Source organism: Tepidibacillus fermentans, from assembly GCF_004342885.1.
Classification (GTDB): Bacteria; Bacillota; Bacilli; order Tepidibacillales; family Tepidibacillaceae; genus Tepidibacillus; species Tepidibacillus fermentans.
The window spans coordinates 57,672-115,342 of the sequence record NZ_SMAB01000007.1 but is presented as its reverse complement, the minus strand read 5'-3'; the positions used below and the strand labels follow the sequence as shown (position 1 = coordinate 115,342).

Here is a 57,671-nt window from a genome sequence, read left to right as displayed (position 1 = left end):
AGAATTTCTGTATTACCGGATTGGAAAGGTAAATGAATGTGTTCGACGAGGTTCCCACGTTTTGCCAAAACCTCGATTAAATGATCATCAAAATCTTTTGGATGGCTTGTTGTAAACCGAATTCTAGGAATATCAATTTTACGAAGATCCTCTAATAAATCACCAAAGCCATAATCGATATCAAGATCCTTGCCATAAGCATTAACGTTTTGACCCAAAAGCGTAACTTCTTTATAACCTTTACGTGCTAATTCTCGTACTTCTGAAATGACATCTTCTGGTCTACGACTACGTTCTTTACCTCGTGTGTAAGGTACTATACAATAGGTACAGAATTTATCGCAACCATACATAATACTAACCCAAGCTTTTAATCCATCTTGTCTAACCTTTGGTATATGTTCAATGACATCGCCTTCTTTTGACCATACTTCGACAACCATTTCCTTATTCAAAAGTGCATCCCTTAATAAAATAGGAAGACGATGAATGTTATGAGTACCAAAAATGAGATCGACATGTTGATAAGATCTCAAAATTTTGTTCACTACTTTTTCTTCCTGTGACATGCATCCTGCTACACCTAATATGATGTGGGGTTTTTCTAATTTCAAATGTTTTAGCCGACCTAATTCACCAAATACTTTGTCTTCAGCATTTTCACGAATCGCACATGTATTAAAAAGAATGATATCTGCTTCATCTTCCTCATCAGTAGGTTGGTAACCCATTTGTTCGAGTATACCCGCCATTGTTTCTGAGTCATGTGAATTCATTTGACAACCATAAGTGCGAATAAGGTAGTATTTCCCTTTCCCAATATCGATCATTTCCTTAGGTATTGGATCAAAATCTAGAAATTGAACGACTTCTTTTCCACGTTTTTTTGCTTCTTTTATATTAGGAGGAATAAAATATTTTGCAAATTTATTATCAATGTCGATGATTGACATATTGTTCACCTCATTTTATTAGAATGAAATTTCAAATATATATAAGACAGATTAACACTAATTGAATGATATTAATACAACTTATAATTATAACAAGAACTGTTTTTATTTTAAAGGACTTATTCGCAGTAATAACTTCCTATTTGTTCGGGAAAATTAAAATATACCAGTTTCAAAGGGGGACTGAGAAATGCCGAATCATAATAATATCTTTAGGAACAAACGTGATTTTGCAAGAGCTGAGTTTGCAACAGAATTATATAAACCTGCTGGTCGACCTAGACCTAGAGAAGCAAAATCACAACAGCATCAATATGCACCGGAGCATTTCGAAGGATTAAAAGGTAAAAAAACCAGTTTTCATATGAAAATTGGAGCCCCTAATGAATCTTAGGTAGCAAAACAGCAGCCGTCATGGCTGCTGTTCGGATTAATTTGTGGGGTATCGACGATTTTTAATTCAGCTCCTAGTCCTTTTTCGTCTTTACGATTGCTTTCATTTTTCCTTCCACAGTGTACGCATCCTTAAGTAAATAAGAAAAAAGCATGCTGTGATAAGGAAATTATACCATCAACTTATCATTTCCGTAAAGATAATGTCCACATCTGGTAGACATTAAGAGGACTTTCTCTCTATAGCTAAAAGATATGGGGAAAAGTTTATTTGGTTAATATATTTTAGTTTCATGACGGAAAATTCTTTTTGAGATAGTGATTGCAAAAAAGTCTCAATGATCTTCGCTTCAGTACCTTGATCATGTCCAGAGTAAACAATTAACACAATGATCCCATCATCCGTTAAAAGTTTAAGTAAAGCCTGTATGGCTTTTATCGTTGTATCACCTTTCGTTACAACTGTTTTATCTGACCCAGGTAAATAACCCAAATTGAACAAGGCTGCTTTTACATGATGTTTTACCCATTTTTCTATCGTTTCGTGACCTTCTTTTATGCAATGAACTCGACTCAACAGGTTCTTTTCTTCTAAACGTTTTTTTGTATTTACGATGGCTTGTTCTTGGACATCAAAACCATAGACCTTTCCGTTTTCTCCGATTAATTCAGCTAAAAATACCGTATCATAACCATTGCCACAAGTTCCATCAACAACAATGTCACCTGGCTTTACTCGATTTTTGATTAATTCCTTTCCGAATTGAAGAATGGGTAAAAAGCTCATTAAACCTCGATCACCTGCCCAACCATCGGCATCAGCAAGGTTCCGTGTATTCCAGCATGAATTAATTCTTCTTCAATTTTTTTCGGATCATATTCTGGATAAAAGTGTGTAACCATTAATTTTTTGGGTTGAAGATCTCTGCTCAGCTTCGCAACATCAGACGTGGATAAATGACCCATTGGAGTCAACGGACGATCTTTTTCTAAATATGTACATTCTAAAATTAACAAGTCTGCTTGCTTGGCAAACGGTGAAAAAGATGTATAGATTCCAGAATCTGCACCATAAACAAATGTTTTTTCACCTGATTGGAATTTCATTGCATATGTAGGAACAACATGGTCAGTTTGTAAAAAAGATATTTGAAGATCATCCAACTGTAACATGGTTGACTCATTAATATGATGGGGTTGAATAAAATGCTGAAATGGTATGATGCTCGCTTCGGGTTTTGGCTCTTGGGGGAAATAAACAGGTAAAGGTTTTGTTCGACCTTTCATGACAAATTCCATTTGAATCGCATATTGTAACACCAAAAAGTCACTCATATGGTCGTGATGTAAATGGGACAAAAACACAGCTTCCAATTGATCAAATTTGATATATTGTTGAAGTTTTGAAAGGACTCCACTTCCAGCATCAATTAGGTAGTATCTATGATTGTGTTCTAATAAGTACCCTGGTCCACAACTGTTTGCTCCAGGAAATGGTGACTGATATCCCAAAACAGTAACTTTCATCAAAAAACCTCCTAAAGTAGAACTATGATTTTTCTACTTTATAGTTTAGCTAACGTATAAAAACAATTCAAATGGGTAAAAAAGATGATTAGGGAATAACATCTCTTTATTTGATTTCCTTATAATAATATAAAAGCCATCTCTATGACAAGAGATGGCTTTTATATTATTATATTTAATTTTATTCAAATTCTTTCAAGAATGAAGCAAATACATCATCGGATAATTTTAGTTCTGCATTTACTAAAGGAGCCTCACTGAAGTTCGGAACCAATTCTTGGTAAGATTGTCTTTCTGGATCACGATAGATAATTCCTGTTACAAGACCATCATGTTCCATCACTTTCTGAACAGCTAAGGAACGGTTGGATGGATCAAAGGTTGGATCTTCTTCAAGGTTTACAATATGCTCTTTAAACCATTCATAAGTATTCACTTTGTTAAATGTAACACAAGGACTAAATACATTGATAAATGAGAATCCTTTATGTTTTATTCCTTCTTCGATGATACGAGTAAGTTGAGCAAGATCTCCTGAGAAGCCTTGAGCAACAAAACCTGCTCCAGCAGAAATAGCTAGTTCTAAAGGACGAATTGGAGGTTCTATAGAACCTTTTGGAGTACTCTTCGTTTTTGCTCCAAACATACTTCGTGGAGAAGTTTGACCTTTTGTTAAACCATAGATTTGATTATCCATAACCACATAAGTCATATCAATATTTCTACGGATCGCATGAATGGTATGGTTGGTACCAATCGCGAAACCGTCTCCATCTCCACCAGCCGCCATAACGGTTAGGTCTCGGTTTGCCATTTTCAAACCTTGGGCAATTGGTAAGGCTCTTCCGTGGATACCGTGGAAACCATAGGCATTAATATATCCTGAAATCCGACCAGAACAACCAATACCAGAAACAATGGCAAAATTTTCAGGCTCAAGGCCTACGTTTGCAGCAGCTCTTTGAATCGCAGCTTGAACAGCAAAGTCTCCACAACCTGGACACCAGTTCGGTTTTACATCGTTACGAAAATCCTTAAATGTTGCCATTTTATATCAACCCCTTAATTCCATTGTAGATTTCAGATGGTAAGAATGGATTGCCATCATATTTGAGTAGTTTTTCTACTTTTTCTCCCATTCCAACATTTAATTTTATGAGATTCGCTAATTGACCAGTACCGTTGTTCTCAACAACTACAACTTTTTTCGCTTTTTCCATTAATTCTTTTAGCTCATCTGCTGGGAATGGATAGACTAATCGTACATGTGCTTGATTAATTTTTAATCCATCCTTCTCTAGACGTCCAATTGCTTCTGTAATAACTCCTCGGGTTGATCCAATTCCAACAACTAATAAATCAGCTTCTTCATGTGGAGCTTGCTTAAGAACAGGGTCTTTAAATGTAACGTTATTAATTTTATTTAGACGTTTTTCCATCATCTTCTTACGGATAGCTGGTGCCTCTGATGGACGACCATTTTCTGCGTGTTCAACGCCCGTTACATGATGAATTCCATATTTTTGTCCAGGTATTACTCGTGGAGAAATTCCATCTTCAGTGAATTCATAACGTTTAAACATTCCTTCAATAGCTGGTAACTCTTGGTCACCCATAAATTTACCTCTGTCAATTTCAATTCTACTGTTATCAAGGGGTTCTACCGTTTGTTTACTCATGCCTAAGGAAAGGTCAGTTAGAACAATAACTGGGCATTGATATTTTTCGGCTAAATTGAATGCTTCAGCCGTATCATAAAAAGCACTTTCAACGGAGTTAGGAGCAATCACGATTTTCGGAATCTCACCATGTGAACCATTAATCGCTGCATTAAAGTCACTTTGTTCATTCTTCGTTGGTAATCCTGTACTTGGACCACCACGTTGGACATCAACGATTACAATTGGTGTTTCAGTGATTCCTGCTAAACCAATCGCTTCTTGCATAAGGGACAAACCAGGGCCTGAAGTTGAGGTCATTGAACGAACTCCGCCATACGAAGCACCAATTGCCATAGTTACAGCAGCGATCTCATCTTCTGTTTGAATGACAGCCCCACCAAGTTCTGGTAGTTTTTTAATGAGATACTCCATAATTTCTGATGCTGGTGTAATTGGATAAGCAGGCATAAAACGAACACCAGCAGCAATTGCTCCTAAAGCCACAGCCTCGTTACCAGTCATAAATAATCGTTTCTTTCCGTCAGCTCTTGCTAATACAAAATCATCTAAACTTCCCTTTGCTTCATTTCGAATATACTCAGCACCTTGGATAATCGCTTCAATATTTTTATTTACAACTTCCTGTCCTTTTTTGCCAAACATTTCTTCCACAAGTTCTTTGAAAGAATCAACTGGAAGGTCTAAAATTGCACTAGTAACACCAACAGCGACCATATTTTTCATCAAAGATGTCCCAAGATTTTGAGCAATTTCCGTTATCGGAACAGAGAAGAAATGAACGTTTTCCTTCTTCACTTGCGGATCAAATTTAGAGTCAGCGATGATGATACCGCCTTCCCGTAATTCCCCACTATTTAGATCGATCGTCTCCTGATCAAAAGCAATTAAAATATCCAAATCATCTGAGATTGCCTCTACTGGCTTCGTGGTTACACGAATCTTATAGTTTGTGTGGCCACCTTTAATCCTGGATGAAAAGTGACGATAACCATAGAGATAATAACCAAGTCGATTTAATGCTGTTGCAAAAATTTCACCGGTACTATCAATACCTTCCCCTTGTTGTCCGCCAACTTTCCACGAAAGTTGATTTAACATTTTTCTCCACTCCTTTAAAAATGGTAAAAATAAACATTATTATGATGATTTTTTTCTTTTCCCCCGTCACCTCACCTATACTATCCCTAAAACTTCCCTAAGTGTATGCCTAAATAGAAAAAAAAGCAAACCGCTTACAATTGTGTATTTTCTATTAAACTATAGATAATATAAGATTTTTCTTATTATCTGAAAGCATCTAGTATTTTCTCATTATTTTGAAGAATATTTACCGATTTTACCGAATACATATAAAAATCAGAAAATAATAAATTAACGAAGAACTCTTTTGTAATAATTGAGCCAATTTTGTTTTAAAATCCCCTCAACATGTTCTTTAGCAAAATACTTCAATAAGACATTTACCAAATTTTCTAGTTTTCCTGCATTTTCTAGCCCTTTTATAGGATTAGCCCCATCAAAATCAGAACCTAATCCAATGTGTTCGATACCACCTAGACTTGCAATATGTTCAATATGTAAGAGGAGATCGTCAATGGTGGGTTCTTTATTTGTTGAGGTAAAATCTCTTACAAAGGTAACTCCAATCACACCACCCTGTTCAATGATTGCTTTAATTTGGCCGTCTGTTAAATTCCGAGGATGATTACATATTTTTTTGGTATTGGAATGAGAAGCATGAATTGGAATCTCGCTTTGTTCAATTACATCCCAAAAACCTCTTTCTGATAAATGAGAAACATCGATCATCATCCCTAGACGATTCATCTCTTTCACAACTTCTTGTCCAAATCTAGTTAATCCCGCTCCTCTTGGTTCCATGATTCCATCAGCCACTTCATTGGCTTGATTCCAAGTTAATCCCATAGCTCTTACACCTAATCGATAAAAAGTTCTTAGCTTTGCTAAATCCCCTTCAAGGACATCTGCTCCTTCAATCGACAATAGAGCAACTTTCTTGTCCTGATCTAAATAGGTCTCAATCTCCTGATAGGTAGTAGCAAGTTTAAATCGGTTTTTTTGTCCGATTACAATCTGGTAGAAATCATCAATTGATTGAATTGCTACGAGAAATTTAGATGATTTTATCGTTGGAGAGACATAAATCGCAAAAACTTGAAGATCGATTTTTCCTTTTATCATATTCGGATAATTCACATGTAAACGATCGTCATCTTCATAAAAATCAATGCTTGGATCATTTAGTAGTTTCCATAATACGTCTGTATGAGCGTCAAAGATCATATTATCCCTCCCAAAACAGTCCTACTCATTTCAGTTTCCCCTCATCAAACCGTACGTGAGGTTTTCCATCATACGGCTTTCCATGTCTTTCTTCCATCAGCATTCGGTATGTTCTAACCTTGGCTTGATGGCATAGGGTATTCTACTTTTACAATGGTGTAGTTAGCAGGTTGTCTGCATTTACTCACTCTTACCTCCTTCTAGCCTGTGAACAAAGTCGAGGCCCTTCCCTAGATAAAGTTATGATGTCTTTATCTTCAAGCGAAAAACCTGTCTTCCATTTAGGAAAACAGGTTTAATCCAAATCTTATCGAGGTTCTACAATTAATTTAATGGCTGTTCTTTCTTCACCATCAATCACAATATCCGTAAAAGCAGGAATACAAATAAGGTCAACACCACTAGGTGCTACGAAACCTCGCGCGATTGCTACTGCTTTAACAGCTTGATTAAGTGCACCTGCACCAATCGCTTGTATCTCAGCGGCACCACGCTCACGTAGCACCCCAGCTAGTGCACCTGCAACAGCGTTGGGGCTAGATTTTGCTGAAACTTTTAATACTTCCATGGATTGAAACCTCCTTGTATGGCTACATTATGGAATAAATCATTAGTATAATATATTCGCTGTCATTCAAAAAAATTCCTGCTATAAAAAGTGAAAAATATCAAAAAATTTAGAACGGAAAATTTTTCTAAAGGGGTTATTCTACGATTGATTTTTCCTGATTAAGATGAATACGTTCAATACGTTTTGCCTTTCCAGTAACTAAATCAATATCGATAATAACAGCATTTAATTGCCATCTACCTAATTTATCAACCTCAAACCTTTGGGGTAAAGCAGTGATAAATTTTTCTATAACTTCTTCTTTTTTCATACCCAATATTCCATCATATGGACCAACCATTCCCACATCGGTGATATAAGCAGTTCCTTTTGGTAAAATTCTTTCATCTGCAGTTTGAACATGAGTGTGAGTACCTACTACTGCACTTACTTTTCCATCTAAGAACCAACCCATTGCTTGTTTTTCAGAAGTTGCTTCAGCATGGAAATCTACAAGAATATTTGCTGTTTCTTTTCTTATCTCTTCTAAAATTTCTTCAACTTTTCGAAAAGGGCAATCAATGGCTGGTAAAAAGGTGCGCCCTTGTAGATTAATAATTGCCAATTTGTGAGCATTAAAATTAATAATTGTATAGCCTTTTCCAGGGGTGCCGCTAGGATAATTGGCAGGACGAATGAGATGAGGGAAATGATCAATAAATTGATAGATATCTTTTTGATCCCATGTATGATTTCCCATCGTAACCACATGAATACCAAGATTCATCAAATCTTTTAGTATTTTTTCAGTAATTCCCCTTCCTCCTGCAGCATTTTCCCCATTTGCTACAATAATTTGTGGTCGAAATTTTTGTTTAATTTTATTTATGTTTTCAGCAATAGCATTACGGCCTGGAGAACCTACAATGTCTCCCAAAAAAAGGATTCTCAAAAAGTTTCACTCCCTGAATTCTCTTACCATCTATTTAATGAAAAAAATAAAGTGGCTATGCCACTTTATTTTGCATATTCAACTGCCCGAGTTTCTCTTATCACTATTACCTTAATATGGCCTGGATAATCGAGTTCATTTTCGATCCGTTTTGTGATATCCCTAGCCAATATGATCGAATCATCATCTGAGATTTGCTCAGGATCAACCATGACTCTCACTTCTCGACCTGCTTGAATAGCATAAGACTTTTCAACTCCATCAAAGGATTCAGAAATCTCTTCAAGTTTCTCTAGACGTTTAATGTATGTTTCAAGAGTTTCCCTGCGGGCACCAGGTCTCGCTGCAGATAAAGCATCAGCTGCCCCTACTAATACAGCAATAATAGAAGTAGGCTCTACATCTCCGTGATGAGATGCAATTCCATTGATAACCACAGGATGTTCATTATACTTTTTCGCCAATTCGACACCAATTTCGACATGAGAACCTTCTACTTCATGGTCAATCGCTTTACCAATATCATGTAGTAAACCGGCTCTTTTGGCTAAGGTAACATCCTGCCCTAACTCTGCAGCCATTAAGCCACATAGATGAGCAACTTCAATTGAATGTTTTAAGACATTTTGACCATAACTGGTTCTAAATTTAAGACGACCGAGAATTTTGATTAAATCTGGATGTAAATTATGAACACCAACCTCAAATGTCGCTTGTTCTCCATATTCACGAATTCGCTCGTCTACTTCTTTCCGTGCTTTTTCAACCATTTCTTCAATACGCGCAGGATGAATTCGACCATCTGCAACTAATTTTTCTAATGCTGTTCTTGCAATTTCCCGTCGAATCGGATCAAATCCTGATAATATAACTGCTTCTGGAGTATCATCAATAATTAAATCAATTCCTGTTAAAGTTTCTAATGCACGAATATTACGTCCTTCTCTTCCAATGATTCGGCCTTTCATTTCGTCATTTGGAAGCGCTACAACAGAAACTGTTGTTTCAGCGACATGGTCTGCCGCACAACGTTGAATTGCTGTCGTAATTATTTCTCGAGCTTTCTTATCAGCTTCCTCTTTCGTCTGCTGTTCAATCTCTTTAATTAAAACAGCAGCATCATGTCGAACTTCCCGCTCAACGTTTTCTAAGATGATCTGTTTCGCTTCTTCTGTCGTTAAGTTAGATATTCTTTCTAATTCTGCTACTTGTTCTCGTAATATTTCCTCAACTCTTGCTCGCGTCTCTGTTATATTTTTTTCCTTTTGTTGTAGAGATTCTTCTTTACGCTCTAACGATTCTAATTTTTTGTCTAAGGTTTCTTCTTTTTGTAATAACCTTCTTTCAAGACGTTGAATTTCATTTCTTCGTTCGCGTATATCTCTATCAGCTTCACTTCTTAATTTGTGAACCTCATCCTTAGCTTCTAAGATCAATTCCTTTTTTGAAGCTTCTGCTTCTTTCTTTGCCTGTTCAATGATTTGTCTAGCTGCATTTTCAGCACTGGAGATCTTTGCTTCAGCTATGGATTTGCGGATAAAGTAACCTACACCGACTCCAGCTGTAGTTGACGCAAGCAAAAGGGCTATATTTCCTAAGTCCATTCGTTCACCTCCCTTTGCTTACCTAAAAAACAAGACCGATTCCATTCGGTCTTTGGCCTCGTCAATCTTTCACATTTTTCATAGCTTTTATATTTAAAAAGTAAGTGGCTAGCATCTTCCAAAAAATATAAAAGATGCAATTCAATTGTATTATTCATTAGTAAGCTTGTCAAGAGATCAAGCCTTATCCTCTTATTGATCATTACTAAAGTGCTCTTTTACATGTCGCAATATCCTCCTTACGACTTCATAGGAGAATCCCTTACGCTGGAGGAACCCTCCTAACTTACGTTGAAAGGTCAGCCAATCTCCTTCTCCATATTGGTGAACCTTTTTCTTTGTTAATTCTAATGCCATTTGAAATTCTGTGTCATTGTCAATTTTACTGAGGCTTTCTTCTATATATTTTGAAGCAATCCCTTTTCTTTTCATTTCTTGAGCGATTAACCTTTTTCCTCTTGGTTTTATTCGAATTCGTTGTTCTGTGTATACTTCAGCGTAACGTCGATCATCAAGCCACTTTTCAGCTTGTAGTTTTACAATTACGTTTTGAACCAGTTCTTGGTCATAATCATTGTTTATAAGATATTCTTCTATCTCTTTTGTGGTTCTTGGTCGAAAACTTAAATATTTAATTGCCTTTTGCCATATTTTGTTTTGTTCTTCTTCTTTTAAGATCGTTAAGACTTCTTGGTCATTAATTTCTTTCCCTTTTATTAATCGTCTCGCGACTAAAACATCTTCATGAACAGAGAATGCATAATGATCATTGAGAAAGATGTTGTATCGTTTTGGATTTTGTTTTTGTTGTGTTATTTTTGTTATTCTTTTCGGTATTTCCATATAATCACCATCATTATTGAATTTTGAAGATTTGTATTTGTAAATATGAAAAGCACCTATATGTGAATAGGTGCCTGTTCCTGGACATTAGAGTTCAAATAGTAATTCTTCTTCCGAATCTTCGCCTATACTTGTAGAGATAACCTTGCCTAAACTGTGGTATTCTCTAATTTTTTGCTCGATCTTTTCTGATATTTCAGGGTGATCTTTTAAATATTGTTTCGCATTTTCTCGACCTTGACCAAGACGTTCTTCTTCAAAAGAATACCATGCACCACTTTTTGCAATAATATCCAACTCTGTTCCAATATCTAAAATACTACCCTCTTTGGAAATACCTTCACCGTACATGATATCGACATCTGCTTGTTTAAAAGGTGGTGCCACTTTATTTTTAACTACTTTAATCTTCGTACGGTTACCAACCATATCATTTCCTTGTTTTAAGGTTTCTGCACGTCTTACTTCAAGGCGTATACTGCTATAGAATTTTAATGCTCGACCACCAGGTGTTGTTTCAGGATTTCCAAACATAACACCAACTTTTTCACGAATTTGGTTAATAAAGATGGCAATTGTTTTGGATTTATTAATCGCACCGGAAAGTTTACGTAAAGCTTGGGACATCAAACGTGCCTGTAAACCCACATGAGAATCTCCCATTTCCCCTTCTATTTCCGCCTTAGGTACAAGAGCGGCAACAGAATCTATAACAATAATATCTACTGCACCACTTCGAACTAAAGCTTCCGCAATTTCTAACGCTTGTTCCCCAGTATCTGGTTGAGAAAGTAGAAGTTCATCAATATTTACTCCAAGATTTCTCGCATAAGTTGGATCTAATGCATGCTCAGCATCAATGAATGCTGCTTGTCCTCCAATTTTTTGAACCTCAGCAATTGCATGCAAAGCAACTGTTGTTTTACCTGATGATTCAGGGCCGTAAATCTCAATAATTCTTCCTCTTGGATAACCACCAATGCCTAAAGCAATATCTAATGCCAAAGAACCACTAGAAACTGTTTCTACTTGTGCCGAAGCAGCTTCCCCAAGCTTCATAATTGAACCTTTACCAAATTGTTTTTCTATTTGACGTAGCGCATTTTCTAGCGCTGCTTTACGATCGCTCACTTTGTTCTCCCCTTTTTATTCATTTTCCTATGTATCTTCTGATACTATCTTATACTGAAATGAGAGAATATACAAGATTTTTTTGCGAACGTTTATTCTCTATTTTAAACTTGATTGACTCGATCTTTTAAAATTTGCCATAAATAATAATGAACGTATTTCGCTGCTCGTCTTTGAATCGCTTGCCTACTTCCTGATAGGCGAATTTCTTTTACCATCGTTTCTTTTCCTTTTTCACTGATCCCAATATAAATCAATCCAACGGGTTTATTCTCTACTGATTCAGGGCCTGCGATTCCGGTAATTGAAACGGCTAGATCGGTATCAAAAAGTTTCAACGTTTCTTCACTTAAAATTTGTGCCGTTTCCTTGCTAACTGCTCCTTTCATATCTAGTATTTCATTTGGAACATGAAGAATTTTATGTTTGATTTCATTCGTGTAACAGATGATTCCTCCGTAATAAACTTTTGAACTTCCAGGAATTTTTGTAAATTGGCTGCCTATAAGACCGCCTGTACAACTTTCAGACACAGATACAGTTAGTTGTAACTGTTCTAATAATCGGAAGACAACATATTCGATCTCTTCATTGCCATAACCAAAATGAAACGGTTCTAAACGATGATGAATTTCCTCTTCTACTGGGAGAATAAAAGCTAAAGCTTCTTCTTCTGTTTTTGCATGGGCTGTTAATCGAAGAGTAACCTCTCCATCATTTGCTAATGGTGCTATCGTTGGATTCGTTTGGTTTTCAATTAAGTCGATGATACATTCCTCTAAAGCGGATTCACCAATCCCATAAAACCTCATCACTTTTGAATAAAAAATATTTCCACGATCAATCTTTTGGATCCAAGGGATCACATAATGAATTAACATCGGTTTCATTTCACTCGGAGGTCCGGGAAGGAAGACATAGTATCTTTCATCAGATTCCAGTCCAATTCCTGCAGCTAGTCCATGATCATTTGGGAAAACCATACTACCCTCCAAGACCATTGCTTGTTTTTTATTGTTTTCTGTCATTTCTATTTGTCTTTGTTTAAAAAAAGAAACGATTTTAGTAAAAGAGGGTAGATCCAAAACTAATCTACGATTTAAAACTTTAGCTGCTGTTTCTTTCGTCAAATCATCTTGAGTAGGGCCTAAGCCACCAGTAAAAATAATGAGATTAGAACGCTTTTGTGCCTGTAATATGGCTTGTTTTAATCTTTCTTCATTGTCTCCAACACTAACATGGTAGTAGATTGGAACACCGATTTCGGCCATTTTTCTCGAGATATATTGAGCATTTGTATTTGCAATTTGCCCTAATAACAATTCAGTACCAACAGCAATGATTTCACCTTTTAGCAAAAGTAACGTCCTCCATTTCTAAAATACAAAAAAGTAATTCTAAAGAAAAAAATAGTAGGTCTATACCTACTATTATCTACTAGTTCTGTTTAATTTCAATCACTTGTTTATTTTTTATAAAATAATCGACACCTGAAATAATCGTCATAAGTACAGCGATCCATACCATAATTTGAGCAAAGGGAAAATGAATGTAATTGAATGGAAAATTATTTAACATTAACAAAACAATCGCGATAATCTGGGTAACAGTCTTTAACTTTCCGAGTTTACTTGCTGAAATCACAAATCCTTCAGCAGCTGCAACCATTCGCAGACCGGTAACTGCAAATTCCCTACTAATGATCACAATCGCAATCCAAGCATCTAAACGTTGCATTTCTACTAAGGAAATCAATGCAGCAGAAATTAATAATTTATCAGCCAATGGGTCTAAAAATTTACCAAGATTTGTAACAAGTTTTCTTTTTCGTGCAATATAACCATCTAACCCATCAGTACTTGCAGCCACAATAAAGATAAAAGTAGCGATCAGTTCACTATACGTTGTCACTTCACCAGCAATTTTAATTTCACCAAAATCAAAACGAATCAGTAAAAAAACCATGATAATTGGAACTAAAAAAATCCTTGCAAGTGTGATTTTATTTGGTAGATTCACTCTTAATACCCTCCCCAACGAGGTCAAATTCATATGAATGGGTAATTTTAACTTTGACGATTTCACCAATATTGGCCTGAATATTACTAATAAACACTTCTCCATCGATTTCTGGTGCATCATATTGAGTTCGACCAATAAATACGTTATTTTTTTTATCATATTTTTCAATTAGAACATCTAATTCTTTACCAATAAATCGAGAATTCCGTACCTGCGCAATCTCTCTTTGCACTTCCATAAGAATATTCGCTCTTTTCTCCTTAATTTCCTGCGGTACTTGATTTGGTAAACGTGAAGCAGGAGATCCTTCTTCTTCGGAATATGTGAACACCCCTAAACGATCAAAGCGAATTTCTTTAATAAAATCAATAAGGTGCTCAAAATCTTCTTCCGTTTCGCCAGGGAAACCAACAATAATAGAAGTTCTCAATGCAACATCAGGTACTTTTGAACGAATTTTATGTATTAAATTCCGAATATCGGTTTGACGTCCTGGTCGTAACATTTTCTTTAAAATATGATCTTCACTATGTTGTAATGGCATATCGATATATTTACAGAGTTTGGGATTTGTCGTAAAAGCTTCGATCAGTTCATCTGTAAAATAACCAGGATACAAATAATGTAGTCGAATCCAGTCTAATCCTTCAATTCTTGATAATTCATCAATTAATTCTGGTAACATTATCTTACCATATTTATCCATACCATAGTAAGTAGTATCTTGAGCAATAAGACTGATTTCTTTTACTCCTTGAGCAACAAGGTCTTTCGCTTCATTTAAAATTGAAGGAATTCCGCGACTTCGAAATTTGCCTCGAAGAGAAGGTATCACACAAAACGTACAAGAATTATCACAGCCTTCAGCAATTTTAATATATGCTGAATGAAAAGGCGTTGATCTTTTACGCGGTAAATTTTGTTCATAGCTAAAAATGGGATTCCCTATATAGATTGGTTTTTTGCCTTCTAATGATTCTTTTATAACCTCAACAATTCGATCAAATTCACCCGTTCCGATAAGACCATCAATTTCAGGCATTTCTTCCATAAGAATCTCTTTATACCGTTGACTTAAACATCCCGTTACAATCAGTGATTTTAATTTACCTTTCGCTTTATAATCGGCCATGTCTAAAATCGTATTCACCGATTCTTCTTTTGAGGCGTCAATAAAACCACAAGTATTGACAATAATCACATCTGCATCTTCTTTTTGGTTTGTAATTTCATAACCATCTCTCTCTAATAATCCTGACATAATTTCCGAATCAACGAGATTTTTCTCACATCCTAGTGTTACAATTGCAACTTTTTGTTTCTCTCTCATATTTACCACCACTCTTTCTACATACAATACCCTTTAATTCTTCATCAGTATAATACAAGTCCAAATCGTAGTCAAAAGAAAGGAAAAAAGGCTTCACAAAAAACATGAAGCCTAATGTTAACATCAGTTATTGGGCTTTTTTCTTTTGGATCGAAATATATTTAGGACCTGGTTCATTTGCTATTGTAACTTTATTATCGTTGACATTGAGTTGAACACCAGCAGCATTTCCTAAATGAATCCACAGTTCTTGGTCTTCTAATTTAATTTTATCCGTAACTTGACCTTTTCCTAATGTATCCATAACAATTAATTTTCCGCGAGGGCCACCTTTACGAATCTCAAACCAGCAACTGTCATTAAAACTCAATTGAATGAATATATCTTGATTCTGAGTACTTACTACTTCATAAATATCTTTCGACCGATTCTTATATGAGGTTGTACTTGTCTTTGTTACTTCAATACCTAGATTCACTGGTTGTTGTTCGCTTGGTTCTTCTGTCGTTTGCTTTTGGGTAGTTGGCGGATTCACCAAAGTATTCGGTTTTTGAGTTGGTTTTTCCGTCGTTTCTAATCTGGTTCTTTCAAGGTCTCCTTTTGATTCCTTAGGCTGGTCTGACGCCATAGAAACAATCAACATATAAATCAGAAGTAATACAATACCAATGAATACATAAATTGTAGAAAGTTTAAGATACTTCCCCACTTTAGACGGAGGCTTTGCTAAAGAATGAGCAGTTCTAGATGGTAATTCCTTAAGGTCTGGATCAGGTATCAAATTTTGATATTGTTCAATAAGTTCAGGATCTAAACCAACCATTTCACCATAACTTTTAATAAATGCCTTTGCATAAAAATGTCCTGGTAGATCTTCTAGTTTTCCTTGTTCGATCGCTTCAATATATCTAGATCTAATTTTTGTAATTTCCTGGATATCTTCAATTGAATAACCTTTTTTCAATCTAAGCTCACGGAATAACTGTCCTAATTCTTCAGCCAAATGCAATCCACCTCCTGATTTTTAACTAATGTCAAAAGAACTAAAACTTGTATTAATTAAATCATAAGTGATTTCTTCATTCGGATCATTCCTTAGTTCAATAATATAATCAAAATCATCGAGTTCATATTCTGTCTCCCTTATAAAAATATCTGGGTGTTCAATGACTTTTGTAGAAGGCATTCGTAAAATTTCGCGAATTAAATTACGATGTATATCATTGGCTCGAAGTGTAGATACAATACCATCGATAATAAAAATGTTATCTGGATCTAGCTCATCATCAACCAATTGACTTCTAATTGTTTGCCTAAGTAAAGTAGAAGAAACTAATATCCATTTTTTATTGGCAGATACACTTCCAGCAACAATCGATTCTGTTTTTCCTACCCTAGGCATTCCTCGAATTCCAATTAATTGATGACCGGTATTTTGAAATATTTCACTGAGAAAATCAACGAGTAAACCAATTTCTTCCCGTATAAAACGAAAAGTTTTTTTATCATATAAATCACGATCAATATATTTTCCATGACGTACAGCTAAACGATCTAAAATCGTAGGGGGACGAAATGCGGTTAAGGTGATATCAGGCACATCTTTCAAAACTTTCCCAATTAGTTCAATTTTTTCCATGTCATTAGTATGCAAGATCATACCTCTTTTTTGTAGGTCTACACCATTTATGGCCATAATATTGACATTCATTAAACCAAGCATCGAAGAAATATCCCCTAACAATCCAGGACGGTTCTTATGTATCTTATATTCTAAATACCAAGGCTGAGCCTCCTGAGAAATCATAAAACCTCTCCCCATAAGTAATTCTTTAAATAGAGTTCTTATAAAAAATAGTATACTATAAATGAATCAAATAATGATAGCGAAAATGCCCCTTTATTAGGGGCATTTTTCTGAACAACTTATTTTTTGTCAACAAGCTGAACCATAATTTGCGCAAGTACCTTTTGTTGTTCTTCGTTACTGTGATCCCAAAGGTCTTTAAGAAGTCGTTCTTCTTCATTTTTGGGGTCCACTTGTTTTGCTAAATAATCTCCAATTTGATATGCCAAGTTGGAGATGGTATCATTATCTAATCCCATGCCTTGAGCTTGATCTACTCGTTCATTAAGAAATTGTTTCCAATTTTGGAAGTTGTCGAGAACAGACATTTTCTAGTCCCCCTTTTTATTTTACTACGGAGATTTCCGTTCATTCTTTAATATGCATTAAATTGAATGCGATTATTCATGAAAATCAAATGAATAATACATTTTAATACCATCCACCATCCATTCGGATGATTTGGCCAGTGATATATGAAGATTCTGGTCGTAAAAGATGAAGAACGAGATAAGCGATTTCTTCTGGTTGTGCAAAACGATTCATAGGTATTTCATTTTTCATGATTTCTAATTCTTCTTTCGAAAAATCTTCCATCATCGGTGATAATACGATGCCGGGAGCAATTGCATTTACAGTAATACCAGAAGGAGCTAATTCTTTGGCTAAAGCTTTTGTAAACGTATCAATTGCTCCCTTTGCCATCGAATATAAAACCTCATTCGCTGCACCAACTTGCCCCCAAATCGACGAAATGTTAATAATTCGGCCAAATTTTTGCGAAAGCATATTCGAAATTGCTTTTTGAGAACAAAAAAAAGTGCTCATAACCATTAGATTCATTATTTTTTGATATTCTGTAAAAGTGACATCTTGGATTAAACCATAATGAGGTATGCCCACATTGTTAATTAAAATCGTAGGGTGTATACCAATTTTTTTAATTTGAAAAAAAAGATTCTCTATTCCTTCTATTGTGGATAAATCCTCTGTAAATGCCCAAAAATCGTTTTCAGGAAATTCTCTTCTTAAATCATCGATTCTTTTTTTATTTCGGTAATAATGAAGGATTAGAGGTGTTCCATTTTCCGCTAAGACCTTTGCAATTGCGATACCAATTGTGCTCGATGCACCAGTAATTAAAGCCAATTGTTTCATACATATCCCCATTCCTAAAAATTAAGCGGAGCTGGTATTACACCAAGCCCTTACATTTATGGAAGAACCACTGTTACAGCCATATTCTTCTCTTTAAGCTGCTGTAAAGTCCTATTTACATCATCAACAGTGAATCCTTCAAGTACAGGCAAAATATCGAAAAGATTAGCGTCATTAAATAGATAGCGAGTAAATTGATTTGCAATAAATTCAGATACATTTAGCTTCCTTAAAAAGTCTCCTATTTTCTTTTTCTTGCTTCTTTGGAAAAATTGTTCATCCAATTCTTTTGTATTTGAAATCACATCTTTGATCTGATCAACTAATTTCGTTGGATCTTTTGAATTTCCACCAATTAACGAAAAAGCGTAATTTTGTTCAATTTGAAATTCAAAGCCAAAATCTTCATCGATTAATCCTTGATTCATTAATTTGCTATAAACATCTGTTCCTTTGCCAAAAAGTAATTCCAGCAATAATTGCATTTTAAGTTCAGCTTTGATAAATTCTTTTCCTTTTAACCCAAGATCATCATGTTTAAAACCCATAAGGACTTTTGGCATCGCTACCGATAAATGAATTTCATTCAGAGATTGATAAATGGTTTCTGGTTCTTTTGGATATATCCGTTCAATAGTAGGTGATGGTTTGAATTGTTTACTTGACTGATTCTTTTTTATGAGATTGATTATCGTATTCGGTTCTACACCACCCACAATAAATAAAACCATATTACTTGGATGATAAAAAGTCTCATAACAAGTATATAACTGTTCCTTTGTAATTTGATAAATCGATTCGACTGTACCAGCAATATCAATACGGATCGGATGTTGTTGGTATAAGGCTCGAAGTAAGCCATAATACAAGCGCCAATCTGGATTATCATCATACATCCGAATTTCTTGAGCGATAATTCCTTTTTCCTTCTCTACATTCTCATCAGTGAAATAAGGGTGCTGAACAAAATTTAACAATGTTTCAAGGTTTTTTTCAATATTTTCGGTGCTAGAAAATAAATACGTCGTTCGATCAAAACTCGTGAATGCATTCGTTTGTGCTCCTTGTATGGCAAATGTATTAAAAATATCCCCTTCTTCTTCTTCAAACATTTTATGTTCAAGAAAGTGGGCGATCCCATCTGGCACTTTTACCAATTGACCATTCACCCTAAATTCTCGATCAATGGATCCATATCGGGTCGTAAAGGTTGCATACGTTTTTTGAAACCCTTTTTTTGGTAAAATATAAACTTGCAAACCGTTATCTAATTGATCCATAAATAACGTTTCATCTAATTGTTCAAACATAACTTTTTCCATTTAGGCTTCCTCCTTTACGTGATCCCGTAAAAAATAGATTGTATCAATTTTTACTTTTTGCCCTACACGAACAAGATCATCGATCGTCACATTCTTGATTTGTTCGATCATTTGCGATAATATTCTTGGTGTTCCGCTTAAAATACCTTGATATGCAAAATCAATAAGCTGTCTTGGTCGATCCAACATTTCCTTTAATTGGTTAGATAATATCGCTTTCGTCTGATCCATCTCTTGGTCGGTTATTTTTCCTTCTTTCATTAATTGAATTTGTTCTTTGATGATTTCAACCGTTTTATCATAATTTTGAATTTCAATTCCACTTTGTATTGTCATAATTCCTTTATGACTATCTAATCTCGATGCCACGTAATATGCTAAGCTACTTTTTTCACGTACATTCACAAATAATTTAGAATGAGCAAAACCACCTAAAACCCCATTAAAAACTAACATAGGAATATAATCTTCATCTTGCATTGTCGTATAAGTTCTTAACCCTATGTTTAATTTACCTTGCTTAACATCTAATTCTTCAATGGCGATCTTTTCCTCTTTTATCGGAATATCAACCATCACTCTTGCTAATGGATTCACCTGACGTTTTGGTAGCAAAAAAAACTTTGAAATGGCAGAATGAACGATCGATTCATCATAATTTCCAATAATAAAAAAATCGATACGCGATGTAGTGATCCAATTATGATAAAATTGATAAAGATTTTCTTTTGTGATCTGATCTAAATCTTCAATTCGACCATCAGCTGGTAAACGATACGGTTCATCCTTGCACATATTTTCAATCATCTTTTGCTCAGCATATTGAATTTTATCATCTAGAATACTTTTTATCCGTTGTGCTAATAATTCTTTCTCGCTCTCAAAAATTTCTAAATGAAATCCTTGATCAACAACGAAAGGTTGTGTTATTAAATTCCCTAATAGGTGAATTGCCTTACTTAATAATGATCCATTTTCATTTAAATATTTTTCATTTGCTACTTCACAACTAAATTGGACAATTTGTCTTTCACCTCTTTTAAAAACAAAAGCATCCAATCTAGCACCATACAAGTGATCAAGTTTTTCTTGAATTTGTTTTAACGTAGGAAATTGTTTACTCCCTCTTTTTAAGATGTACGGTAGTAGAGCGACCTTTGTTACATTTTCCTCTGTAAGGTCTGTGACAATATTGACAACAATGGTGTTGGTTTTATATTTATGTGTTTTCAATTGATGAACTTGGATTGAATTTATTTCTTCTTTTAAGAATTGATCTAATATCAATATCCTTCATTCCCTTCATTTTTGATATCCATAGTTTACCACTTTTTGTTCTCATTAAAAAAGGAGGTTTTACCTCCCCTTTTACACTTTTAAAAATTGTTTTATAGGTCACTGTCATAAATTTCGTCATTTTCTTCTCGTTCATTAAACCGTCCACATTCTGGATCTAAACAAAGCATTCCTTCTAGTTGACCATCCTTATAGTACATTCCTTTTGAGCTTCCGCAATATTTACACTTCCACATGAGATTCACCTCATTTTTTTATTTCTTCAAAAATTACCGACAAAAGATGTGGTTACCAATTCTTTTAATTTGCGGCCTAGACCAAATCCATGGTGATGTTGCTGTAGCAGGATTAAAGTAGTAAATGGCTCCACCACTAGGATCCCAGCCTGCTATTGCATCCAAAACAGCTTTTCTTGCTGTCTTATTGGGAGTTAGCCAAATTTGTCCATCCGCTACAGCGGTAAAAGCACCGGGTTCGAAAATAACTCCACTAGGTGTATTAGGAAATGCAGGATTTTTGATACGATTCAAGATAACAGCTGCAACTGCTACCTGTCCGACATAAGGTTCCCCACGTGCTTCTCCATGAACCGCATTTGACATAATTCGAATATCATTTTCGGAAAATCCTCTAGTTGAGTATGTTTGTTGTGTCGTTTTCTTTGCTGAATAACTGGGACGCCAGTTTTTTGTTGCCTTCCATAACATGTATTTGGTTTTACTTCCGACCACACCATCTACTTTCATCCCAAACTTATATTGAAAATTGCGAACAGCCCAATAGGTTCCCCAACCAAACTTACCATCAATATTTCCTTTGTAAAAACCAAGGAATTTCAGTCTTCCTTGTAATTCGTAGACATCTCCACCCTGAGAACCTCTTACTAGGGTTGTTTTTCCGAACGTGGGTTGGGAACTGTTATTTATTCCGACAACATATACGGATGATAATAATGCAAGAATTGAAAGTAGGATTATGAATTTTTGCCTTTTCATGTTGATTCCTCTTTCTTCATAAAGTTGGTTATTTGTTTAAAATTATCTTTCCCCAATTCTTTATTTTTTAATGATAAAAATGAAAAAGAGTCAGTTCCATCTCGGAACTGACTCGAACTCCTATCTTTCTCCTTTTTCATAAGGAATACCATCGGCAGCGGGTGCAACTGCTTTGCCAACAAATCCGGTTAGAATAATTAATGTTAAAATATATGGCAGCATTGCTAAAATTTGCGAAGAAATATTGATCGCTGTGCTTCCAAGGTAGACGATTAACCCTTGAGCAGCTCCAAATAATAAAGATGCCCACATTGCCCCTTGAGGTTTCCATTTGCCAAAAATCATAGCTGCTAATGCGATAAAACCTTGACCTGATATCAATGTAGGTCTAAAGTTGGAAACTACTGCGATACTCATTGCTGCTCCACCAAAACCAGCAAAAATACCCGACAAAATTACAGCGATATAGCGAATTTTAAAAACATTCACACCGAGTGTATCAGCTGCTTTTGGATGTTCACCAACTGCTCTTATACGTAGCCCAAATCGAGTGTAATATAAAACATACCATACGATAAAAACAAGAACAAATGCCAAGTAGACGGTGGCATATTGATTAAAAATTTGATCAAGAAAAGAGTTTTTCGGAAATACGCCATTAAACGGTCTTGGCATCATTTGGTTTAGTGGAATTGGTTTTGTCATTGTTGAACCTTCAAAAAAGAATCGACTAAAAAACAATGATAAACCAGGTCCTAAAAAGTTAATCGCGATACCAGATACCACTTGATCGGCTCCAAAGGTTACAGAAGCAATAGCATGTAATAAAGCTAACAATCCTCCAGCTAATCCTGCAGCCAAAAATCCTACCCAAGGATTACCTGAAAAGTAAGTAACGGTGGCTCCTACGAAAGCGCCAACAGTCATCATTCCCTCTAATCCAATATTTACAACTCCCGAATTCTCGGAAATAACTCCACCTAAAGCCGTATAGATTAGAGGGGTAGAATACATTAGGGTTGTACCGATAATGAACGCAATACTAGCTAGCATGTTGTTCACCTCTTTTCTTCCTTCTAAAACTTAAAACCAATTTAATAAATTTTGGTATCGCAATAAAGAAAACAATGGTTCCAATGACAATATTAATAACCTCAGAAGGCGCATCTAATGCAGATTGAATCTTAGGCCCTCCATATTGAAGAATTCCAAACAATAGACCTCCTAATACGCTACCGAATGGTGTATTACTGCCAATTAACGAAACAGCAATACCATTAAAGCCATAACCTTCCATCGCTGCTAATACGGCCACACTCTTTGTAACTCCAAGAACTTGAATCGCTCCAGCTGTCCCTGCAAGCGCTCCTGCGATAATCATCGAAATCGTGATACTCTTTTTCACACCGATTCCACCATATTCAGCAGCGTCTTTATTTAAGCCAACTGCTCGTAATTCATATCCTAAAGTAGTTTTATTAAGAATAAACCAAACCAATAAAGCTAATATGATGGCAATGATAAAACCTAAATTGACAGGAGCTCTCATCATATCTGCTAAGAATGGGTAGTTTGAAAGCCATTCTCTTCCTGCATCAGATACTTTCCAGTTTTCAAACAACCCAATACTAGCAGTTTGATGAACTTCATAAGATGCTTCCGTTTGAGGACGTTTAAACCCTTCAAGCATGACAACATAATTATTCAGATACAATGCTATCCAGTTCAGCATAATGGTAGCAATTACTTCATGGACACCAAATCGAGCTTTGAGAAATCCTGCAATTCCTCCCCACAATCCTGCGGCAAGAGCTGCAGCAAATATGACTAAAATCGCATGAATAACAGGTGGAAATTTTAAGAAATAACCTGTTAATGCTGCAACTAAAGCCCCTATAATATATTGACCTTCTGCACCAATATTAAATAACCCTGTTCGAAAGGCGAATGCAACAGAAAGACCCGTTATGATTAACGGGGTAGCATAAATAATCGCATAAGCGATATATTTTGGTTTACTAAAAACCCCTTTAAACATGACTCCATAAGCCTCAATTGGATTAAATCCAGCAATCGACAAGACAACTGCCCCTACTATAAGACCAATTAAGATTGATATCAATGTAAAACCAAAATTTCCTGAAATCCAATTTAACAATTTACTATTTCGATTCTTGTCCACGTTCGCCACCCCCTCCAGCCATTAAAAGTCCTAGTGTGTTTTCATCCGCTTCTTTTGCATCTAAAATTCCAACTATTTTTCCTTCATAAATGACAGCAATTCGATCGGAAACATTCATGATTTCATCCAATTCTAATGAAACAAGAAGTACAGCTTTATTCTTGTGTCTTTGTTCAACAAGCGCTTTATGAACGAATTCAATCGCCCCTACATCTAATCCTCTTGTAGGTTGGGCAGCAATGAGAAGTTCTGGATCATTCGTTACTTCACGAGCAATAATCACTTTTTGTTGATTACCGCCTGATAATGCTCTCGCTCTTACATTTTCATCCGTAGGTCTAACATCAAATTTATGAATGAGTTCTTTGGCAAATTCTTTTATTTTATTGTAATCGAGAATACCGTTTTTGGAAAAAGGGACTTTACTATAGTTTTCCAGCACCATATTTTCCGCTACTGTAAAATCGAGAACTAATCCTCGCTTTTGTCTGTCTTCAGGTATGGTTGATATACCATCTTCAATGATTTCTCTTGGAGTTTTATTTGTAATATCTTTTCCATTAAGCAATACTTTCCCAGACTCTATTTTTCTTAATCCTGTAATTGCTTCAATTAACTCACTTTGGCCATTCCCATCAACGCCAGCAATTCCTACGATTTCACCTGCTTTAATCTCAAGGGAAAGTCCGTTTACAGCATCAATCCCTCTATTATCTTTAACCACTAAATTCTCTATCGAAAGAACCGTTTTTGATGGTTTATTTTCTTTTTTATCGACTTTAAAACTAACTTCCCTACCTACCATTTTTGCAGCAAGTTCTTCTTCTGTTGTCTCACTTACATCAACCGTATCGATCCATTTTCCCCGTCGAATAATCGTACAATAATCTGCAGCCATTTTTATCTCTTTTAACTTGTGAGTGATAATAATAACTGATTTCCCCTCATTTGTTAAATTATTGATAATTTGCATTAATTCATGAATTTCTTGAGGTGTTAATACTGCGGTAGGCTCATCTAAAATAAGAATTTCAGCCCCACGATATAATGCTTTTAAAATTTCAACCCTTTGTTGCATACCAACCGTAATATCATGGATTTTGGCATTTGGGTCCACATAGAGTCCATATTTCTCTGATAATTCTTTAACATCTTGTATGGCTTTTTTCATGTCCAAAGTTCCCAATGTTTTGGTCGTTTCCATTCCTAAGATAATATTTTCAGCTACAGTAAAAGGTTCGACTAGCATAAAATGTTGATGAACCATTCCGATCCCATGTTTAATTGCTACATTGGGATTCGTAATATCTACTTTTTTCCCCCGAATATATATCTCTCCAGATGTAGGTTGATAGAGACCATATAAAATGTTCATTAATGTTGATTTTCCTGCACCATTTTCACCTAAAAGTGCATGAACCTCACCTTTATGTACAGTAAGATTAATATGATCATTAGCAATAAAATTCCCAAAGACCTTTGTAATATGCTTCATTTCTACAACTTTTTCTTTGAAATCTTTGCGAACCAAAGAAGAACCCTCCAATCAAGTCTACATATCGAAACAGCTCAGACAAAACGTCCGAGCTGTTAGTTTTATCCTAAAACTTATTTTACTTGAAACTTATCAAATGTTTCTTGATTATAAGGAACACTAATTTCGCCATTAATAATTTTTTGTTTTAATCCATCTACATCTTTTAAGATATTGGCTGGAACATGCTTATTCGAAGTTGGAGCAATATCTACTCCACCTTCTTTAAGTCCAAGAATAACAGTTGTTCCACCAGGGAATTTCCCTTCTTTTAATTGTTTTACAACATCATAAACTCCTATATCTACACGTTTCATAGCAGAAGTAATCACGTTGTCAGGAGCTAGACTGTTTTGATCTCTGTCAACACCAATTGCGTATTTATTTTGTTCTTTTGCTGCAGCGATCACACCATCACCTGTACCACCTGCTGCATGGAAAACGATATCTGCTCCATCTTGATACATTTTTGTTGCAATAGACTTACCTTTTGCTGCATCATTGAAAGATTCAGCATATTGTACTAACACATTTACATTAGGATTTGCGTATTTTACTCCCGCTCTAAAACCATATTCAAATTGATCAATAACAGGGCTTTTCATTCCGCCAACAAAGCCAACTTTTCCAGTTTTAGTCATCTTACCAGCTATGTAACCAACTAAGAAGGAAGATTCTTGAGCTTTAAAGATAACACCAACTAAATTTTTAGGAGTATCTTGGTAAGCATAGTCAATGATCGCAAATTTTTGATCTGGATTTGTTTTTGCCTCATTTAGGATAGTGTCTCCCATTTTAAAACCGATACCCCAAATCAAATCATTACCGGCATCTATTAATGTTTCCAAATTTGGTTTGTAATCAGCATCTTGTTTGGATTCTAAATAAGATGGTTTAATCCCCAATTCTTTCTCTGCTCTTTGCAAACCTTCCCATGCAGATTGGTTAAAGGATTGATCGTTAACCCCACCAGTATCCGTAACCATTGCTACTTTTAATTGTTTTTGTGTCGTTTGGTCTGCAGGTTTTCCAGCTTGATTATCTTTTGTTTCTTTGTCAACACCACAACCAACTAAAAAAGTACTCATAGCCATTGTGAATACGAGTAATAAGGTTAAAAACTTTTTCATTCGTGTACCCCCCTTAATGATATTCATTTTAATTTTTTTCTAATTGTATTTTTCCCAATTCCACCTCCTTTTATTTGTTAGTAAGATTATCTCTTACGTAAAACCTGAAAACGAAACTTATCAGATCGAAAATAATTCACTGAAATTAATACTGGACGATCCGCTGTATCAAAGTGAATCTGTCTCAAGATAATAAGAGATGTTTCCTTTGGTGAATGTAACAACGGTGATATTTTTTCATGGTATCCTAGTGGTTCAATTTCTGCAACTGCATAAGCGATTTCAATCTCAGCCTGTTCTTGTAATGCTTGAAAAATTGAATCATATTTTCGAAAGTCAATATTTTTCTTTAAAAGACTTTCAGGTATTTTATCAATACAATAGACAACAGGTTCACTGTCCGCAGTACGAATTCTTTCTACACGAATGATATTTCCATTTTTTTCGCTTAATTGAAAGCCTTTCTGATCCTCTTTTGTTGCTTGATTCGAAGTAATATCTACAAAAATAGTACCTGCATGATAACCGTGTTTTTCAATCATCTGAGTGATGCTGTATAGTTCTTCAATTCCACTTATAAACAATGGTTTTGCTTTAATAAAGGTGCCAATTCCTTGTTTCCGGATGATTACGTTCTCATCTTCTAATATTCGTAATGCTTCGCGTAATGTTGCTCGACTTATCCCTAACTCTTTTGACAATTCAAATTCTGAAGGAAGTCTTTGACCAGTCTTCAATTTTCCACTTTCAATATCTTGTTTGATCTTATCAATAACTAACAGATAAAGCGGTCTGGGATCAGGTCGTAGTGTCATCAGGTTTCCCTTCCTTATGAAAGAGTTAGATGTCAGACAATATCCTATGTCCAACATCTATTCTCTTCGTTTTTGCTAAAAAAATCAACAAAAATTTTTATGAATTTTCCTAGAAAACACTTAACTTGGTATTTTTATATTATCTAGATCATCTGGTGTTACTAATACTTTTCTCGGTTTACTTCCCTCGTAGGGGCCAACAATCCCTTTTGCTTCCATGGTATCAATTAAACGAGCAGCCCGAGTATAACCAATTCGAAATCGACGTTGCAATAAAGAAACGGAAGCTTGTTTATTTTCCACCACAAGTTTAACGGCTTCATAATATAGGTCATCTTCCACTTCCTCGAATTCATTATGCTGATTTAAGTCAGGAATGATTTCTTCTTCGTACGTTACTTTTTGTTGTTCTTTCACAAATTGGACAACCGCCTCAACTTCCTGTTCCGAAATAAAGGCCCCTTGAACGCGAATCGGTTTAGAAAAACCAACAGGAAAATATAACATATCACCACGGCCTAATAACTTTTCTGCTCCCCCCATATCGATAATCGTTCGAGAATCCGTTTGTGAAGAAACACCAAATGCGATTCTAGATGGTATATTCGCTTTTATCAAACCAGTAATCACATCTACAGAAGGACGTTGTGTTGCTACAATCAAATGAATGCCAGCAGCTCGAGCCTTTTGTGCAAGTCGAATAATTGCGTCTTCCACATCATTAGGAGCTACCATCATTAAATCTGCTAGCTCATCAATAATCACGACGATATAAGGTAAGGTTTGGGCTTGTCCTAAAGATTCTTCCTGTAATAAAGCATTATATCGTTCAATGTCTCTAGCCCCTTTTTGTGCAAAACTTTCATATCGTTTTTCCATTTCATTCACAATCATCTTTAACGCTTTTGCTGCTTTCTTAGGATCTGTTACAACAGGAGTGATCAAGTGTGGAATCCCATTATAAACATTTAATTCGACCATTTTCGGATCGACCATTAAAAATTTAACTTCACTAGGTTTTGATTTGTACAATATGCTTGTTATCATCCCATTGATACATACACTTTTTCCAGATCCAGTCGCTCCTGCAACAAGTATGTGCGGCATTTTCGCAAGATTGCCTATAATTGCTTTACCTGTAATATCTCTGCCCAAGGCCATACTTAATTTTGATGGTGACTCATTAAATGCTTGGCTTTCAATGACTTCACGCAACGTAACGATTGCGATCTCTGAATTTGGAACCTCAATTCCAATTGCGGCCTTACCCGGAATGGGAGCTTCTATACGGATATCCTTAGCAGCTAAAGATAATGCAATATCATCTGCAAGACTAACAATCCGACTTACCTTCACCCCAACATCGGGTTGAATTTCATATCGTGTTACTGCTGGACCTCGATTAATTTGGATGACTCGTGCTTTCACTCCAAAACTTTCTAATGTTTTTTCTAATTTTTTGGCATTATTACTAATGTCTCGATGTTCTTCGAATTGATCAGAAAAAAATGGTGGTTTAAGTAGTGATGTTGTAGGTAATTGATAATTTTCATCTTCTTGTTTCATGATCTGAAGTTCAACCTCGTTGATTTGCGATTCATCGTCATTTTCCATTGAGTTCAAAGCAGTTGAATGTCCATTCTCTAATGATTCTGTTTGGGTATGTATATAGGTTTGTTCAAGATTAGTTTCATCCATAAAATCATGAATGATCGGTTGATTCGCTTCATTCGCTCCATAAAGGCAAATCAGTGAACCTTTATTCCTTTTTTCTTCTTCATCTTCTTTTAAAGTATTTTTTCTTCTTTCATGCTTTGTTTTTAAGTTTAATAACTGGTCTTTGATGAAGACCTCAAAACGTTCATAATAAGTCATGATTCTTTTTCTAGCTTTCTCGATGAATTGAATATACGAGAAATTAAATAATAATAATAATCCTACTAAAATGAAGGTTAGGATTAAAACGTTTGTACCCGTTCGATCGAAAAGATAATCAAAAATAAGATAAAAAAATGAACCAATCATACCAGAACCAACGATTTGATTAAATTGTCCACTCGCTCTTTCCTTTGCTAGTTCTTTCCAAGTAACGGTAAATATATTTGCATCGGTATACTTACCATGCAGCTGAATTTGATCAACGAATTGTACGTGTGCTAATGTGATGATTGCGATATAAAGAAAAAGCAACCCTGTTTTCCGCATAGACCAAGGAATCGAGATTTTTCTTTTAATCATCATAGATAATGCAAGTGCAATCCCAAGCAAACTTAACGTAAAATCTAAATTACCCAACAATAAACGAAATAAAACCTTTAAAAAATAACCTACTGCACCTTTCCCTACTAATTCATAACCAAAGAATGCAAATAAGAGGAGTCCATAGGCTTCAAATTTGATATGTTGCTTCATTCTCTGTGTTCTTTTTTTTCTTTTTTTTTCCGCCATTTGAATCACCCATTTTTTCCCTTAGTAAAAAGCAGCCAATAAAAGGCTGCTTGTGATGTCATTATAACATGGAAAAGGTAGAATTAACAGGTATTTCCTTATAGCAAATATGGCTTAAATGTTAACATTGTCCCCGGTTGATAGTTTGGATTTAAGTAATCTAATGCATTTGGACTGATTAAACGAACTAATTTTCCTTCAAATTCTGAAGTTGGCTCAATTATCATTGTCATATGTCCGTATTGAATTTCTTTATAATTAAACTTCATTTGATCATATCCTTCAAAAACAAATTCTAAGGGAACGGGTGTATAATGAATCATTGGACAACACCTTTTTTATAGTTATTATTTTTCCATAATTCAATTCTACGATTTAGTTCTTTTAGGGCATCACCAAGGCCGCCAACTTGATCAATTAGACCATACTTCACTGCATCTTTTCCTACAACATTGGTTCCAATATCTCTTGTTAATTCACCCGTTTTGAACATTAATTCCTTAAACTTATCTTCTGTAATTTTTGAATGTTGGGTGATAAATTTAACAACTCGATCTTGCATTTTATCTAAGTATTCAAAGGTTTGAGGTACTCCAATAACTAAACCTGTTAAACGAACCGGATGAATCGTCATGGTTGCTGTCTCGGCAATAAACGAATAATCGGACGATACAGCTATCGGAACACCAATTGAGTGACCGCCGCCTAACACCAATGTAACAGTCGGTTTTGATACTGATGCAATCATTTCAGCAATCGCAAGACCTGCTTCAACGTCCCCTCCAACAGTATTAAGTGTAATTAAGATCCCTTCAATTTTTGGATTTTGTTCTGCAGCAATTAGCTGTGGAATAATATGTTCATATTTGGTTGTTTTGTTTTGTGGGGGTAGAACAACATGTCCTTCAATTTGACCAATGATATTTAATGAATAAATGTTTGTTTCAGTTGCTGGTAAATTTGTTTGACCTAATGCTTGAATCGTATCCATTAATGTTGGTTTTTTTTGTTCTTCTCTTGGATTTGTATCTTCAGTATTTTCTTCAGATTTTAATTGCTCGTCTTCTCTCATTGTCATTTACTTTCCTCCTTGTTTTTATAGTATGACTTAGTAATAAAAAAATCATTCAGTAAAGTACGCAAAATAGAAAAAGCAACCAATTTAATTGGCTGCTTTCGTAGTCTTATACTTCCATTATAATGGGAAGTATCATCGGTCTTCTTCTTGTTTGTTCATATAAGAATCTTCCTAAGACATCCCGTACGCTTGTTTTTAATGAAGACCAATCGTTTACATTTTCGATCATTAACTTTTGTAATGTAGCAGTGACAAGGCGATTGGCTTCTTCTAATAATTCCTCTGATTCTCGGACATAAACAAATCCGCGAGAAATAATATCAGGGCCTGATAAAATAGTTGCATTTTGTTTACTTAGTGTAACTACAACGACTAGAATTCCATCTTGGGATAGGAGTTTGCGATCTCTTAAAACAATATTTCCAACATCACCTACTCCAAGCCCATCAATCAAAACATTACCTACTGGGATTTTTGGACCATACCGTGCTTTTCCATTTGAAATTTCAACAGTATCTCCGTTATCGAGTATAAAAATATTTTCATGAGGTACACCAATGGATTCAGCTAGGTCCGAATGCAAACGAAGCATACGGTATTCTCCGTGAATTGGAATAAAATACTTTGGACGAATTAAGGTGAGCATTAATTTTAATTCTTCTTGACTTCCATGTCCTGAAACATGAACACCAGATATAGAACCGGGTCCATAAATTACGTTTGCACCAACTCGAAATAGCTGATCTACTGTTCTCGCTACATATTTCTCATTTCCAGGAATCGGTGTAGCTGCAATGATTACCGTATCGCCAGGAATAATATCCAATTTACGGTGAGTAGATCTTGCCATTCTTGTAAGTGCAGACATTGGCTCTCCTTGACTTCCTGTAGAAAGAATAACAACTTGATCTGCTGGTAGTTTAGTAATTTCATCAATATCAACGATAATTCCCTCTGGAACATGAAGATAACCTAATTCGATTCCTATGTTTACAACATTAACCATACTTCTGCCTACAATCGCGATCTTTCGACCATAGGTTTGCGCAGCATCAACAACTTGTTGTATTCGATGAATATTTGAAGCAAATGTAGCCACAATGATTCTTTGTTTTGCTTTTCGAAAAGCTTCACTAAGCGCTTCACCAACAGAGCGTTCTGAACCAGTATGTCCCTCTCTTTCCGCATTTGTACTATCTGATAATAATGCGAGTACACCTTTTTTGCCTATTTCTGCCATTTTATGCATGTCTGCCATTTGATTATTTACTGGTGTTAAGTCGAACTTAAAATCACCTGTATGAACAACGATGCCCTCTGGAGTTTCCAAAACAACACCAACAGAATCAGGTATACTATGGTTTGTACGGAAAAAAGAAATTTTAAAGGATCCAAGTTCAATTTCAGAATCGCCGTTTACAAGATTTAATTTCGTTTCAGCTAAAATATTTGCTTCTTTCAGTTTGCTTTCTACAAGACCGAGCGTTAACTTCGTACCATATACAGGTACATTCAATTGTTTTAATACATAGGATAATCCGCCAATATGATCTTCATGACCATGTGTTAATACAATTCCTCTAACTTTACTCTTGTTCTCAACAAGATAAGTAATGTCAGGAATAACTAAATCAATACCGAGCATCTCTTCTTCAGGAAATTTTAAACCTGCGTCGATGACAACAATATCATCTCCGTACTGTACAACGTACATATTCTTTCCAATTTCGCCTAATCCACCTAGTGCGAAAATTAATAACTTCTCTTTGTTGTTCTTTGGCAACTTCATACCTCCTGTATTCAGTTGTAGTTACACAAAAAACCGCACAAGTCACTTGGAATTATTATACATGAACGGAAACATAAAACACAAGTAATCTTTTTTAACGATTTCAACAATTTTCTTCAATCTGATTTCTTCATTTCCCTATCAGACAATTTCAGGAAGAAAATGAAGTATCTAATGATAAGTATAGTATGACCATGTTTAGACAAAAAAAAGCTTTAAAGGAGACGATTCCTTTAAAGCTTTTTACAAAGTCTACATAATAATATTATGGTAAATACTTCTTACGATCTCGCTCTGTTCTTTTTTAGCCGGAACTAATGGTAAACGCACAGATCCAACCTGTATACCAATCTCATTTAACAATTCTTTTATCGGAACAGGATTTGATGTGATAAAGATTCCTTCAAATAACGGGAGAAGTTTTTGATGATAAGAGGCTGCTTTTTTAACATCTCCAGTAAAATAAGCGTCTATCATTTCTTTCATTTGATTTCCAACCACATGACTAGCGACACTAACCACACCATGTCCACCAATAGATAACACTGGTAATGTTAATTTATCATCGCCACTATATAGGTAAAAATTTTCTGACGTTTTGGCGAGGATTTCACTCATTTGAGAAAGATCTCCGCTTGCTTCTTTTACCGCTACGATATTTTCAATTTGACTTAATTTAACAATTGTATCTGTTTGAATATTAATACCTGTTCTACCTGGAATATTATAAATCATAATAGGAAGTTGTGTTTCTGCTGCAATTGCCTTGAAATGTTGATAGATCCCATCTTGAGAAGGTTTGTTATAATAAGGAGCAACGATCATAACCCCATCAACACCAATAGCTTCTGCTTTTTTCGTTAATGTAATTGAAGATCTAGTATCATTACTTCCTGTTCCAGCGATTACTTTCGCACGTCCTTGTGTAAAATCCAATACTTTTTCAAATAATTGTAATTTTTCTTCTGTAGATAAAGTGGGAGATTCACCTGTAGTTCCTGCAACTACAATCGTTTCAGTACCCGTTTGAATTAAATGTTCAACAAGTTGTTTTGTTCTCACAAAGTCTACTTCCATTTTTTTATTAAAAGGCGTAACCATTGCAGTAATTAACCTACCAAAATCCAAAGTAAGTCCTCCTCCCTTTTCTGCAACTAATTGATCACTGTACAAAGCTTATTTATCAAAAAATGTCTGATGGAGTGCAGAAACGGCTTTTTTCATATTTTCACCATGAACAAGTACCCAAATTGTAGTATGGGAATCAGCAGACTGCAAGATTTGAATATCATTTTCTGTCAAAGCCTTTACGATTTTTGCCATTACCCCTGGAACTCCTGCCATCCCAGCCCCAATAATGGAGATTTTCGCACAATTACGAATGACCTGAGGTTCATAATTCATATTAGAAAGAATTTTTAGTGCCTGATCCAAATCTTCTTCATGGACAGTAAATACGACTCCAATTGGATTCACGTTGATAAAATCAACACTGATCTTGTGTTCTGCCATAGCATTAAAAACTTTTAGTTGTAAATCATATTGACCCTCTTTTGCAAAAACTTTAATTTGAGCAATATTGGGAACATGAGCAATACCAGTAATAATTCTTTCATTTATTTCAGATTTTTGGGTACGCTTTTTTACTTCCGTTAAAGAAGTAACTAGGGTTCCTTCATCATTAGAAAAGGTCGATCTAACTCGTATAGGGATTTGTTCTTCCATCGCAATCTCTACTGCTCTAGGATGAATCACTTTTGCTCCTTGATATGCTAAATGACATATCTCATCATAGGTTACTACTTTTAAATGTTCAGGATTTTGAACGATTCTAGGATCTGCGGACATGATTCCATTCACATCTGTGAAAATATCAACCATATCTGCATGTAGTGCAACACCTAAAGCAGTTGCTGTGGTATCAGAACCACCTCGACCTAATGTGGTAATATCCCCTTGATCTGTCATTCCTTGAAAACCAGTAACAATAACAACTTTATTTTGTTTTAATCCCTCATAAATTCTTTTTGGATGAATCGTTTTAATTTGTGCATTTGAAAAATTATCATTTGTTATTATTCCTGCTTGCCCACCAAGAAGTACAGTGTTATCAATCCCTTGAGCATTTAGCATACTACTAAGTGTTGCTGCAGAGATGATCTCACCACAACTTAATAAGAGATCCATTTCTCGTTTTTGTAATTGATTATCGTTTTGTTTAATATGCTCAATTAAAGTATCGGTTGCATAAGGGTCTCCTTTTCTCCCCATAGCAGAAACTACGACAACCACTTGATTCCCGGAGGTTAATTCTGCCTTAATATGCTTGATAACCCTCTCTCTTGATTCCTTAGTAGCAACAGATGTTCCTCCGAATTTCTGTACAATGATCCCCATTTTAGACATTACCTCTTTACTGTGCGTTTTTAATTAATTCTTCAGCAATTTGAACAGCATTCCAAGCTGCTCCTTTAAGTAAATTATCCGAAACAATCCACATATTTAAAGCCCGTGGATGATTTAAATCCTTTCGAATTCTACCCACATAAACGTCTAATTTTCCAGCTGCATCAATAGCTAAAGGATATTCTTGATTTGCTGGATCATCAACAACAACAATTCCAGGTGCTTCTTTTAATAAATTCAGAACTTCAGCGAGATTGTAATCTTGTTTCAATTCGACATAGACCGATTCAGAATGACCATATACAACTGGAATCCTAACACAAGTAGCCGTCACTTGAATTTGAGGATCATGGAATATTTTTTTCGTTTCTCTTACCATTTTCATCTCTTCTAATGTAAATCCATTTTCTTCAAAGATATCAATTTGAGGAATCGCATTAAATGCAATTTGCTTTTTAATTGGAAGTGAGCTTACAGGTAAGATTTTTTTTGTAACTTCTTCACCTTTTAGAACTTCTTCCGTTTGTTTTTTTAATTCTTGAATCGCTTGGTATCCTGCTCCTGAAACGGCTTGATAAGTGGAAACAATGATACGTTCAATTCCGTAGCGATCATATAATGGCTTTAAAGCAGTTACCATTTGAATGGTTGAACAATTAGGGTTGGCAATAATCCCTTGATGTTGTTGAATATCCTCTATATTCACTTCTGGAACCACTAATGGTACATTCGAATCCATACGAAAACCATTACTATTATCGATGACAACAGCCCCGCTTTTTACGGCATGCGGGGCTAATTGTTTACTTGTTTTTCCTCCCGCACTAAATAAAGCAATATCAATACCTTCAAAACTTTCGGGAGTTGCTTCTTCAACAATGACCTCAGCTCCCTTAAATTGAAGAACAGTTCCTTTAGAACGACTAGATGCAAGTAATTTTAATTGCTGAACTGGAAAATCCCTTTCCTCTAATAATTGGATCATCTTCTGTCCGACAGCCCCAGTTGCACCAACTACTGCGACATTATAACTTGATTTTTTCTTCATCATTTTCTCCTCCCAAAAGTTTATTTTTTTTAAAAAAATTAATATTTAAATTTTTCCACAAGAACAGGATGCAATTGACGGTATTCTAATGCTTCTTCACATGTTTCTTTAATAAGTTCCATTCGGGCAACTAAAGAATTAGGCTTTTTCATTGGTGAGTCTTGACCAAATGGAACAAAAAAGATGTTCTTCGTTGCCAATAACCTACCGATATTTACTCCATTTAAGCCTAAACCATCATTTGTAGAGACAGCAACGACGACTGGTTTTTGGTTTCGAAGTTGACCTTTAGCCGCCATTAATACTGGAGAATCTGTGATGGCATTCGCCAACTTACTAATGGTATTTCCCGTTGCTGGCGCTATGACCATGATGTCTAATAATCCCTTAGGACCAATGGGTTCTGCCTCAACGATTGTAGCAATAATTTCATTCCCTGTTATATCCTTTAGTTGTTTTTGCCAATCTAATGTTCTTCCAAAACGCGTATCTGTGGTTTGTACAGCATAGCTGATAATCGGGATCACATTTGCTCCTGCATTTACTAATTTTTGGACTTCAGGCATCACTTCAGCAAACGTACAATGGGAACCTGTCAAACCAAAGCCAATGGTTTTCCCTTTTAAGTCCATATTATTTACCCCCTTGGTCTCCTGTTTGTTCATCTAACAGTCTGGCTAAAACATTTGCAATGATTTGTCCAGCTGTTTTCGGAGCGACGATTCCAGGTAAACCGGGAGCTAAAAGCGCTTTGATCCCTCTTTTTTCTGCATAGCGAAAATCTGTACCACCAGGTTTTGAAGCTAAATCAATAATTAAGGAATGATATGGCATATTGGCAATTACTTTAGCAGTGACAATTAATTGGGGAATGGTGTTAAACAATAAATCTACATCAGAGACATGTTGCTCTAAATCATTTGTATGAAAAGGAAAAAATCCCATTTCATAGATTCTCGCCATATGATCAGGTCTTCTGGCACCTACTTTAACATTAGCTCCTAACGCTTTAAGCACTCGTGCCAACGTAATACCAGTTCTTCCAAAGCCTAGTACCATTGCGTTGGATCCGTGAATCGTAAAATCTGTATTTTGGATCGCCATCATCAATGTACCTTCAACAGTAGGTATGGAATTATAAATGGCTACATCATCGCGATCGAGCAATTCAACAAGTGTAATCTTTAAGTCATTACAAAGATTTCGTAAGTATGGTTTCGCCATTCCAGTATATATGATACTTTTCTTAGGAAGTTTGACTAAATGATCCTTCGTTAACACCAATCGTTTTTGACTAAAAATATTCTCTACATTACCTTCATCATCTGTACCCACAATCGGAAGAACAATCGCATCGACATCAATAAAAGAATCAGCTTCTAATTCCTTTAGATGCACACCTGGAAATTTACTATCTAAATTGTCAAAACCAATGAGGGTTACATTTGCATCCATTTCGATGCATTTTTTGATCACTTCCAATTGTCTGGCGTCACCACCGATGAAAGCAACATGAATTCCAGTAAGCACTTGGAGTTACCCCTTTCCACACATTTTACTCGAAAAAAGAGAAAATGCAAAGCAGGTCTAAATGATTTCATAACGGTTTACCATTTAAATCTTTGCTTTTTTCTTCAATTATCATATTCGAGAGCCCAGAAAGAGGTGACTACTAAGGAACAAAGTTGCGGAACAAATATACTTTTAAGTTGTTTTTAATGAATTGTGATTTTCTACAATAATAATTGCTGGACCAATTTTTCGAATCGATGTCCACGGAATATAAAATTCTTCTTTTGCTTTACCGAAACGCTTCCCTTTTGGTATAACCAACCCTTCTATCTTTCCTGTATTTGGATCTATTACCATATCGGTTGGACCAATAGTACCAATTCGTTCACCATTGTTTAAATCAACAATCTCTTTTCCACTTAATTCACTAAATCTCACACCGCTCACTCCTTTCTCTTCGTTTTCTTACTATGCTTGGTAAATAAAAAAAAGAACTAAATAGGAGATAGGGATTTTCTAAAAAAAAACTGCCATTTCGGCAGTCAAATGTTTATCATATTACTTCTTTCGATTCATATATTGAATAATCAATTTGTCTAAATCTCTACTTAATTCCAAAAGGTCATCTTTCATCAATACATCATGTGTTTTGATTGGTTCCGTACCCACCTTCTGATGTAATTCTTTTCGAATTCTCTCTATCTCACGAATCAGTATATCTTCTGTTTCGTTATTCATTTTTTCCCCTCTTTTTTATAAAAATTATCTACCTGTATGTCCAAAGCCGCCTGTACCCCTCGTTGAATCACTTAATTCCTCAACTTCTTCCAAAGTGACTTTTGGAACTTCCACAAATACCAGTTGAGCAATACGGTCACCAGGTTTAATCTCAAAGTCTTCTTGTCCTAAATTTATGATAATAACTCCGACTTCTCCACGATAATCCGCATCAATGGTTCCAGGAGTATTTAATATACTGATGCCATGTTTTAAGGCCAATCCACTTCTAGGTCGTATCTGTGCTTCAACCCCAATCGGCATCTCAATCGCAAAACCAGTAGGGATTAATCTTCTTTCACCTGCTCTTAGTCTGATCGGTTCGTTTATTGCTGCAAAAATATCAAAACCACTTGCTCCTTCGGACATTCTTTGAGGGATTTTTGCATGGTCATATCCTGGTAATCTTTTAATTTTAATTGGATACAAGTAAATCCCTCCTATATGTTTGTGGTAATTGATCTAATGGGCTAATCATCGAAAAAGCAAAAGGATGATGAAATACCTTTGAAATAATCCTTTGAATGGAATCATGAGTCACTTGATCAATTTTTTGAATCATTTCATCGAGGGAGAGATGTTTTCCCAATAATAACTCATTTTTCCCTAATCGACTCATACGGCTGTTTGTACTTTCTAAACTGAGCATCAGATTTCCTTTTAATTGCTCTTTGCCCTTGTTGATTTCTTTCTCCGTAATTCCATTTTGTTTAATTTCAACTAATAACAGTTGAATGAGATCGACAACATCGTTTACTTGGTTTGGTGCAGTACCCGCATAAATAGTGAATAAACCCGTATCTTTATATGAAGTATGATAAGAAAAAACAGAATAAGCAAGTCCGCGTTTTTCTCTTATTTCTTGAAAAAACCGTGAACTCATACTACCGCCAATAATGTTATTCAATAAGATCAAAGAATAAATATCTGGATCGGTAACTGGTAGTCCAGGTAAGGCAAAAGTTAAATGAGCTTGTTCGGTTTGTTTTGATTTAATAACTTCAGAAGGTTGAAAACTTGCTTTTCGTTCTGTTTGTTGTTCTCCATGATGATTAAATTGGCCAAAATACTTTTCAACAATTGCTAAAATATCTTTAGGAATATTCCCAGCAATGGTTAATACTGTATTTTCAACAGTATACCTCTTATTTAAATACTCTTCAATTGAATCGAATGTAATGGAATTGAGGATCTCTTCCGTTCCTAAAATCGTATATCCTAATGGGTGTTCACCATGGGAGGCTTTCGCTATTAGATCATGAACTTGATCATCTGGAGTATCTTCGTACATTTTAATTTCTTCGATAATCACTTTTCGTTCCCGATCTAACTCATCCTTATCAAATGTTGAATGAAAAAACATATCAGATAAAACATCTAGCCCAAGCTCAACATGTTCATCTAAAACTTTAGCATAATAGCAGGTATATTCTTTAGATGTAAATGCATTTACATTCCCGCCAATCGAATCAAATACTTCAGCAATTTCCTGAGCAGTTCTGTTTTTTGTTCCCTTAAAAAGCATGTGTTCAATAAAATGAGATATACCGTTATTTTCTAATGTCTCATTGCGAGAACCAGTTCCTATCCATATTCCAAGAGCTACCGAGCGAACAGTCGGTATATCTTCAATAATCACTCGAAGACCGTTTTGTAATGTATATCGTTGTATCACGTATATCCTCCTATAAGGCAATAGTTAACATTGTAATAATCACTATATCAAAATTTGGGTATTGGCTCAACCGGTAGAATTCTCTTAGTTGATAAAGTTTCTTGCACCGTACCGATTTTTAATCCTTTTCTTTTAATTTCTTGTAAAAGTTTTGGTAGTGCTTTTGCCGTTGCTTCAGTCGGGTGCATCAACACCAGGTAACTTTATCAATCTTAGGAATGATTCGTTCGATAATCGCATCAGGTGAAGATTTTTGCCAATCGATCGTATCAATTGTCCATAAGACAGTTCTTAAATGAAGATTTGCAGCAATATCAACGACTCGCTGATCATAATCACCAGAAGGTGGTGCAAAATAAGTTGATTTGTGCTTTGTCGTTTGATAGATGATCTTCTCTGTTTTCTGCAGTTCTTCTTTGATTTTCTCATTGGTTAGTCGACTCATTAGTGGGTGTGAGTAAGCATGATTACCAACCTCATGCCCTTCACTTACAATTCGTCTAGCCATCTCTGGATTTTTTTTCACCCAACTTCCATCAAAGAAAAATGTAGCTCTCACTTTATCTTTTTCTAATGTCTTTAAAATCGAATCTAAATGTTCTGTGCCCCAGGCCACGTTAATCATCAAAGAGACCATCGATTTTTGCGGATTACCTCGATAAATAGGATAAGGTTTTAGTTCATTAATTTTGGTTTTTGGTTCAATTTCTTTCCAGATAAAATGTAAATCATTCAGCGATTTTACATTTCCCTCTATTGCAGATTTGATCGTGGTTTCTTCATCGACAATTAAACCATTATAACCAGGGATTAACTTCCATACTGGATCAATTTTAGGTTCAATCGGTAATTGATTGTTTTTTTGTGCATAAGTATGAACGAAATTGACCAAATCTGTCTTGCTATTCCATACGACTTGGTTTTTTACTTGATCAAGATATTCAGCAACAAAATAAGAGTTCGCAATACCACTAACGATAAAGACCATTATTTATTGAAAACGGAGATTGTATAGAACAATAAAAAAGAGACAGATGAAATCTGACCCTTTTACTCATTATTCTTAATTACTATTTTCTTGATCTTTCAAAACGGCTTTTCTCGATAGGTTGATCCGTCCTTGGTTGTCAATCTCTGTTACTTTTACAAGAATTTGATCTCCAACTTTAACAGCATCTTCTACTTTTTCAATCCGTTTTACATCTAATTGAGAAATATGTACGAGTCCTTCTTTTCCTTGGAAGATCTCAACAAAGGCTCCAAATTTCTCAATTCGTTTAACTGTACCTAAATAGGTTTGCCCGACTTCGACTTCCCGTACAATATCTTCAATCATTTTCTTAGCACGGTCATTTTGAACAGGATCAATAGAAGCAATATAGATACGACCATCTTGTTCAATATCAATTTTTACCCCTGTTTCTTCAATAATTTTATTAATAACCCGCCCACTTGGGCCAATCACATCACGAATTTTGTCTGGGTTAATCTTGAGAATTGTAATCTTAGGAGCATATTCCGAAAGTTGTTCATTAGGTTCTGATATGGTTGCTAGCATTTTTTCTAAAATAAAAAGTCGACCAGTTCTTGCTTGTTCTAATGCTTTTTGTAAAATGTTGCGATCAATACCACTGATTTTGATATCCATCTGTAATGCTGTTACACCTTGGCTCGTTCCAGCAACCTTGAAATCCATATCACCTAGATGGTCTTCCATCCCTTGAATATCAGTTAAAACTGCAACGCGATCTCCTTCTTTGACTAATCCCATGGCTATACCAGCTACAGGGGCCTTAATCGGTACACCAGCATGCATTAAAGCGAGTGTACTCGCACAAATGCTTGCCTGAGAAGTTGATCCATTGGATTCGAGCACTTCAGAGACTAAGCGAATCGTATAAGGAAATACATCTTCAGGTGGAATAATTGGCTCCAAAGCTCTCTCACCTAATGCACCGTGACCAATTTCACGCCTTCCAGGACCTCTCATTGGTCTAGCTTCACCAACGCTATAGGGTGGAAAATTATAATGATGCATGAATCGTTTTGATTCTTCCAGATCAAGCCCATCAAGAATTTGAACGTCGCCTAATGCTCCAAGTGTACAAACGCTCAATGCTTGTGTTTGTCCGCGAGTAAACAAACCTGAACCATGAGTTCGCGGTAATAAGCCTACTTCACAACTAATAGGACGAATCTCATCAAGTTTTCTTCCATCGGGTCTTTTTCCCTCGAAAAGAATCAAACGCCTTACTTCTTCTTTCACAATATGATGTACAACTTCAGCTACCATCGCTAGTTGATCTGGATAAGTCTCAGTAAAATGTTCAAGTGTTTCATTTGTTATCTGATCAATCGCATCCTGTCTTGCTTGTTTTTCTTCAATTTGAATCGCTTCAAGGAGTCGATCTTTTGCATAAGCTCTTACTGCTTCATCAATATCGGGATCGATTTGATGAAGAACAATTTCCATCTTCTCTTTACCAACTTCAGCAATCATTTTTTCTTGGAATGCAATCAACTCTTTTATTTTCTCATGACCAAACATAATCGCTTCCAACATGGTTTCCTCGGGGACTTCTTTTGCTCCTGCCTCTACCATATTAATTGCATCTTTTGTACCTGCTACAACGAGATGAATATCACTTTTTGCCATTTCATCAACGGTTGGATTAATCACAAATTGACCATCTACTCTTCCGACAATAACCCCTGCAATTGGTCCCATAAATGGGATATCGGAAATAGAAAGTGCCGCAGATGTTCCAATAAGCGCTACAATCTCCGATGGACAGTTCGGATCAGCTGACATCACAGTGGCATAAATCTGAACCTCATTGCGAAATCCATCTGGAAATAAGGGACGAATGGGGCGATCAATAAGTCTTGAAGCTAAAATGGCCTTTTCACTTGGCCTTCCTTCTCGTTTAATAAATCCCCCAGGTATTTTCCCAACTGCATAAAGTCGTTCTTCATAATTCACTGTAAGCGGGAAGAAGTCGAGATCTTTCGCGTCTTTTGATGCGGTAACCGCTACTAAAACGGCTGTATCTCCGTAACGAACCAATACAGAAGCATTGGCCTGTTTTGCTAATTGACCTGTTTCAAGTATAAGAGGTCTTCCAGCTAGATCTAGTTCGTATACTTTTTTGTCCATGAAATTATTATTGCCTCCTCTCAATCGTTCAATGAGAAATTCTACATAATATTTATTATTTCCTGCTTTTTTTCTTTATAAAATGGTAAAATAGATTTTTTATGTTCGGTTTGTATTGAATAAAGATATGTACCTTTGGTAAAGCAAAAAGCGGGTTTCCCCCCGCTTTTTCAGATGAATAACAAATTAGGTATAAACTCTCATTATCTACGTAATCCTAATTTGTCGATCAATTCGCGATAACGTTGAATGTCTTTATCTTTTAAGTAATTTAAAAGATTACGACGCTGACCTACCATTTTTAAGAGCCCACGACGTGAATGATGATCTTTTTTGTGAACACGTAAATGTTCATTTAAATAATTGATCTTCTCAGTTAGGATAGCAATTTGAACCTCTGGAGATCCTGTATCCGTTTCATGAACTTTAAACTCATTAATTAGTTGTTGTTTACGCTCTTGACTTAATGCCATCCTTTTCACCTCCCTTAAAGTTTACTCCTATTCCAAGAAAAACGTCGGTGATTCGTTAGTCCGAGAATAGGTATTTTGATCATTTATACTAAAGATAAACAACCGAAATTTAGTATAACATATTCATGATTGCAAATCAAAAAAAATTATCTTTCTATATTAACAAAAGCCTTTTTCGCTTCAAGGGTATCTTTATAGATTTGTTCTTTTAATTCATGAATTCCTGAGAATTTTTTTTCTCCTCTAATATAATCAAGCAATTCCACTTCTAGTATTTGTCCATATAGATCCCCATCAAAATCTATTAGATGGACTTCATAAGTTGGGGACTTTAGATTTTGTTTTACCGTTGGTTTATAACCGATATTCATGACACCAGGATACGTTTTACCTTGGAAATTCACCTTTACTACATATACTCCATTTTTTAAAATTAGATAATCCTCTAATAGTTCAAGATTCGCTGTAGGGAAACCAATGGTGCGACCCAGTTGATCCCCACGCACTACACGACCATAAAAAGAATAGTTTCTTCCAAGTAAAGAACGTACCTCATGGATATCACCTGAAAGTAAACGGTCTCTAACCCTTGTACTACTAATTTTTTCCCTTTTATAGTTATAAGAATCGATGACATCCACCGTAAAATAACCCTGGCTTAATTCTACTAATGTTTTGGGAGTACCTAATCCTTTATAACCAAAAGTAAAATCAAATCCTACAACGATACCACGAACATTTAATTTCAATAAAATATTTTCTACAAATTCCTCTGGTGAAATATTGGCAAACTCTTTGGTAAATTGGATGATATAAGTGAAATCTACATGTAATGTCTCCAGTTGTTTCAGCTTACTGTGAATCGGTGTGATTTGATCAATTTTATCTTTTATACCCATTACTTGTTTGGGATGAGGATCAAATGTCATCACACCACATACTAAGTTACGAGATCTAGCAATCTCACAAGCTCTTTTAATTACTTTTTGATGTCCTAAATGTACCCCATCAAAAAATCCTATCGCTACGATACTTGGTTCATAGTCCCTTTCCTTTAATGGATATGTGAGTTCAAATACCTGCATTCTAGTCACCCTATCTTAGTCGTCCTTAAACACCTTTTTCGGTTTTGCAATCTTTTCATTTTTTTTCTTGATATAAAGAGCAACTAAATTCCCTTCGGAATCACAAATTCTAACAAGTCCTTCATATGACAATGATAATTCGAGTTCAATTCTTTGTCCATTATAAATCTTTTTTTCAACTTCTTCTTCTGGTATTGTAACTTTCGGTAAGTGAGGTAATGATTCCGACATTGGAACAATGGCTTGTTTTAATTTCTGGGTAGCAACTATTTGTTCAATCTCCTCAAGGGTGTACGTTTCTTCTAACTGAAAAGGGCCACTTTTTGTTCTAATTAGGTTCGACATATGAGCTGGATAGCCCAGTTTTTTTCCAATATCTACACAAAGGGTCCGTACATAGGTGCCTTTAGAACACGTTACTGAAAAATCAATTTGTGGGTGTTTGGATGGATGATATTCAATCATATCTAATTGATAAATCCGTACTTTTCTTGGCTTTCTCTCTACTGTTTCCCCTTTTCGCGCCAATTGATATAAACGTTGACCATCAATTTTTACGGATGAATACATTGGTGGAATTTGCTCGATCTCACCGATAAAGGATTGAAGCATATGACTAATCTGTTCTTTAGAAATATCCTTCACTTCTTTTTCCTCAACAACTTCACCTGTTGCATCTTCGGTTGTTGTTGCGATCCCGAGTGTAACTTGGCCTTGATAAGATTTAGGAAGATCCATAATATATTCAGCAATGCGAGTTGCTTTCCCAATACAAACAGGGAGTACCCCCGTAACATCAGGATCTAATGTACCAGTGTGACCAATGCGTTTGATTTTTAACATTCTTCTTAGTTTCGCAACTACATCGTGGGACGTCATCCCTTTTGGTTTAAAAATTGGTATAACGCCATCTAATCTAGAATTCGTTTCCAAGATGATTCCATCCTTCGTCTTTCGTTATTTTATGGCGTAGGATTGATTTTGCTTCTTCTAAAGAGCCGTGAAAAGTATAGCCAGCAGCTCGTGCGTGGCCGCCACCACCAAAAGACTTTGCAATGGCACCAACATCGATTATATTTTTTGAACGAAGGCTTACCTTGATCACCTGATCGTCTGTTTCTTTAAAAAAAACACCAACTTCTACACCTTCAATATTCCGACAATAATTAACAATGCCCTCTGTTTCATCATGTAGGGTCTTAGCCGGTAGATCTTTTTTTTCAAGAAACGTCCAAGCAATTTTTCCATCTTCAATGATTTCTAATTTTGATAGAGCTATTTTTAAAATTTGAATATGACCAGGAGTAATCGTTTCCAATGTAATTTCAGCAATTTTACTTGGCGAAACTCCATATTCTAATAATTCTGCTGCAATTCTCATGACCTTAGCTGATGTATTTGCATAACGAAATCCACCTGTGTCAGTAAGTAATCCTGTATAGATACAAGTAGCTAGATCTCTATGAAAATGAACTTGAAGTTGATGTGCTAAATCATACATGACTTCAGCGGTTGCTGCAGCAGTTGGCAAAACCAAATTCACATCACCAAAATGGTCATTTGTCGGATGATGGTCGATATTTAGAATTTTGGTGTGATCGTACATAAGGGAATCAATTGCACCCATTCTTGATCGATCTGCAACATCGACAGATATGATCGCTGAAAACTTTTCACTCATATGAGTCATTATCTGGATTTGATCGGCCAGAGGTAAGAATTGAAACCTTTTTGGAATTTCATCTTGGTTGACTAGGTGAAAAGATTTACCTAAGTCTTTTAATAGATGAGCCAAAGCTAATGAAGAAGAGATCGTGTCCCCGTCTGGATTGACGTGGGACACAATTAAAAAATTGTCATTTTGATGAATGAATCGAGCAGCTTCAGTTAATTGCTCTTTGTAATCATTCATGATTTTGCTCTCCTTTTAAATTTCTCAGAAGTCCCTCTATTTTACTTCCATATGCAATCGATTCGTCTAGTTTAAAAATCAACTCGGGTGTATGCCGTAGACGTATCCTTTTACCAATCTCAGATCTTATATAACCTTTTGCTTTTTCTAAGGCAAATAATGAGGATTTGATGGCATCTTCATCACCCATAATGCTAATATAAACCGTTGCTTGTGAGAGATCACCAGTAACCTTTACTGCCGTTACCGTTACAAAACCGATACGAGGATCTTTAAGATCGTATTGGAGTATCTGACTGATTTCTTTTTTAATCTGTTCACCTACTCTTCCTACACGGAGTTTTGACATGGTTACACCTCATTTAACAATAATCTATTGAAAAAAAATCACTTCTAGTACATGATCAATTTCTAAAAGGTGAAGAACGCGATCCCACGATTATTTTTTCACTGCTTCCATCATAAAGGCTTCAATAATGTCTCCTTCTTTAATATCATTAAAGTTTTGCAAAGTTATTCCACATTCATATCCTTGTGCAACTTCTCTTACATCATCTTTGAATCGTTTTAGTGAATCGATTTGTCCTTCAAAAATAACGATCCCATCACGAATAACCCGAGCAGAAGCACTTCTTACGATCTTACCTTCTGTCACATAGCATCCAGCAATCGTTCCAACATTAGAAGCTTTAAATACTTGTCTAACTTCAGCCCTACCCATTATCACCTCATGGTATTCAGGCTCCAACATTCCTTTAAGTGCTGCTTCAATTTCGTCAATGACATTATAAATAATTCGATGTAAACGAATATCTACTTTTTCTCTTTCTGCGGATGTTCTAGCTTGCGGCTCAGGTCGTACATTGAAGCCAATAATAATCGCATTGGAAGCAGAGGCTAAAGTAACATCTGTCTCAGTTATTGCGCCTACTCCCTTATGGATCACTTTTACTCGAACACCTTCAATATCAATTTTCTCTAATGCTCCTTGTAATGCCTCAACTGACCCTTGCACATCACCCTTTATAATAACGTTAAGTTCTTTTACTTCGCCCTCTTGAATCTGTTTAAATAGATCATCCAGTGTAACACGAGAAGTTGCGTTTAATTCACTTTCCCTTAGTTTTAATGCACGTTTTTCCCCAATTAATCTTGCCTTTCTTTCTTCTTCAAAGACAATGAAAGGATCTCCAGCATTTGGTACTTCATTTAGACCGGTAATTTCTACTGGTGTTGAAGGACCAGCTTCTTTAATCCTCTTACCACGGTCATTAACCATTGCCCGTACTTTACCATAGGTTGTTCCTGCAACGATCGGATCACCTACACGTAATGTCCCTTTTTGGACTAGAACGGTAGCTACTGCCCCTCTACCTTTATCGAGTTGGGATTCAATAATCGTTCCTCTTGCAAGACGATTTGGATTTGCTTTTAACCCTTGCATTTCTGCTACTAAGAGAATCATTTCTAACAGTTCGTCTAAACCTTCTTGTTTTAATGCCGAAATAGGGACATAAATGGTATCACCGCCCCATTCCTCTGGAATCAGACCATGTTCAGTCAGTTCTTGTTTGACACGATCTGGATTTGCATTTTCTTTATCCATTTTATTTACCGCAACAATAATCGGTACATTCGCAGCTTTTGCATGGTTAATTGCTTCAATGGTTTGTGGCATGACTCCATCATCGGCAGCTACAACTAGGATCGTGATATCGGTAACTTGTGCACCACGTGCTCGCATACTTGTAAAGGCGGCGTGACCTGGTGTATCTAAGAAAGTAATTTTCTTTCCATTGATCATGACTTGGTATGCACCAATGTGTTGAGTAATACCACCTGCTTCCCCTGCAGCTACTTTCGAATGACGAATTGCATCTAAAAGGGTTGTTTTTCCATGGTCAACATGGCCCATAATGGTTACAACAGGAGGCCGTTCGACTAAATCTTCTTCTTTATCTGGCTCGTCTAGTAATTCAAACTGAGATTCATCTACCTCAATTTTTTCCTCTACTTCAACACCATACTCTTCGGCGATTAATTGGATCGCTTCAAGTTCAATCTCTTGATTGATCGTAGCCATTATTCCTAAGAATAAGAGTTTTTTAATGATTTCTGATGACTCTTTTCCTAACTGTTTCGCTAATTCACCAACCGACATTGAACCTGTGTAGATGATCTTCTTTGGTGTCTTCTGTTTTTCAGTTGATTGTGATGAAACCACTGTCTCATTTTGAGAGTTTTTCTTCTTTTTCTGATTTCCTTTGATTTTCTTATTAAGATCTCGATGGTCGCTAACTTTATTATCATCAAATCGTTTTTGGTTCGGTTTTGTTTTCTTTTTTGTTTTTCCGATCGATTCACTTTCTTCAAAAAAGCTTTTTTTGTTCTTTTTTAAGTAGTTGTCTTCATCCTGATAATGTTCCACGTTTTGTAGTCCCTCTTGATTCATAGGTTTTTGGTCTTTTTTCAGATGGTGATCTGATTTCTTTGTTGGTGATTGTTGAACATTTTTCTTAGATGGTTTAGATTGAGGCTTCTGCCTTTTATTCATTCCATTTGGTTTTTGTTGTTGCTTCTGTTCTTTATGATTTACAGGATCAAGCCCTTGTCTTAATTTTCGCAGATACTCCTCTATTTTTTGGATCATCTCATCATCGAGAACGCTCATATGGTTGCTAATCGGTATATTTAATTTCTTTAAAATTTGAATAAGTTCTTTACTTTGCATCTGATGCTCTTTCGCATATTCATAAACTCGAATTTTACCCAATGAAACTTCACCTCCAGATTTCTACTCCGTTAATTCTTGTAATTTTTTACTAAATCCAAAATCAGTAATTCCGATCACAACACGAGAAGTTTTGCCAATTGCATGTCCGAGTTGTTCACGAGAAAATTGAATTCGATAAGGGATTTGGTAATACTCACATTTATTTAAAATCTTTTTCTTTATATTCTCTGAAGCATCTGTCGATAATAGTACAAAAAAAACTTTCTGTTCCTGGATAGCGTTTACGACCAATTCTTCCCCTGTGATAATTTTTCTCGCTTTTGCAGCTAATCCCAAAAAAGATAAAATTTTATCGAATTTGTTCATTAGACTTTTCCAACTCCAATTGCAGCTGTTGGTAAATTTCTTCTCCTAGTTTAACTTCTAATGCTTTTTCTAATGTCTTTTTCTTTTTCGCTAAATGAAGACATTCTTCATTTAAGCAAAGATAGGCACCACGACCTGATTTCTTCCCTGTTAAATCAATCATAATTTCCATTTCTGGTGTACGAACGACGCGAATCAATTCTTTTTTTGGTTTCATCTCTTGGCAGGCAACACATTTTCTCATTGGAATTTTCTTTTTCTTCATTTTCATCCCACTCCTTAAATCACTTACAAATAATGATTGCCACCACCAGTTACTCTTTTTCGAACTGCGATTCACTCTTAATGTCGATTTTCCACCCCGTTAGTTTTGCAGCTAATCTTGCGTTTTGACCTTCTTTTCCAATAGCCAAGGAAAGTTGGTAATCAGGAACGATCACTGTCGCAATTTTTGTCTCTTCATTGATATCCACACTCACAACCTTTGACGGACTTAACGCATTTGAAATGAAGACCTCAATATCTTTTGACCATTTTACAATGTCGATCTTTTCACCTTTTAACTCGTTCACAATCGTTTGAACCCTAGCGCCTTTAGGACCTACACAAGCACCTACTGGATCGACATCCTCGTTATGAGAATAAACAGCGATCTTTGAACGGTAACCAGCTTCTCTTGCAATAGATTTAATTTCGACAACCCCTTCATAAATCTCAGGAACCTCTAATTCAAATAATCGTTTTAATAAGCCTGGATGTGTTCTCGAGACAAAAATAACAGGACCTTTCGTCGTCTTTTCTACCTTTGTAATATAAACTTTCACTCGATCCCCTTGTTTGAACCTCTCTGTTGGCATTTGTTCATTAAGTGGAAGCAAAGCCTCAATTTTACCCAAATCTATATAAATGTAACGAGAATCCTGTCTTTGAACGATCCCAGTGACGATATCCTCTTCCTTATCGATAAAGGTTTCATAAATGATACCCCGTTCTGCTTCTCTGATTCGTTGTGTAACGACTTGTTTTGCTGTTTGGGCCGCAATTCTGCCAAAATCCTTTGGAGTCACTTCAATCTCAACAATATCATCAATTTGATAATTAGGATTGATCTCTCTTGCAGAATCAATGGAGATCTCAAAACGAGGATCAACGACATCTTCAACTACATTTTTTCTTGCAAAAACTTTAACCTCACCTGTTTCTCGATTCAAATCAACCCTAACATTCTGGGCAGAATGAAAATTTCGTTTGTAACCGGAAATAAGAGCTGCTTCAATTGCTTCCAAAATAACTTCTTTACTAATATTCTTTTCTTTTTCTAATTGATCAAGTGCTTCTATAAATTCCCTATTCACCGATTCTCCTCCTTTCTAAGTTTAAAAAACAATAGCTAATCTTGCACTTGCGACACTTTTATAAGGGATTTTATATACTTTTTTAGCCTCTTTTATTGTTACCACTTCGTTTTCAAAACTGAGTAATTCTCCCTCAAAAACTTTTTGATTTTCAATGGGTTCGTAAGTTGTAATATGTACATGTTTTCCAATCGCTTTACGTAGATCTTTTTCATTCTTTAACGGACGTTCTGCTCCTGGAGAAGAAACTTCTAAGAAGTAAGGGTTCGCGATTGGATCAACTTTGTCTAACTCTTTACTTAAAAGTTCACTTACCTTACTACAATCATCTAAATCGACAACACCCTGTTCTTTGTCGATAAATATACGTAAAAACCAATTACTACCTTCTTTTTTATATTCGATATCAACCAATTCAAGATCTTCTTGCTTCAATATTGGCAATACCATCTTTTCTACAATTTCCGTAATCTTTTGATTCATCATGCTCCCCCTTTCTTTCAGTGGATCATATATAGAGAAGTCTAGCGTAGAAAAAAATCTTTTTAACCATGAAAAAATCTAAAGAGTGGGTTACCCCACTCTTTAAATAACAGTTCTATCCACAGTATTACCAAATAGATTATATCATAATCCATAATTTCTAATCAAACTGCTTTTTATACATTTTAGAAGATTTTTTCACTAAAATAATGATAATTGGTTCGTATTAGGAAGTCCTGATAATAATCCATACTCTTCAAAAAGTTCAACAACTGTTTTAGACGCCTTGGCGCGAAGCTGAAAATCTTCAATCGATAAAAACTCTCCTTCGTTTCTCGCCTCAACAATATGTTGTGCTACACTTGTACCAACCCCAGGAATAGCAGAAAAAGGTGGAATGAGGCTTTTTTGATCTTCATCAACGATAAACTTTGTAGCATCTGAATGTAATAAATCCACATTTTTAAATTGAAAACCGCGTTCAATCATTTCTAGAGCTAATTCAAGGACAGTTAATAGCCCTTTCTCTTTGGGTGTAGCTTGTACCCCTTTTTCATTAATCTCATTGATTTTATCGCGAATTGCTTTTGATCCTGCTACCGCAAGCTTCACATCAAATTCATCAGCACGGACAGAAAAATATGTCGCATAATAATAAATTGGATAATAAACCTTAAAGTAAGCAATGCGAATTGCCATTAAAACATATGCCACAGCATGAGCTTTTGGGAACATATATTTAATCTTTTGACAAGATTCTATATACCAATCAGGCACATTATATTTCTTCATTTCTTCAATATCCTCTAGTTGTAACCCTTTTCCCTTTCGAACTTTTTCCATAATCTTGAACGCTAAAGAAGAGTCTAATCCCTTTTGAATTAAATAGACCATAATATCATCTCGGGTAGAGATCACTTCAGATAAAACAGCCTTCTTTTCGCGAATAATATCCTGAGCGTTATTCAACCAAACATCAGTACCATGAGATAAACCTGAGATGCGAACCAATTCGGCAAATGTCTTAGGCTTAGTATCTTCTAACATTTGCCGAACAAATTTTGTTCCGAATTCTGGAATACCCAAAGAACCTAAATTTGTTCCGATTTGTTCAGGGGTTACCCCTAATGCTTCTGTTCCGCTAAAAATGCTATAAACATTTGGATCATCAACAGGTATTGACTTTGGATCGATCCCCGTTAAATCTTGTAGCATACGAATTACAGTTGGATCATCGTGTCCTAGAATATCTAGTTTTAATAAACGTCCACTAATCGCATGATAATCAAAATGCGTTGTGATTGTATCAGAATTCGGGTCGTCTGCTGGCCGTTGAATCGGGGTAAAATCATACACATCTTTATATTGAGGGATAACCATAAGACCACCAGGATGTTGTCCTGTCGTTCTTTTAACTCCAGTACAACCAGACACTAAGCGTTCAACTTCAGCATTTCTTACATTCATTTGTTTTTCTTCAATGAATTTCTTCACATATCCATAAGCGGTTTTATCTGCCACCGTTGAAATTGTTCCTGCTCGAAAAACATAATCCGATCCAAATAGTTCCTCCGTATATTTATGAACTCTTGGTTGATATTCACCAGAAAAATTTAAGTCGATATCAGGAACTTTGTCCCCTTTAAATCCCATAAAAGTCTCAAATGGAATATCATGTCCATCTTTTCTCATTATTGATTGACAACGAGGGCAATTTTTATCTGGTAAATCAAATCCAGAACCATAAGAACCATCAAGAATAAACTCACTGTGTTTACATGTTGGGCAAACATAGTGAGGAGGTAATGGGTTTACTTCCGTAATTCTTGTCATTGTTGCAACAAGAGAAGAACCTACTGATCCTCGAGATCCAACAAGATAGCCGTCTTCTAGAGATTTATTTACTAATTTGTGAGCGATTAAATAAATCACCGAGTAGCCATGATTGATGATACTATTCAGTTCTCTTTCAAGTCTCTTTTCAACGATTTCTGGTAATGGGTCACCATAAATATTTTTAGCAGTTTCATAACTCATCTTTCTTATTTCTTCTTCTGATCCTTCGATAACTGGAGCAAATAGATCATCAGGGAAAGGCTTTAATTCCTCAACATCTGCAACCACTTTTTTGGGATTATCGATAATAATCTTTTTTGCTATCTCCCGATCGAGATAAGAGAATTCTTCAAACATCTCGTTTGTCGTTAAATAATGGGCAGAGAAAAGATCATCTTGTTGATGATAACGATAACCACCAATTTGGTTAAAAGCTAATATCTGACGGTTGATTATTTCCGTTGGATGAACATGGTGAACATCTCCTGTTACACAAACAGGTATACCTAGTTTTTCTCCTAATTGAATGAATCTTTTGTGAATATTTTTGATATCTTTTTCACTTTGAACAACTCCCTTTCGAATCAAATGTTGGTAATGACTAAGAGGTTGGATCTCGATAAAATCGTAGAATTTTGCCATCTCTTCGATTTCATCAGGTGGCTTGCTTAACATCGCATCAAATAATTCTCCATTCTGACAAGCAGTGCCAAAAATTAATCCCTCACGATAAGTAATTAATTCGCTTCGAGGAATTCGCGGAATACGATAAAAATATTCGAGGTGTGATTTAGAAATCAATTTATATAAATTTTTCAGACCCACTTCATTTTTAACGAGAATCGTTACATGGAAAGGGCGAAGACGAGAAACATCCATTTTCCCCATATTTTGATTGATTTGAATGAGATCTTTAATCTGTTTTTCTTGTAAATCGACAATCATTTTCCAAAGTAGTTTTCCAGTAGCTTCTGCATCATGGTAAGCACGATGGTGATTGGTTAAATCAATATTAAATGCCTGACAAAGGGTATTTAGCTTATAGTTTTTCATTTTAGGATAGAGCATCCTTGCTAATTCAACGGTATCAATTACTGGATTGGTTAAATCTTCCTCCCCAATCTTTTTGTAACCCATATGTAAAAAACCCATATCAAATCGAGCATTATGAGCGACAAGAATACCATTACCAACAAAATCACGAAACTTTCGTAAAGCCTCATCGATTAATGGTGCTCCTTGAAGCATCTCATTCGTAATCCCTGTTATTTCCGTAATCTTAGGAGATAATGGTTCTTTAGGGTCGACAAACATCGCAAAAGTATCAATAATCTCACCATTTTTAACCTTCACGGCACCGATTTCAATAATCGTATTGTACATTGCTGAAAGTCCTGTCGTTTCAGTATCAAAAACAATATAAGTTTCTTCCAGCAAGTTCCGAGGTTGTTCACGGTACACGACAGGCACACCATCGTCCACCACATTTGCTTCTACACCATATACAATTTTTACACCATATTTTTGTCCTGCTTCATAAGCCTCAGGGAAAGCTTGCACGACACCATGATCGGTGATCGCTATGGCTTCATGGCCCCATTTACTCGCCTGTTCCACGATTTTTTTTATCGAATTGACTCCATCCATCGCACTCATATTGGTATGAACGTGTAGCTCTATTCTTTTCTCTTCCGCTGTGTCTTTTCTTTCCACAGGCTCAATCACATTAATATCTCTAGCTAATAAAACTAATTCTTTCTCAAAAGGATCATATTGAACTTGTCCTTTCACTTTTAGCCATTGGCCTGTATTAACTGATAGAGAATCTTTTTCTTTCGAATCTTTTAAAAAGACTTTGACTTGAATCGAATCTGTGAAATCAGTGATTGAGAACATCAAGAGAAGCCGGCCACTTTTTAATTCTCTCAATTCTGTGGAAAAAACAGTACCTTGAATTACAATACTTTTTTCTTCTTCAACAATATTTTGAATAGAAGTGGGTTCTTCTTTTATCTCATAACCGAACATAATCCTCTGTTCGTTCTTTAAGATTTCCGGTTGTTCTTCTTCAATCTTTGCAACTATTGCTTCTTGTGCAAGTTGCATATCTTCTTCTAATCGTTCTTCAAAAAATTTGTTGAGCACTTCCTCTTGATCAATACAAGAAACTTGAAACTCTATATTTTTCTCACACCAGTATTGAAGGATATCTCTTAATTGAGTTTCAAACTGTTTGTGTTCTAATACTTCCTTCATTGCTTGATTTGAAACTTGAATGATCAAATTATTCTGGTCAATCAGCCAAACAGATTGTTTTAATATATTATAAATACTTGGAGTCGTTTGAAAAGGCGTGATGATCATATCTTTATATTCATTCATCCAGTCCTCTGGTAAAAAACCTTTAAATCGTAGAAAAAATTTTACACTTGCGATATGTTTTAGACTTTCCACGACCGATTTCCACATTTGTTCAAAAACGAGTGATGGAATGATTTTAGGAAACTCAAAATAAAATGTCCATTCCTTATTCTTCCGACTTATTTCTACCCTTTCTATTGTCCCCTCTGTAAAATATTCTTGAATGATTTCCTTCGGTATCTTCGCATAGGTAAGTAGTGCAAGAAACCGTTCATTTTTATCTACTGGATTTCCCATACAATCACCTTTTATCTTTTCTCTCATCAACTAGATACTATCACTAAAAAAAGCGAATGGTACAACCTTAAGATTGTACCATATTTCTTTAGCTCTTTGTAATCTCTTCGATTTCTTTTACTAATTCTTCATAGAGATCTTCCTCTTTTACTTTTCTCACAATTTCACCATGTCGAAAAATCAAACCTTCTCCATGACCACCAGCAACACCAACGTCTGCTTCGCGTGCTTCTCCTGGTCCATTCACCGCACAACCCATTACCGCAACTTTAATTGGCTTATCAATCGTTTGAAGATATTCTTCTACGCGATTGGCTAAACTAAACAGATCAATTTGGATTCTTCCACAAGTAGGACAAGAAATGATTTCAGGTTCATTGGTTCGAATTTCTAAGCTCTTTAAAATTTCTTTAGCTACTTTTATTTCCTCAGTTGGATCACTAGTAAGAGAAACCCTAATGGTATCCCCTATTCCATTAGCAAGTACAGTACCAATACCTACTGCTGATTTAATACTCCCAGAAAAGATCGTTCCTGCTTCTGTAACCCCAACATGAAGTGGATAGTTTCTTTTTTCAGCCATCAGCTGATAAGCCTTTATCATCATCGGAACATTGGATGCTTTTAATGATATGACCATATCATAGAAATCAAGTTCCTCAAGAATTTTTACATGCTTCAATGCGGATTCGACGAGTCCTTCTGCAGTAGGGTGACCATACTTGGCAAGGATCTCTTTTTCAATAGAACCAGAATTGACCCCGATTCGAATTGGAACCTTTTTTTCTCGACATGCTTCAACGACAGCTTTTACTTTGTCGATTGAACCAATATTCCCAGGGTTAATTCTGATTTTATCAATTCCATTTTCAAGTGCAATAAGAGCTAATTTATAATCGAAGTGTATATCAGCGACAAGTGGAAGTGATGAACGTTTTTTTATTTCCTTAATTGCATGGGCTGCATCTTCATTAATCACAGCTAAGCGAACCATCTGACAGCCTACTTCCGCTAAACGTTCAATTTGAGCTACAGTTGCTTCAACATCCCGGGTATCTGTCGTTGTCATGGATTGAATCACAACATCACTTTGCCCACCAATTTGTAAATTACCTACATAAACCGGTCTTGTTTCTTCCCGTTTAAACATGTTCGCACCTACCTTATGTTTTCCTTACAATGATTAATCAAATATTCGTGATACATCATTTACGGTAACAATTATCATCAATAACATCATAAAGGCAAAACCGATGAGATGAACGAGACTCTCTTTTTTAGGATCGATTGGCTTACCTCTTAATCCTTCT

57 protein-coding genes (2 of these 57 cut by a window edge) are annotated in these 57,671 nt (G+C 35.6%); 1 reads left to right on the top strand and 56 read right to left on the bottom strand.

Annotation, left to right across the window (positions count from 1 at the left end; genetic code table 11):
- Positions 1 to 953, bottom strand: the 5' portion of a protein-coding gene (gene miaB / locus EDD72_RS06455) for a tRNA (N6-isopentenyl adenosine(37)-C2)-methylthiotransferase MiaB (protein ID WP_132768469.1). Its footprint begins 538 nt before the window's first position; only the first 953 of its 1,491 coding nucleotides appear in the window; it begins with the start codon at positions 951 to 953; its stop codon lies beyond the left edge, outside the window.
- Between the two features lie 190 nt (positions 954 to 1,143).
- Here miaB and EDD72_RS06450 point away from each other — a divergent pair, with 190 nt between their 5' ends.
- Positions 1,144 to 1,347, top strand: coding sequence for a hypothetical protein (locus EDD72_RS06450; protein ID WP_132768467.1), 204 nt, complete (start codon positions 1,144 to 1,146; stop codon positions 1,345 to 1,347).
- Between the two features lie 222 nt (positions 1,348 to 1,569).
- Here the strand turns inward: EDD72_RS06450 and mnmM are convergent, their stop codons facing one another.
- The 55 genes from mnmM to rseP form a co-directional block, all read right to left on the bottom strand.
- The gene (gene mnmM / locus EDD72_RS06445; protein WP_132768465.1) at positions 1,570 to 2,133 is read right to left on the bottom strand and encodes a tRNA 5-(aminomethyl)-2-thiouridylate-methyltransferase MnmM; all 564 of its coding nucleotides are present in this window, start codon (positions 2,131 to 2,133) and stop codon (positions 1,570 to 1,572) included.
- Entirely contained in the window at positions 2,133 to 2,873 is a 741-nt protein-coding gene (locus tag EDD72_RS06440) for an MBL fold metallo-hydrolase (protein ID WP_132768463.1), read from the bottom strand. Before EDD72_RS06440 ends, mnmM begins: the two co-directional genes overlap by 1 nt.
- Positions 2,874 to 3,054: 181 nt before the next feature.
- Positions 3,055 to 3,921 (bottom strand): 2-oxoacid:ferredoxin oxidoreductase subunit beta, encoded by an 867-nt coding sequence (locus EDD72_RS06435; protein WP_132768461.1) that lies wholly within the window; start codon positions 3,919 to 3,921, stop codon positions 3,055 to 3,057.
- Position 3,922: 1 nt separating this feature from the next.
- A complete protein-coding gene (locus tag EDD72_RS06430) occupies positions 3,923 to 5,653 on the bottom strand; it encodes a 2-oxoacid:acceptor oxidoreductase subunit alpha (protein ID WP_132768459.1) in 1,731 nt (576 codons plus the stop codon).
- Between the two features lie 273 nt (positions 5,654 to 5,926).
- Entirely contained in the window at positions 5,927 to 6,859 is a 933-nt protein-coding gene (locus EDD72_RS06425; RefSeq protein ID WP_132768457.1) for a dipeptidase, read from the bottom strand.
- Between the two features lie 307 nt (positions 6,860 to 7,166).
- Entirely contained in the window at positions 7,167 to 7,427 is a 261-nt protein-coding gene (gene spoVS, locus EDD72_RS06420; RefSeq protein WP_132768455.1) for a stage V sporulation protein SpoVS, read from the bottom strand.
- 136 nt (positions 7,428 to 7,563) lie between these two features.
- The gene (locus EDD72_RS06415; RefSeq protein ID WP_132768453.1) at positions 7,564 to 8,361 is read right to left on the bottom strand and encodes a TIGR00282 family metallophosphoesterase; all 798 of its coding nucleotides are present in this window, start codon (positions 8,359 to 8,361) and stop codon (positions 7,564 to 7,566) included.
- Positions 8,362 to 8,426: 65 nt separating this feature from the next.
- Complete coding sequence (rny, locus tag EDD72_RS06410) at positions 8,427 to 9,965, bottom strand: ribonuclease Y (RefSeq protein ID WP_132768451.1); 1,539 nt, start codon at positions 9,963 to 9,965, stop codon at positions 8,427 to 8,429.
- 192 nt (positions 9,966 to 10,157) lie between these two features.
- On the bottom strand, positions 10,158 to 10,808 hold the full coding sequence (locus tag EDD72_RS06405) for a RecX family transcriptional regulator (protein ID WP_132768449.1): 651 nt from the start codon (positions 10,806 to 10,808) through the stop codon (positions 10,158 to 10,160).
- Between the two features lie 87 nt (positions 10,809 to 10,895).
- Positions 10,896 to 11,939, bottom strand: coding sequence for a recombinase RecA (gene recA, locus EDD72_RS06400; RefSeq protein ID WP_132768447.1), 1,044 nt, complete (start codon positions 11,937 to 11,939; stop codon positions 10,896 to 10,898).
- A gap of 104 nt (positions 11,940 to 12,043) precedes the next feature.
- Complete coding sequence (locus EDD72_RS06395) at positions 12,044 to 13,297, bottom strand: competence/damage-inducible protein A (RefSeq protein ID WP_132768445.1); 1,254 nt, start codon at positions 13,295 to 13,297, stop codon at positions 12,044 to 12,046.
- Positions 13,298 to 13,376: 79 nt separating this feature from the next.
- Positions 13,377 to 13,958 carry a CDP-diacylglycerol--glycerol-3-phosphate 3-phosphatidyltransferase gene (gene pgsA, locus EDD72_RS06390; RefSeq protein WP_132768443.1) on the bottom strand — a complete coding sequence of 194 codons (582 nt, stop codon included), beginning with the start codon at positions 13,956 to 13,958 and terminating at the stop codon, positions 13,377 to 13,379.
- On the bottom strand, positions 13,942 to 15,291 hold the full coding sequence (gene rimO, locus EDD72_RS06385; RefSeq protein ID WP_132768441.1) for a 30S ribosomal protein S12 methylthiotransferase RimO: 1,350 nt from the start codon (positions 15,289 to 15,291) through the stop codon (positions 13,942 to 13,944). Before rimO ends, pgsA begins: the two co-directional genes overlap by 17 nt.
- Before the next feature lie 127 nt (positions 15,292 to 15,418).
- Positions 15,419 to 16,294: a helix-turn-helix domain-containing protein gene (locus EDD72_RS06380; protein WP_165894988.1), complete on the bottom strand. Its 876-nt coding sequence runs from the start codon at positions 16,292 to 16,294 to the stop codon at positions 15,419 to 15,421.
- A gap of 21 nt (positions 16,295 to 16,315) precedes the next feature.
- On the bottom strand, positions 16,316 to 17,098 hold the full coding sequence (locus EDD72_RS06375) for a DUF3388 domain-containing protein (protein WP_132768437.1): 783 nt from the start codon (positions 17,096 to 17,098) through the stop codon (positions 16,316 to 16,318).
- A gap of 119 nt (positions 17,099 to 17,217) precedes the next feature.
- On the bottom strand, positions 17,218 to 17,466 hold the full coding sequence (locus tag EDD72_RS06370; protein WP_132768435.1) for a DUF3243 domain-containing protein: 249 nt from the start codon (positions 17,464 to 17,466) through the stop codon (positions 17,218 to 17,220).
- A gap of 103 nt (positions 17,467 to 17,569) precedes the next feature.
- A complete protein-coding gene (gene ymfI / locus EDD72_RS06365) occupies positions 17,570 to 18,295 on the bottom strand; it encodes an elongation factor P 5-aminopentanone reductase (RefSeq protein ID WP_165894987.1) in 726 nt (241 codons plus the stop codon).
- 56 nt (positions 18,296 to 18,351) lie between these two features.
- On the bottom strand, positions 18,352 to 19,617 hold the full coding sequence (yfmH, locus tag EDD72_RS06360; protein WP_132768431.1) for an EF-P 5-aminopentanol modification-associated protein YfmH: 1,266 nt from the start codon (positions 19,615 to 19,617) through the stop codon (positions 18,352 to 18,354).
- The gene (gene yfmF, locus EDD72_RS06355) at positions 19,618 to 20,904 is read right to left on the bottom strand and encodes an EF-P 5-aminopentanol modification-associated protein YfmF (RefSeq protein WP_132768429.1); all 1,287 of its coding nucleotides are present in this window, start codon (positions 20,902 to 20,904) and stop codon (positions 19,618 to 19,620) included.
- Between the two features lie 101 nt (positions 20,905 to 21,005).
- Positions 21,006 to 21,149 carry a hypothetical protein gene (locus EDD72_RS12505; RefSeq protein WP_165894985.1) on the bottom strand — a complete coding sequence of 48 codons (144 nt, stop codon included), beginning with the start codon at positions 21,147 to 21,149 and terminating at the stop codon, positions 21,006 to 21,008.
- Between the two features lie 33 nt (positions 21,150 to 21,182).
- Complete coding sequence (gene sleB / locus EDD72_RS06350; protein WP_132768427.1) at positions 21,183 to 21,908, bottom strand: spore cortex-lytic enzyme; 726 nt, start codon at positions 21,906 to 21,908, stop codon at positions 21,183 to 21,185.
- Positions 21,909 to 22,028: 120 nt separating this feature from the next.
- On the bottom strand, positions 22,029 to 22,961 hold the full coding sequence (locus EDD72_RS06345; protein WP_207893658.1) for an ABC transporter permease: 933 nt from the start codon (positions 22,959 to 22,961) through the stop codon (positions 22,029 to 22,031).
- Complete coding sequence (locus tag EDD72_RS06340; protein ID WP_207893657.1) at positions 22,951 to 24,090, bottom strand: ABC transporter permease; 1,140 nt, start codon at positions 24,088 to 24,090, stop codon at positions 22,951 to 22,953. Before EDD72_RS06340 ends, EDD72_RS06345 begins: the two co-directional genes overlap by 11 nt.
- Positions 24,071 to 25,585 (bottom strand): ABC transporter ATP-binding protein, encoded by a 1,515-nt coding sequence (locus EDD72_RS06335; protein ID WP_132768524.1) that lies wholly within the window; start codon positions 25,583 to 25,585, stop codon positions 24,071 to 24,073. The genes EDD72_RS06340 and EDD72_RS06335 overlap by 20 nt, the downstream gene beginning before the upstream one ends.
- A gap of 113 nt (positions 25,586 to 25,698) precedes the next feature.
- Complete coding sequence (locus EDD72_RS06330) at positions 25,699 to 26,754, bottom strand: BMP family lipoprotein (protein ID WP_132768423.1); 1,056 nt, start codon at positions 26,752 to 26,754, stop codon at positions 25,699 to 25,701.
- A gap of 86 nt (positions 26,755 to 26,840) precedes the next feature.
- Complete coding sequence (locus tag EDD72_RS06325) at positions 26,841 to 27,569, bottom strand: GntR family transcriptional regulator (protein ID WP_132768421.1); 729 nt, start codon at positions 27,567 to 27,569, stop codon at positions 26,841 to 26,843.
- 120 nt (positions 27,570 to 27,689) lie between these two features.
- Positions 27,690 to 29,981: a DNA translocase FtsK gene (locus EDD72_RS06320; RefSeq protein ID WP_279388092.1), complete on the bottom strand. Its 2,292-nt coding sequence runs from the start codon at positions 29,979 to 29,981 to the stop codon at positions 27,690 to 27,692.
- A 134-nt stretch (positions 29,982 to 30,115) separates the two neighbouring features.
- Positions 30,116 to 30,340 carry a YlzJ-like family protein gene (locus EDD72_RS06315; protein ID WP_132768417.1) on the bottom strand — a complete coding sequence of 75 codons (225 nt, stop codon included), beginning with the start codon at positions 30,338 to 30,340 and terminating at the stop codon, positions 30,116 to 30,118.
- Positions 30,337 to 31,089, bottom strand: a complete 753-nt coding sequence (locus EDD72_RS06310; protein WP_132768522.1) for a ClpP family protease — start codon at positions 31,087 to 31,089, stop codon at positions 30,337 to 30,339. The genes EDD72_RS06315 and EDD72_RS06310 overlap by 4 nt, the downstream gene beginning before the upstream one ends.
- Positions 31,090 to 31,201: 112 nt before the next feature.
- Complete coding sequence (locus tag EDD72_RS06305) at positions 31,202 to 32,884, bottom strand: ribonuclease J (protein WP_207893656.1); 1,683 nt, start codon at positions 32,882 to 32,884, stop codon at positions 31,202 to 31,204.
- Between the two features lie 252 nt (positions 32,885 to 33,136).
- A complete protein-coding gene (dapA, locus tag EDD72_RS06300; RefSeq protein WP_279388091.1) occupies positions 33,137 to 34,057 on the bottom strand; it encodes a 4-hydroxy-tetrahydrodipicolinate synthase in 921 nt (306 codons plus the stop codon).
- A gap of 3 nt (positions 34,058 to 34,060) precedes the next feature.
- Complete coding sequence (dapG, locus tag EDD72_RS06295) at positions 34,061 to 35,281, bottom strand: aspartate kinase (protein ID WP_132768411.1); 1,221 nt, start codon at positions 35,279 to 35,281, stop codon at positions 34,061 to 34,063.
- Positions 35,282 to 35,297: 16 nt separating this feature from the next.
- Positions 35,298 to 36,338, bottom strand: coding sequence for an aspartate-semialdehyde dehydrogenase (locus EDD72_RS06290; RefSeq protein ID WP_132768409.1), 1,041 nt, complete (start codon positions 36,336 to 36,338; stop codon positions 35,298 to 35,300).
- 38 nt (positions 36,339 to 36,376) lie between these two features.
- Positions 36,377 to 36,970: a dipicolinate synthase subunit B gene (locus EDD72_RS06285; RefSeq protein WP_132768407.1), complete on the bottom strand. Its 594-nt coding sequence runs from the start codon at positions 36,968 to 36,970 to the stop codon at positions 36,377 to 36,379.
- A gap of 1 nt (position 36,971) precedes the next feature.
- Positions 36,972 to 37,868: a dipicolinate synthase subunit DpsA gene (dpsA, locus tag EDD72_RS06280; RefSeq protein ID WP_132768405.1), complete on the bottom strand. Its 897-nt coding sequence runs from the start codon at positions 37,866 to 37,868 to the stop codon at positions 36,972 to 36,974.
- Between the two features lie 174 nt (positions 37,869 to 38,042).
- Positions 38,043 to 38,288 (bottom strand): YlmC/YmxH family sporulation protein, encoded by a 246-nt coding sequence (locus EDD72_RS06275; RefSeq protein WP_132768403.1) that lies wholly within the window; start codon positions 38,286 to 38,288, stop codon positions 38,043 to 38,045.
- Positions 38,289 to 38,408: 120 nt separating this feature from the next.
- Positions 38,409 to 38,588: an aspartyl-phosphate phosphatase Spo0E family protein gene (locus tag EDD72_RS06270; RefSeq protein WP_132768401.1), complete on the bottom strand. Its 180-nt coding sequence runs from the start codon at positions 38,586 to 38,588 to the stop codon at positions 38,409 to 38,411.
- Positions 38,589 to 38,612: 24 nt separating this feature from the next.
- Positions 38,613 to 39,056, bottom strand: coding sequence for a dUTP diphosphatase (dut, locus tag EDD72_RS06265; RefSeq protein WP_132768399.1), 444 nt, complete (start codon positions 39,054 to 39,056; stop codon positions 38,613 to 38,615).
- Positions 39,043 to 40,302 (bottom strand): M16 family metallopeptidase, encoded by a 1,260-nt coding sequence (locus tag EDD72_RS06260; RefSeq protein WP_132768397.1) that lies wholly within the window; start codon positions 40,300 to 40,302, stop codon positions 39,043 to 39,045. The genes dut and EDD72_RS06260 overlap by 14 nt, the downstream gene beginning before the upstream one ends.
- Before the next feature lie 47 nt (positions 40,303 to 40,349).
- The gene (locus tag EDD72_RS12500) at positions 40,350 to 40,490 is read right to left on the bottom strand and encodes a hypothetical protein (RefSeq protein ID WP_165894984.1); all 141 of its coding nucleotides are present in this window, start codon (positions 40,488 to 40,490) and stop codon (positions 40,350 to 40,352) included.
- On the bottom strand, positions 40,490 to 41,290 hold the full coding sequence (locus EDD72_RS06255; protein WP_132768395.1) for a polysaccharide deacetylase family protein: 801 nt from the start codon (positions 41,288 to 41,290) through the stop codon (positions 40,490 to 40,492). Before EDD72_RS06255 ends, EDD72_RS12500 begins: the two co-directional genes overlap by 1 nt.
- 75 nt (positions 41,291 to 41,365) lie before the next feature.
- Positions 41,366 to 43,459 (bottom strand): polyribonucleotide nucleotidyltransferase, encoded by a 2,094-nt coding sequence (gene pnp / locus EDD72_RS06250; RefSeq protein ID WP_132768393.1) that lies wholly within the window; start codon positions 43,457 to 43,459, stop codon positions 41,366 to 41,368.
- A 203-nt stretch (positions 43,460 to 43,662) separates the two neighbouring features.
- A complete protein-coding gene (rpsO, locus tag EDD72_RS06245; protein WP_132768391.1) occupies positions 43,663 to 43,932 on the bottom strand; it encodes a 30S ribosomal protein S15 in 270 nt (89 codons plus the stop codon).
- Positions 43,933 to 44,078: 146 nt separating this feature from the next.
- Positions 44,079 to 45,017, bottom strand: a complete 939-nt coding sequence (locus EDD72_RS06240) for a bifunctional riboflavin kinase/FAD synthetase (protein ID WP_132768389.1) — start codon at positions 45,015 to 45,017, stop codon at positions 44,079 to 44,081.
- Positions 45,018 to 45,032: 15 nt separating this feature from the next.
- Positions 45,033 to 45,950, bottom strand: coding sequence for a tRNA pseudouridine(55) synthase TruB (gene truB, locus EDD72_RS06235; protein ID WP_243643788.1), 918 nt, complete (start codon positions 45,948 to 45,950; stop codon positions 45,033 to 45,035).
- On the bottom strand, positions 45,934 to 46,929 hold the full coding sequence (locus tag EDD72_RS06230; protein WP_132768387.1) for a DHH family phosphoesterase: 996 nt from the start codon (positions 46,927 to 46,929) through the stop codon (positions 45,934 to 45,936). Before EDD72_RS06230 ends, truB begins: the two co-directional genes overlap by 17 nt.
- Entirely contained in the window at positions 46,922 to 47,278 is a 357-nt protein-coding gene (gene rbfA, locus EDD72_RS06225; protein ID WP_132768385.1) for a 30S ribosome-binding factor RbfA, read from the bottom strand. Before rbfA ends, EDD72_RS06230 begins: the two co-directional genes overlap by 8 nt.
- Positions 47,279 to 47,368: 90 nt before the next feature.
- Positions 47,369 to 49,702: a translation initiation factor IF-2 gene (gene infB / locus EDD72_RS06220; protein ID WP_132768383.1), complete on the bottom strand. Its 2,334-nt coding sequence runs from the start codon at positions 49,700 to 49,702 to the stop codon at positions 47,369 to 47,371.
- 21 nt (positions 49,703 to 49,723) lie between these two features.
- The gene (locus tag EDD72_RS06215; protein WP_132768380.1) at positions 49,724 to 50,029 is read right to left on the bottom strand and encodes a YlxQ family RNA-binding protein; all 306 of its coding nucleotides are present in this window, start codon (positions 50,027 to 50,029) and stop codon (positions 49,724 to 49,726) included.
- Complete coding sequence (rnpM, locus tag EDD72_RS06210) at positions 50,013 to 50,294, bottom strand: RNase P modulator RnpM (protein WP_132768378.1); 282 nt, start codon at positions 50,292 to 50,294, stop codon at positions 50,013 to 50,015. The genes EDD72_RS06215 and rnpM overlap by 17 nt, the downstream gene beginning before the upstream one ends.
- Before the next feature lie 49 nt (positions 50,295 to 50,343).
- Positions 50,344 to 51,384 carry a transcription termination factor NusA gene (gene nusA, locus EDD72_RS06205; RefSeq protein WP_132768376.1) on the bottom strand — a complete coding sequence of 347 codons (1,041 nt, stop codon included), beginning with the start codon at positions 51,382 to 51,384 and terminating at the stop codon, positions 50,344 to 50,346.
- Between the two features lie 21 nt (positions 51,385 to 51,405).
- Complete coding sequence (rimP, locus tag EDD72_RS06200) at positions 51,406 to 51,867, bottom strand: ribosome maturation factor RimP (protein ID WP_132768374.1); 462 nt, start codon at positions 51,865 to 51,867, stop codon at positions 51,406 to 51,408.
- Positions 51,868 to 52,068: 201 nt separating this feature from the next.
- Entirely contained in the window at positions 52,069 to 56,361 is a 4,293-nt protein-coding gene (locus EDD72_RS06195; RefSeq protein ID WP_132768372.1) for a PolC-type DNA polymerase III, read from the bottom strand.
- Between the two features lie 88 nt (positions 56,362 to 56,449).
- Positions 56,450 to 57,511, bottom strand: a complete 1,062-nt coding sequence (gene ispG, locus EDD72_RS06190; RefSeq protein WP_132768370.1) for a flavodoxin-dependent (E)-4-hydroxy-3-methylbut-2-enyl-diphosphate synthase — start codon at positions 57,509 to 57,511, stop codon at positions 56,450 to 56,452.
- A 33-nt stretch (positions 57,512 to 57,544) separates the two neighbouring features.
- On the bottom strand, positions 57,545 to 57,671 hold the 3' end of the coding sequence (gene rseP / locus EDD72_RS06185) for an RIP metalloprotease RseP (protein WP_132768368.1). The gene runs 1,130 nt beyond the window's last position; 127 of the gene's 1,257 nt are visible here — the last part of the coding sequence; its start codon lies beyond the right edge, outside the window; its stop codon occupies positions 57,545 to 57,547.

Excerpts from the sequence above, each read along its gene's own strand:
- EDD72_RS06450 (WP_132768467.1), top strand. The coding sequence starts at position 1,144 with ATGCCGAATCATAATAATATCTTTAGGAACAAACGTGATTTTGCAAGA.
- mnmM (WP_132768465.1), bottom strand. The coding sequence starts at position 2,133 with ATGAGCTTTTTACCCATTCTTCAATTCGGAAAGGAATTAATCAAAAAT.
- EDD72_RS06440 (WP_132768463.1), bottom strand. The coding sequence starts at position 2,873 with ATGAAAGTTACTGTTTTGGGATATCAGTCACCATTTCCTGGAGCAAAC.
- EDD72_RS06435 (WP_132768461.1), bottom strand. The coding sequence starts at position 3,921 with ATGGCAACATTTAAGGATTTTCGTAACGATGTAAAACCGAACTGGTGT.
- EDD72_RS06430 (WP_132768459.1), bottom strand. The coding sequence starts at position 5,653 with ATGTTAAATCAACTTTCGTGGAAAGTTGGCGGACAACAAGGGGAAGGT.
- EDD72_RS06425 (WP_132768457.1), bottom strand. The coding sequence starts at position 6,859 with ATGATCTTTGACGCTCATACAGACGTATTATGGAAACTACTAAATGAT.
- spoVS (WP_132768455.1), bottom strand. The coding sequence starts at position 7,427 with ATGGAAGTATTAAAAGTTTCAGCAAAATCTAGCCCCAACGCTGTTGCA.
- rny (WP_132768451.1), bottom strand. The coding sequence starts at position 9,965 with ATGGACTTAGGAAATATAGCCCTTTTGCTTGCGTCAACTACAGCTGGA.
- EDD72_RS06405 (WP_132768449.1), bottom strand. The coding sequence starts at position 10,808 with ATGGAAATACCGAAAAGAATAACAAAAATAACACAACAAAAACAAAAT.
- rimO (WP_132768441.1), bottom strand. The coding sequence starts at position 15,291 with ATGAGAGAGAAACAAAAAGTTGCAATTGTAACACTAGGATGTGAGAAA.
- EDD72_RS06375 (WP_132768437.1), bottom strand. The coding sequence starts at position 17,098 with ATGATTTCTCAGGAGGCTCAGCCTTGGTATTTAGAATATAAGATACAT.
- EDD72_RS06370 (WP_132768435.1), bottom strand. The coding sequence starts at position 17,466 with ATGTCTGTTCTCGACAACTTCCAAAATTGGAAACAATTTCTTAATGAA.
- ymfI (WP_165894987.1), bottom strand. The coding sequence starts at position 18,295 with ATGAAACAATTGGCTTTAATTACTGGTGCATCGAGCACAATTGGTATC.
- yfmH (WP_132768431.1), bottom strand. The coding sequence starts at position 19,617 with ATGGAAAAAGTTATGTTTGAACAATTAGATGAAACGTTATTTATGGAT.
- EDD72_RS12505 (WP_165894985.1), bottom strand. The coding sequence starts at position 21,149 with ATGTGGAAGTGTAAATATTGCGGAAGCTCAAAAGGAATGTACTATAAG.
- sleB (WP_132768427.1), bottom strand. The coding sequence starts at position 21,908 with ATGAAAAGGCAAAAATTCATAATCCTACTTTCAATTCTTGCATTATTA.
- EDD72_RS06345 (WP_207893658.1), bottom strand. The coding sequence starts at position 22,961 with ATGCTAGCTAGTATTGCGTTCATTATCGGTACAACCCTAATGTATTCT.
- EDD72_RS06335 (WP_132768524.1), bottom strand. The coding sequence starts at position 25,585 with ATGAAGCATATTACAAAGGTCTTTGGGAATTTTATTGCTAATGATCAT.
- EDD72_RS06330 (WP_132768423.1), bottom strand. The coding sequence starts at position 26,754 with ATGAAAAAGTTTTTAACCTTATTACTCGTATTCACAATGGCTATGAGT.
- EDD72_RS06325 (WP_132768421.1), bottom strand. The coding sequence starts at position 27,569 with ATGACACTACGACCTGATCCCAGACCGCTTTATCTGTTAGTTATTGAT.
- EDD72_RS06320 (WP_279388092.1), bottom strand. The coding sequence starts at position 29,981 with ATGAAGCAACATATCAAATTTGAAGCCTATGGACTCCTCTTATTTGCA.
- EDD72_RS06315 (WP_132768417.1), bottom strand. The coding sequence starts at position 30,340 with ATGATTCATTATACACCCGTTCCCTTAGAATTTGTTTTTGAAGGATAT.
- EDD72_RS06310 (WP_132768522.1), bottom strand. The coding sequence starts at position 31,089 with ATGAGAGAAGACGAGCAATTAAAATCTGAAGAAAATACTGAAGATACA.
- EDD72_RS06305 (WP_207893656.1), bottom strand. The coding sequence starts at position 32,884 with ATGAAGTTGCCAAAGAACAACAAAGAGAAGTTATTAATTTTCGCACTA.
- dapG (WP_132768411.1), bottom strand. The coding sequence starts at position 35,281 with ATGGGGATCATTGTACAGAAATTCGGAGGAACATCTGTTGCTACTAAG.
- EDD72_RS06290 (WP_132768409.1), bottom strand. The coding sequence starts at position 36,338 with ATGAAGAAAAAATCAAGTTATAATGTCGCAGTAGTTGGTGCAACTGGG.
- EDD72_RS06285 (WP_132768407.1), bottom strand. The coding sequence starts at position 36,970 with ATGGACTTAAAAGGGAAAACCATTGGCTTTGGTTTGACAGGTTCCCAT.
- EDD72_RS06270 (WP_132768401.1), bottom strand. The coding sequence starts at position 38,588 with ATGAATAACGAAACAGAAGATATACTGATTCGTGAGATAGAGAGAATT.
- EDD72_RS12500 (WP_165894984.1), bottom strand. The coding sequence starts at position 40,490 with ATGCACCCGACTGAAGCAACGGCAAAAGCACTACCAAAACTTTTACAA.
- EDD72_RS06255 (WP_132768395.1), bottom strand. The coding sequence starts at position 41,290 with ATGGTCTTTATCGTTAGTGGTATTGCGAACTCTTATTTTGTTGCTGAA.
- pnp (WP_132768393.1), bottom strand. The coding sequence starts at position 43,459 with ATGGACAAAAAAGTATACGAACTAGATCTAGCTGGAAGACCTCTTATA.
- rpsO (WP_132768391.1), bottom strand. The coding sequence starts at position 43,932 with ATGGCATTAAGTCAAGAGCGTAAACAACAACTAATTAATGAGTTTAAA.
- EDD72_RS06240 (WP_132768389.1), bottom strand. The coding sequence starts at position 45,017 with ATGCAGGTATTTGAACTCACATATCCATTAAAGGAAAGGGACTATGAA.
- EDD72_RS06230 (WP_132768387.1), bottom strand. The coding sequence starts at position 46,929 with ATGAATGATTACAAAGAGCAATTAACTGAAGCTGCTCGATTCATTCAT.
- rbfA (WP_132768385.1), bottom strand. The coding sequence starts at position 47,278 with ATGTCAAAACTCCGTGTAGGAAGAGTAGGTGAACAGATTAAAAAAGAA.
- EDD72_RS06215 (WP_132768380.1), bottom strand. The coding sequence starts at position 50,029 with ATGAACAAATTCGATAAAATTTTATCTTTTTTGGGATTAGCTGCAAAA.
- rnpM (WP_132768378.1), bottom strand. The coding sequence starts at position 50,294 with ATGAAGAAAAAGAAAATTCCAATGAGAAAATGTGTTGCCTGCCAAGAG.
- rimP (WP_132768374.1), bottom strand. The coding sequence starts at position 51,867 with ATGAATCAAAAGATTACGGAAATTGTAGAAAAGATGGTATTGCCAATA.
- EDD72_RS06195 (WP_132768372.1), bottom strand. The coding sequence starts at position 56,361 with ATGGGAAATCCAGTAGATAAAAATGAACGGTTTCTTGCACTACTTACC.
- ispG (WP_132768370.1), bottom strand. The coding sequence starts at position 57,511 with ATGTTTAAACGGGAAGAAACAAGACCGGTTTATGTAGGTAATTTACAA.